This is a genomic window from Methanosarcina sp. DH1 (assembly GCF_020804205.1).
GTDB classification, from domain to species: domain Archaea; phylum Halobacteriota; class Methanosarcinia; order Methanosarcinales; family Methanosarcinaceae; genus Methanosarcina; species Methanosarcina vacuolata.
Window position 1 is genome coordinate 1 of record NZ_WJBJ01000027.1, and the last position, 57,671, is coordinate 57,671.

A 57,671-nucleotide genomic window follows, 5' to 3' on the forward strand; every position below is an offset into this window, starting at 1 on the left:
ATCCCACTTATAGGTTGAGTCTGGCGGCCATAGCGGCAGTGTAACTCCTGTACCCATCCCGAACACAGTAGATAAGCCTGCCCGCGTTCCTTACTGTACTGAAGTGTGCGAGCCTTCGGGAACTCTGGATCGCTGCCATACTCACCTTATAATACTTTACTTTTCATAAACTGTTTTTAAAATTAGTTTTTGATTAATTTTATATCGCTTTTTCAATCCATTTTTGAATCGCTTTTTCTCATATTCTACTTTATAGACCTTCTTATGACTACAAAAACAGATATTCGTCTTTTTCCATAAGAAATAAAGGCGATAAGAAATAAAGGCGTTTTCTGATTCTTTTAATGCTCATGTTTTTGCATCGTTATCGTCTAACTGCTGCCAATTTGGTAGGATATTTTGTATTCTTACGTGATCGGTGGAGTTAACGATTTAAGAAAGCAATAAAAAAGGCTAAAAATATATTCACAAATTCTATTTTCAATATCTCATCTTATAACTCTCCTTAAAAAAATATTCCTGGGATACTGGAAATGTTTTACCCTTTAGTCAGGGCATCTCATGAATGGCCCCAGGAATCTCTTAAAAGCAATCTTTTCAAAGTATAGGTCCAGAGGAACTTCCTTATCCATAGATCTGCTGTGCCAGATAGGTCTGGATACCTATCTGTCCAATCTGGTCGAGCTGGGCTTCTAACCAGTCGACGTGTTCTTCTTCTTCCTTCAGGATAGATTCGAGAAGGTTTTTAGTGTTGTTATCTCCCAACTCCGTCACCAGGCGAATGCTTTCGTTATAACCTTTGACGGCCCCTACTTCAGCCTCAAGATCATGCTCATGCATCTTCGGCACATGGGAACCAATGGTTATTTCGTTCAGTTTGCTAACTATGGGCTTTCCTTCCAGGAAGAGGATGCGTTCGATTAGTTTTTCAGCGTGTTTCATCTCGGCAATGGCCCGCTGCTCGATTGCCTCACCCAGTAGTTTGTAGTTCCAGTTTTCGCACATCTCAGCATGAACAAAGTACTGGTTGATAGCAGTCAGTTCCTCGGCCAAACGAGCGTTTAGACTCTCGATAATCTTTTCGTCTCCTTTCACAAATAAACCCCCTATGCAAAAGAAATTATAATTTTCACAATTTATAATTATAGTTTATGAATATTTTTATGTACCCACCAGTTCCTGAAAGTGTTGAAGTTTTTCATTGGGGAAACAATGTTGTTGAACCTGGTTTTTGGGTTTTTCGACCACAGAAACCGTCTCAAATTCTGAGTAATAGCAACCAACTACCAGTGAAATCAATGTTAAATTTTAGCGAATTCTGAATATTATAAAAATCGTCTAAAATTGTTAAATATCATGAAGTCTTTAATTATTGTGGGGAATATATTATGAGTGATGAAAATAAAACGAGTCAAGATAACGAGAGTAGGTTCAGGTATAGACTTGGTAAGTGGCTTCTGAATAGAAATGAATGCGTCTTCATGAGTGTAATAGATCAGAACAGGGACGATAAATCTATACACAAGCACTTAATTGGATCAATTAATAATTGGGTAAACAAAAAGGAAGAATTTGCAACACAGGAAATGGTTTCTGAGATATGCGAGTTCATTAAAAGCGAAAATGAAGACCTTTACTACCGTTTAATGGAAAAATGCGCTCTAAAAGGAATAAATGTAGGTGAAGGTATATTTGAAGCACTGAGCATGTGCAAGTGTGAAGAAGCAGTAACTAATCCTCAATGTGGCATAACTGACGACGCATCTGGTGTGTGAGATCTCCAGTCTGCTTTCTGATTTTCGTGAACATTCAATGCAATGCTATTTGTGCTGTATTAGTTATCCAGGTTCGTGTTCGGTGGGGGTCTCTACATTATGTGCCTCTACCGTTACGGGCTTATAATGAAATTTCTCTTAATTTTACTGAGATCAAAGGATCTTATCAGAACATTTTAATAAATTCATCTAAATAATAATTAAATCTATACTTATTGGGGGTAACTCATGGGTTATATCGAAACCTGGAAAGAGGTAATGCAAAGTCCGTCTGACTTTTACAGAGAAATGCCTAAGACCGGAGGGTATACTGATCCGCTTACCTTTGCAGCAATCAGTTTCATCATATACGCGTTTTTAGCCGCAATTTTAACCGTACTCTTTGGCCCTGGAATGTATATGGGCTGGATGCACGGTGGAACGTATGGTGGGATGTACGAGGGCATGTTCGGTAGTTCGAGAGGGCTTGGCTTTTTCACGATACTTATGACTGTGATCATAACACCTATTACAGGTATTATTTCTATCTTTATCGAAGCTGCAATACTCTATGTTATTTATAAAATACTTGGAGGAACGGGAAGTTACGAAGGCACTGTAAGATTCATTTCTTATGCAACTGCTATACTGGTACTCTCCTGGATTCCTATTGTCGGCTGGATTGCCGGAATTTACGGGATATATCTCTATATTGTGGGTGGAATATATGTCCATGATATAAGCATGGCAAGGTCCGTAATAGCTATACTGCTACCAACTTTACTTATAATCCTGTTTATGGCCATATTTATGGCATGGATATTTGCTTTCTCAGGATTATCTCTCTTCGGGTTCTTTTCTACGGGGGTTATCCTTTTATAAGAACAACTCCCTCTACTTTTTAGTCACGTTCTCTGTAAAAATTTAAAAACCGATTGCCTCGAGCTAAATATTTATATATTAGAAATTACTTTAATTGAAGCTACACGAGCAATACGTGATCAAGAATGCCAAGATGGCGGAGCGGCTACGCAATCGCCTGCAGAGCGATTCCATTCCGGTTCGAATCCGGATCTTGGCTTCTTACTTAAACAATTTATTGCTCTAAATTTTTAAAGTATTCCAAACGAATTTGCATAATGCCAAGATGGCGGAGCGGCTACGCAATCGCCTGCAGAGCGATTCCATTCCGGTTCGAATCCGGATCTTGGCTTTCCTTTAAAAACCAATCTTTTTTCCAGAACTTTTAATTTCCTGAGAACTTTTAATTTCCTGATTCTTACGACTTTTCCTTAAATTCTTTTTCGTTTGGTCTGCTTAAGCAAAGCGACCACGTAAATGAATCATCATATAAGTGGATCACATAAGTAAATCGTATGCCTGCTTCTGATATGTAATTTAGAGCTTACTTTGATCCAGGTTCAATTCCGAACCTTAATTTTATATTAGAGAAGACTGATTTTTGAGCATGGACATTGATGAACTCATGAAGAGGCTCTTTGAACTTTATCCTGAAGCTTCTAACGATGCCTTTACAGATCCTTTTTTTGCGCTAATTTCCACTGTGATGTCCCACAGAACCCGGGATGATGTAACCTATCCAGCGGCTAGCAAGCTTTTTGAGAGATTTTCTACGCCTGAAGAAATGGTGAGAGCTGATGTTAGCGAGATTGAAATTCTTATAAAAGATGTGGGCTTTTATAGAGTTAAAGCCGGAAGAATAAAGGAAATCTCCAGACTTCTTCTAGAGAAATATGATGGCAGGGTTCCTGACGATATGGAAGCTCTTCTTGAACTGCCTGGAGTTGGCAGGAAGACTGCTAACTGCGTGCTTGCGCATGCCTTCCTTAAGGATGCCCTTGCCGTGGATACTCATGTTCACAGGATTTCTAACAGGCTTGGTCTGGTAGAGACAAAAGCTCCTGAAGAAACTGAAATCGAATTAAAAAAGGTCTTTCCGCAAAAATATTGGAGACATATAAATCTCCTGCTTGTAAAATTAGGGCAGAATACCTGCCGGCCCATTTCTCCCAGGTGCAAAACATGCGCTCTTGATGATATCTGTCCTAAAATTCTCCTTTAATAGGGAGTTTTTGTGTTTCCGGAAATTTCGAAGTCAAACTTCAATATGGCTCCGAAAACTTCAAAGTCAAACTCCAAAATCGAACTCCGTACCTCTCTATGGCTCTATCAGGTTGCGGAAAAAACCTGCGAGGCGATACGAGATTATTTATATAAGGCTGGCATTTAGCAGGCAAAAGGGTTATTCGTATCCTTAGTTAATAGTAAAATATTTCCATGTACACGGCTATCCATACCGTTATCAATACTCAGTATCATATAATTTATCACATTTTACGAGGTCAAATATGTTTCAAATAGGAGAAGCTTTAATGGGGCAGGGTGCAGAACTTGCCCATGTTGATTTGATGATTGGAGACAAGGGAGGACCCGTAGGTCAAGCTTTTGCAAACGGCCTGACCCAGCTTTCAGTCGGCCATACTCCACTCCTGTCCGTTATCAGGCCCAATCTGCCTCCAAAGCCTTCAACTCTAATTATTCCGAAGGTTACGGTAAAAAATATGGATCAGGCAGGAAAAATTTTCGGACCTGCTCAGTCAGCCGTTGCAAAGGCAGTAGCAGACTCAGTTGAAGAAGGCGTAATCTCAAAGGATCAGGTTGAAGAAATTGTCATTGTAGCCAGTGTTTTTATTCATCCTGATGCCCAGGATTACAACAAGATATACAGGTATAATTACGGAGCCACAAAACTTGCAATCAAGCGTGCTCTCAAAGGCTTCCCGGACATAGACACTGTTCTGGAGGAAAGCAACAAGTCTACCCATGCTATCATGGGATTCAAGGTTATAAGGCTCTGGGACCCACCCTATCTGCAGGTTGCTTTTGACAATCCTGACATCCAATTTGTGCAGTCTGCCATCTCCCAGATTCCTAAAAGTGATCACGTTATTATCGAAGCAGGCACACCTCTTATCAAACGCTATGGTATGGATGTCATTTCAAAGATCAGACAGGTAAGGCCTGATGCCTTCATAGTAGCTGATCTGAAGACTCTGGACACCGGAAACCTTGAAGCAAGAATGGTTGCTGATGCTGCAGGAGACGCTATTGTAGTCTCTGCCCTTGCTCCTATCAACACTATTGACAAGCTTATCGAGGAAGCTCATAAGACAGGCATCTATGCAGTCATGGACACGCTTAATCAGCAAGATCCAGTTTCTGTCTTAAAACAGCTTAAGGTCATGCCTGATGTCATTGAACTCCACCGTGGAATTGACATTGAGGCCACTGAACATGCATGGGGCAATATCGCCGAGATCAAAAAGATTGCTCCAAAAACTCTGGTTGCTGTTGCAGGCGGAGTCCGTCTGGACAAGGTGCCTGTGGCTCTCAGTCAGGGTGCTGACATTCTTGTGGTGGGCCGTGCTATTACTAACGCAAAAGACGTCAGAGAAGTTGCCGAGCAGTTCATCAACAGCCTTAACAAACCGGAAATTGACCAGTTCAGGATCATGACTGACTTCTAAGCAGGTTTAGGAATTTTCCATAAAAAGGTTTAGGAATTTTCCATAAACAGGTTTAAGAATTTCCCGAAAAAGGTTGCCGAAAACCTACTGCTAAAAACTTACCGCTAAAGGGGAAAAACATGCAGTGATTTCGGCAGAAACCTTTAGAGAAAGCGTTGAAATTCGCGCTTTCCATTCTTTTTACTTTTCAAGAGGGGATTTTTTTGGGTTTACCATTCATTGTATTGAACTATAAGACTTATTTACAGGGTACTGGTCAGGGAGCAGTGGAAATTGCAAAGGCCTGTAAAGCCGTATCCGAAGAGTCAGGTATCGAGATAGCAGTAGCTCCGCAGCTTCCGGATATTTACAGGGTAGCTTCGGAAGTTGAGCTTCCGGTCTTTTCACAGCATCTGGATGGAATAGGAGCAGGAAGCTTCACAGGCCATGTTTTTGGAAAATCCATAAAAGAGGCAGGTGCTGTAGGAACTCTGATCAACCACTCTGAAAAGCGTCTGACCCTTGCAGAGATCGAGGCATCGTTAAAGGCTGCAAAGGAATTCGGACTCAGGTCAATTATCTGCACTAATAATGTCCCGACAACTGCAGCAGCAGCAGCTCTGGGTCCGGATTATGTTGCAATCGAGCCCCCCGAACTTATAGGGAGTGGAATCCCTGTTTCAAAAGCTGACCCCGAAGTTGTTAGCGGTTCGGTTGAGGCAGTTGCAAAAATTGATCCCAGGGTAAAGGTACTCTGCGGAGCCGGGATTTCCAAAGGTGAAGATCTCAGGGCAGCCCTTGACCTTGGTTCTCAAGGCGTGCTTCTGGCATCTGGAATTGTGAAAGCTGCAGACCCAAAAGCCGCACTCGAAGACCTTATCCGTCTGGTTTAAGTTTTGTTTTCTTGAATTTCAGGTTGAGCTTTGTTATTTGCATTTAAGTACTTGGTGAGAGGTTTTACCGCTCTTTTATCTCCAATGTCAATTAGCAGGAACACGGAGTTCTCCCTGATATTCTTGTTTTCACTACTCAGGCCTCTTATTAGAGGTTTCACTGCTTCTTCTTTTCTATCAATAAGGATCTTTGAAGCGCAGTTTCTTACTTCTTTGTTATTATCTCCCAAAGCTCTGACAAGAGTTTCAGTTGCTTTTTCATCTTTTATCTCTCCTAAAGCAGTAACGGCAGAGAGCCGAATTCTGGAGTTATTATCCTCAAGAGCCTTCTCAAGAGTTCCAACTGCTTTTGGATCGTTTATTTTTCCCAGAGCTTCTAAAGCAGTGCATCTGAGTGTTTCATTTCCATCTACTGCAGCACTATTGAGCACACCCACAGCTGTGGCATTACCTATATTTCCAAGAGCCCATGCTGAAGCGGTTCTCACATTTTCGTCTCCATCTTGCAGTGTCACAGTTAAAGATTTCACTGCTTTTTGGTCCCCTATTGCCCCCAGAGCCAGAGCTGCATTTTGCCTTACTTCGGGATCTTCATCGGATAGTAGCTGGATTAAGGATTTAACTGCCTTCGGGTTTCCAATTTCTCCCAGAGCAAGGGCTGCACAACTTTTTACGGAATCGTTTTCGTTTAAAGCCATGATAAGAGGGTCTACTGCCCTTTGATCCCCAATTTTTCCGAGGGAAATGGCACTGCACTCTTTCACATTGTCGTATTTATCCGTTTTCAGGGCAATTGATAAGGGTTCCACTGCCTTTTTGTTTCCAATTTCTCCAAGAGAAAAGGCTGCACAGGCTTTTGTCTCATTGCAGTCTTTGACCAGTATTTGAATAAGAGGCTCGATAGAACTTTCTTTTCTCATTCCTCCCAGTGCAAGTATAGAGCTGACTCTCACATAACTCTCTTCATGTTTTAATGCATCTAAGAGTTTCTCCGGCGCTTTTTTATCTTTAGGATTAACTCCGGAAGCCTCTTCGTATTTTTTTATGTTTTGAGGGTCTGCTTTCAGTGCATTGATGAGGGGTTTTGTTTCTGAGTTCCCGACATCTTCAAAGGCGTTTGCTACTTCCTTCCGAAAGTTCAGGTCTTTTTCTTCTACAGCTTTCTGGAGAGTCTGGTCTACTTTTTCGTCACCTTTTTTTTCAGTAAGTTCAGCAGAAGTTTCTGTTTTTTCCTTGAAAAGTTCCTCAAGTTCTGGAACGGCTCTCTTGTCTCCCATTTCAATGAGTGAAAAAACAATATATTTTCTAACAGTCTTATTCTGGTTCTCAAGAGATTTTATCATATAAGGGACTGCGGGTTCTCCGATTTCTACAAGAGCTCTGGCACAGCTCAATCTTGTTTCTTCATTTTCAGCCGAGAGATTTTGAATGAGAGGTTTTATTGCTCTTTTATCTCCTATATTTCCAAGAGCCCAGGCGGCTGTACTGCTTGTATATGCGTCATCATCTGAAAGGGCTTCTATAAGGGGCTTAACTGCTGGTTTCCCGATTCCAACAAGAATATCACCAGCATATTGCTTGACATTCTTATTTTTATCCTTTAATGCCTGAATAATCGGTTTAGTGTTTCTGTCTCCCGTTTCTTCAAGTGTTTTTACAGTTATATTTCTGACTTTTTGGTCAGGGTCTTTTAACTGCTGGACGAGAGCTCCTATTGATTCTTCTTCTCCTAATTTTCCAAGAGATTCCACGACAAGACTCCTTACTTCAGGATCTTCATCTGAAAGAGCACTTATCAGGGCTTTTTCGGCTCTCTGATCCCCAATCTCTCCCAATTCAACAGCGGCAGTACAGCGGATTTCCTTATCTTCACTTGAAAGGGCCTTAATCAGGGCTTCTGTTGCTCTCTCTTCACGGAGTTCTCCGAGAGCGACAATGGCTTTCTTTCTTGTTTCTCTATCTTCGTCATTCAATGCTTTTATCAGGGGTTCAGTTGCTTTTTTGTCCCCTATTTTTCCAAGGGCTTCCACAGCATTCCTTCGAACTTTTTCGTCCTTCTCTGAAAGTGCCTGAATCAGAGACTCTTCAGCTTTTTCTCCTCCAAGTTTCCCCAGAGCTTCTGCTGCATTGGACCTTACCTCACTGTTATTATCTTCGAGACTCAGGCAGAGTGCCTCAACAATTTCCTCATTTTCTACTTTTCCTGAGAATAGGGTTCCTCCCCAGTCATCTTCCTCTGAAGAAGAACCTGTCTTTTCAATTTCCCCAAGAGCCCAGGCTGAATTGGAGCGCACCTTTTCATCTTCGTCTGAAAGTGCCTGAATTAATTGTTTTTCTGCTCTCTGGCTTCTTGCATTACCAAGAGCTAGAGCTGCACTGCTTCTAACCTTCGAGTCTTCGTCATTCAAAAGCTCTATTATGGCTTTTTCTGCTTTTTGCCCACCAATATTTCCAAGAGCCAGAGCTGCTTCACATCTTATTTCCGGGTTTTCAGAGTCAATAACTTCTATAAGAGGATCTACAGCTTTTTCTCCCATTTCTTCCAGAGCGAATCTGGCTTCCTTTCTGGAGTCTATATTGTCATTTCCTAATGCCTTTATCAGAGGCTCTATAGCCTGTTGAGTTTCTGACTCATTCGTATCTAACATGGTTGTTTCATTGGAGTTTTCATTGGTGCTTTCGCTGATCCCGGAAGCAGCTCCAACCAGTGTTAGTGTGGGAGGTTCTATAGCCTGTTGAGTTTCTGACTCATTTATATCTAAGATGGTTGTTTCATTGGGGTTTTCTTTGTTGCTTTCGCTGATTCCGGCAGCAACTCCAACCAGTGTCAGTGTGAGTAGTAACAGTAAGATTTTAGGCACTGAATGATTCATATTTTATACCGTTTCCGTAAATTCAATGTCAGTTTGATTTTGAAGTTTAGAGCCTTAAGTTTTGTAGATATTTTCTGAAATAATGAATCTAGCTTAACGTTAAATGAATATCTTGATACATTTTTGGTATATATTTAGTTTCTTGCAATTGATTTATGTAAATTTTTGCAAAACAAATTTTCAGGAATTTACATTCTTACCAGGGGACGGTGCCTGATGAGGGATATGCTTGGGTGATGAAAATTGATGCATCGAAGGAATTATAGAGAAATTTTAAAAATCTCCATAGGGTATTCATTAATCTAATTTTTACTTTACTATTTATTACTAAAAAAATCATTAATTAAAAATCATTAATTATACCGTATGTTATGAAAAAATACTTTTCAAGAATCCACACCGGAAAATCTATCCTCAAAAATTCGATAGTAATACGCTGCGGGCAATTAGTTTCAGCTTCCAGAAAGCGTCTTCCGGGGCGCGCTTTGAGAGCTTCTCAATTCCATGACTGCTATAAATGTTTTTTAGCATTCTCCAGGTTTTTACCTTTTTTCAAAGATTGAAAAATGTCAGGCAATTAACGTCTAGCACGAGACTTCAACAGGAGAGCATTGTTATTTTAAACTAACAGTTCTGTTGCTTTATACTGAAAATTCATTTTTCAATATATTTGGAATTGTCAGAGATGCGTCTTCCGACTAGCTAATGATAAAATAGTTAAAATATTCTAGTATTTGGGTAAGAAATATTACTCTTTCAGCTAAAAGTTCCCTCCTGTGAATGAAAAATTAAAAATGCTTTTCAATCTAATCTTTATATACTAATTCTAAGATTCTATGCTAAGAAGGCTTCTCCAAAGTTTAAATTTCAGGGATAATCATTCTTTTTCCTTTATGTTCCAGTATCTCGACGTTTATTCCATATGCTTCTTTTATTTTTTCAGGAGTCATCACCTTTTCCGGGACTCCAGAAAAAATTATATTTTCCTCAGGGAATGCCAGAACCCCCTCATTTTCAGGAGAAGCATCCTGGCTATATTCATATCGGTTATCAAAATTTCCGTTTTCGAATTTATGCAGTTTTCTCAGGAGAATAATTTCATCAGAAAACATAAGGGCATGGTTTGGTTCGTGAAGAGTCATCAGCACGGTTATATTTCGGCTTCTGGCAAGGTTGATTATAGTTTTCAGCACATGTATCTGGTTTTTCAGGTCAAGGAAGGAAGTTGGCTCATCGAGTAACAGAAAATCAGGCTCTTGGGCAAGAGCTTTTGCAATCATTACCAGTTGCCTTTCTCCTCCACTTATATGGGTATAGGGCTTCTGCGCAAAGTGTGCGATTCCCATAAATTCCAGAACCTCGCAGGCTTTTTCTACATCTTCTTTCCCGGGGGTTGAAAACATGGAAATATAGGGCATCCGGCCTGTAAGCACAACATCCAGTACGGAAAAAGGAAAGGAGGATTTGTGCATCTGGGATACATACCCCAGAATCCTTGCAAGTTCTCGGTTTGCTATTTCTTCTATATTCCTGCTGTCGATATACACAGTTCCTTCATTCTGTCTAAGAAAACCGTTTATAATCTTAAGAAGAGTAGTTTTTCCGCATCCGTTTGGGCCTACAAGGGTTACTACAGACCCTTTTTTTATTGAAAAGTTGATATTGTTTAAAACCAGGTTTTTATCATAGCTCAATGTCAGATTCTCTACGGAAATACCTCTGTTTTTTTGAGTCTTTTTTTCGTTCATTCCCATCCCCCTGCTTTTGTAGTCCTTAAAAGGTAGAGAAAAAAGGGAGCTCCAAGAAGCGTGGTAATAATTCCAACAGGGATTTCAAACCCGAAAGCGGATCTTGCAATATCATCTACGAGGGCCAGGAAAGCAGCTCCAAAGGTTATGGAAAGAGGTATGATCTTCCTGTGGTCTGGCCCAAAGACCATTCTAAGTATGTGGGGTACTATCAGGCCCAGAAGCCCTATAATTCCTGCTACGGCTACAGCTGCTGAGGCTGCAAGGGATGCAGCTATTATAAATATTGCTTTATATAGTTCGACGTTCATGCCTACTGCCTTTGCTTCTTCTTCTCCCAGAGCAAGAACATTAAGTTTCCAGCGCAGGAGATATATGATAAGGCAACCGACGGCCACCAGTGGAAATGAGTCCGAAAACTTTGACCAGCAGGCGGTATGGAGACAGCCCAGGGTCCAGTAAACTATGCTCTGGACGGCCTTTTCGTCAGTCGTATACTGAATTATCGAAAGTAAAGCTCCGAAAACAGACGACGTAATAACTCCTGAAAGTATGAGGGCAACGGTTGAAGTCTGTTTTCCTACTCTGGCCATTGTATAGGAAAATCCAAGTGCTACCAGGCTGAAGATAAAAGCTCCTATCTGGGCTGGAAGCTTGGGAATAACTGCAATAGACAGTGCAGCCCCAAAAGCTGCTCCTGAAGAAAGGCCAAGAATGTAAGGGCTTACGAGTGGGTTCCTGAATATTCCCTGAAATGTAGCTCCTGATATTGAAAGAGCTGCCCCTACTGTCATGGCAAGCAGAACTCTCGGGAACCGGATATTGAAGATAACTGTGTCATAAACAGAAGGGTAGCTGTATTCATATGATGTAATATGCGATAGAAGAACCCTAATAAGTTCTGGAGGAGATAGTGAGTAGGTTCCGAGGAAAATTGAGAAGAAAAACACAGGCACTGGCAAAAATAAAAAGATTATGAATGCCAGATTTTTCCAGTCTAAAAAAAAAGAAGTTTCCGGCCTGCAGGCCGAGTATCCATAATTTTCTTCTTTTTCGGGGAACTTCATTTAGACCGTGTCCCTTATGCTTTTTCAAATCCCGGATAGTGCACTCCGTAGATTTCTACGTAATAACTGTCTACTTCCTGTGTAAGGTTGATATTTGCAAATTTGTCCGGGTGCAGGTCTTTTGCAACATGCATCATTGCAAGAGGGAGTCTCGGGGAATGGAAGTCATAGACGAATGGGTCTGAGATCTCGTACACTCTCTTGTTTTTCACTGCCGAGATATCTTTCCACGTACTAAAGTCAATTCCATCCACAGTGTCCCCTGAGGTTATGTTTACTGGGTCAAGGTTCTCGTTATTCCACATGTATATGACTTCAGGGTTCAGCTCAAGCAGAGTCTCAAGGTTCAGAGTTGGGTGTTCTATACTCTTTGTTTCGTTTGTCCAGTTATTGAGGACATTTACTCCGCCTGCTCTTTCTATCAGGTCATTTGCTGTACTGTTGAGACCTGCTGTACCGTATACATCACCCCACATCCAGTAAACTGTCGGTTTTTCTTCGGCAGACAAATTTCCGGTTACATCCGTAACCTTCTTCATATATTTATCCATAATGTCGATTACTTCTTGTCCGCGTTCTTCATTTCCAATGAGTTTACTGAAAGTTTTCATCTGTCTTTGCAGGTCATCAAGACTGTCAATGAAAACCCCGTACACAGGGACCTTGAGGTTTTCTTCAATTGCTTTTATATCCGCACTATCCCAGTCTGATGCCCAGAGGAACACAACCTGAGGATCTACGCTTGCTATTTTTTCATTGCTCGGCTGTTCACTTCCGTTAGAAAGCCTCTTTTTATCATAATTTGGGTCTATGGCCCTGAAGAAAGGCGCCTTTGTATCTTCATACCACACAGCACCTATTCCGCTAATCTTATCAGCCCCTCCTACGGCATACATGGAGTTCATGGCGTTTTCAACCAGGAACACGGATCTTTCACATGGATATGGGATTGTTATTTCTCTGCCTATATCATCAGTAACCGTTATTTCATCGTTTTCATCTGAACTGGAACTGCCTCCAGAACTGGAACTGCCTGCTTTGTTTCCTGAACTAGCAATTGTGACCTTCTCCGTGGCAGCAGTGTCATTTGTAGGAGTTGTTTCATTTACCGGCGCAGTGTCATTCGTTTCTACTTCTTCAGGAGTTATCCTTTGGGCAGTATCGTTTTCTAAACTATTCTCCTTTTCCTGGGCCTGGACGACATTTTCAGTAACCTGATCTGTACTTGTTTTTTCTTTGTCTTCCGAACTATTAGTACAACCGCTTAAAAAAACTGAGACAAGTAATATAATGGCAACGAAGAAAACTTTAGTTTTTGTATTCATTTTTTGAACCTCTTTGAACCTCTTTTTATGTCCTCAGCAGCTTCACTTTCTACAACCATTCACTATTATTTCTCGCAAACTCTTCACTCTTTATTCTTAATACGTTATGTCAATATTATTCTATTAACTCATAAAAATAAGGAAAAAAAGTAATTTAATGTTACTTTAATATCTTAATGTAATACTATTTGTTTATTTAAGTTTGTTGAGGTAAGCTAAAACAGATACATTTATATGTCGCATATTTACCTGATTCTTTATTTTTTCCTGGCAATTTCCGTCCTTAAGTGAAGAACTGCCGTCAAAATGTCAGGAAAGTGAGAAGTAGCTTCCAGATACAGCCCCATTTCCAGAATCAGACTTTTTAAGTTTCAGGTCTTTCAGTTTTGTGAATATTCTCATCCAAAAACTGTATGAAAATTTTAGTAAACCAGTTGGTAAAAGCAATTTTATACAGACACCTGAAAAAACACCTGAAAAGTAATTGATCCTTATAGCAGAGAATTATACGAGTCTAAATAGATGTATACCTAACCCAAATTTCGGCTCTTCGTTGTTTTGTGTGGATATTCTCCTAATGTTCTCATAAAACCAATGCGGTCTTGAGTTGAAAATCATCTTATCCATACAGAATAGTGAAGAGCCCTAATATAGTGCATAAGAATAGTGTCTAAGAATAGTGTTGCAGTTTCTAAAAATTCAGTCAAAAGCAAGAATCTTTACGTTGAAATTTTCGAGATCCACGATAGGGACCCTGGCAGGGACAGGTACTAGATTTACACGCTTCTGGAACTCTGTTTGGCCCTGCCATGTCCCGGAATTGACCAGAAGGACGTTCTTATAGCGCTGGACCCCAAGGGTGTGGACGTGACCTGTATGAATAATATCAGGCACAGGATCAATTATGAAATAATCCTTTTTCTCAGGGGATATGGAAACTCTACTCCCATAGGTCGGAGCAAGATGCCTGCGTTTCAGCATCTCAAGGACTGCCCCGGCAGGTTCCTGGTACGAGACTCCGGGGACGCTCGCCACAAGATCGTCAATCGACCTACCGTGGTAGATAAGAAGGCGGACACCGTCAAGCTCCAGAAAAGCAGGGTTGCCAACGAAAACAATATTCTCAGGGAAATATGCCTGAATATTTTCCGGCAGGGCAGGCTGAGGTTCTGCCTGGCGAACAGCATCGTGGTTACCTGGACTTATGATTACACGAATATGCTCGGGGATTTCCCTGAAATATTCGGCAGCCTTCTTGTATTGGTCGTAGACATCCAGAATGTCAAGTTCCAATTCCTGGTCAGGGTAGATCCCTATCCCGTCAACAATATCTCCTGCAACAACAAGATAACGGACACTGGCTGCAAGTTCCCGCATATCCTCTGAATCCGATTCCCCTTTCAAAAAATCCAGGAAATCAAGCCAGGCATCTTCCATAAACTGGGAGCTACCCACGTGCACATCCGAAATCAATACAGCTTTCCCATGGCTTCCGGTTCTGCGCTGGACATTATTCGGGACATCAGGTTGTATTAGCTTTGTTGCCAGCATGAGGCTTCCGTCATTGGTTATCGAACCAGCTACCCCTATGACCTCATCAAGGAGAATTTTTGATGCAAGCTCAAAAAGCTCTTTATCGGAATTTCGAATCAGGACTGAAAAAGAACCTGTTGGGTCTTCCAGAGAAAGGATTTTGTGGCCGTTCGTTGTGCTGTTGATATCCGAAACCATGCCTATAATTGAGATTTCCTCAGAACCTCCATCTCCTCCTCTGCGAAAGCTTCTTCTTTTTAAGCTTTCGATAGGACGTGCGTTGATCCTGCTCCGGATAATCTCCGAAAGCCTGCTGTATCTGTCCCTAAAATATTGCACAAATTGCATATATTCCCCGACACAGGTGGAATGCCCTGTTATATCCGAAACGACGGTCACAGGATTTTTGCCCGGATAATGTTTGTATTCATCGATGGAACTCGAAAGTATCCCTCTCTCAGAAGTGGAAGAAGATGATTCTGTCCTGAAACTCCGATTTGAAGGAATTGAGGAAAGAGAGTTCTCCTGCCCGAAAAAAGAAGAGACTGGCCTGTTTTCATCTAGGGAGGAATGAAAAGAGAAAGTTGGAGTTGCTGTTTTCACCGAAGAAAAGGAGTCTGAGGCAAGATCGGAGGCCAAAGCTTCGTCAGATAAAACAGTGATTGATTGTGTATCCAGGGCATTTGGAGTATTTGGAGTATTCGGAATATTTGGAGTATCCGGAGTGTTTGAAGCATCTGGAATATCCGGATCTGGTTCGTAAGCCTTATCCAGAACAATGCCCTGAACTGAAGAATCAGGAACATCGTCTTGAGATAATTTTATACTTGGATCAGAAGCTGTAGTAATAACATCTGGCTCTGAGGAAAGAACAGGTTCTGAAAGAAGGTCGGGCACTACAAAGGAATCAGGTTCTGAAGATGGATTCTCTGATCTGGAAGAAAGTATGGAAGTCCCGGAAAGAATTTTCCTTTTCTCTGTAGAGGAGGCATGTATTTTATCTGAATGCGACTCTCCCGCCGAAAAAGCGTCAAACCCTTCAAGATCTATATCTTCAATACTTATGACAATAACAGAGTCATTTACAGTTGAAAGGACATATTTAAGAAGGTCTTCGGGAGAATTACTGGAATAAATAAGTTCTACAGCTTCAGGACTTATCTGGTACTCTTTTTCCATAACAGTCCTTATAATATCCTTTTTTTCCATAATTCCAACCTGACCTTTCGAACTGACCTGAGTTCTTCCAACTTTTCGTGCGATCTGGCACCATGATCAATTTCACTCAAGACTCGCAGAGACTAAAGCAAAAGCCTGCTTACAATATAAAAACTAATAAGGTACAAAACTAATGTACTAAATTTAGTTTGTTACCATAAAGAAGAATGTATGAAACTTTTGTACGCTCGATAGAGTACTTATAGTTATTAATTCCTATCTATTGTAGAATGAGTATTAGTTCCTATATGATATAGAACGAATCTGTTCATTGTTTATTAAGAAACGATAAATGTTTTAAATAAGCAATAAAAAACATTAAAAAAATAGATTAATCAATTGAAAAGAATTGGTTAAAAAAGTTAATTGAAAACTAATATAAAGTAAAAACAAGTCTTCAGTAATCTACTGAGAAAACTCAATAAACCAATTTTTGACTAACTTATATAAGTCAGAAATGTAGAATGTAGGGCTGAAATAGTTTTGCGGCTGCATTATACTCTGAAAATCATACTAAGTCCCTGGGTAATTAAGTTTAGCCAGATGATAAGATTTCGAGTAGGATAAAATCTAATGGAATATAACGCAGCATCCTGGTGTTGAGTCAACAACAAAATGTCGTATTAAATCGATTGCAATTATTCGAAATTATTGAATCCTTGATGATTGACTCGACACTAGCATCTATAAGGATAAATCAAAAGAATAAAGGCTTAGCATGAGCGAGATTAATAAGGAAAAAAGTGCTCAGGAACAAGAAAACGCCTGGGTTTCCCTTGGGAAGGACTTGATGTCCGTTGTAGCTGTCGTGATCATTTTCATGGTCCTTTCCAAGCTGGCATTTGGACTCTGGACTCCTATGGTTGCGGTGGAGTCGGGGAGTATGGAACCGCATATGCAGATAGGAGATATTATTTTCATTAAAAGCATCGATAGATCAAATATTACAACGTACGAAGAAGGAAAAAACACAGGCTATAAGTCATTTGAAAATTATGGAGATGTGATTCTTTATCGCCAGTATGGCGAGGAAGGAGTGACTCCGATCATTCATAGGGCTATGTACAGAGTGGAAGCTGGAGAGCCAATGTGGGAAGGCGGTCCACCTGCTCCTTATTCCGGTTATATTACCAAAGGAGACAATGCTGTAACCAACAGTCACTATGACCAGGAAGGGCAGATAAGTTATAATATGCCTGTAAAAGATGAATGGATTATAGGGACTGCGAAGTACAGGATTCCTTATCTGGGATATGTCAGACTGCTCTTCTCATGAATCAGATTTATATGACTCTCAACTTATCTTTTTAAATCCCTGAATCAGTTTTCTTGATTAACTGGTTCAGGCATCCTGTTCTTTATTTCTTGAATCTTTTCAGGTTCTTGGTTTGTGTTTCTCTTATTATTATATATTATAATGATTATGTTTTTAAGTAATCGTTCTATTTTTGCCAGAAATTGTGTGAGTTTCTAGTTGCGTGAATTCCTGATTACATGAATTCCTGTTGCGTAAGTTCCTGATTGCGTAAGTTCCTGATTGCGTAAACTTCTGGTTGCGCAAACTTCTGGTTGAGTGAATTTTTAGGTTTTGGCGTATTAGAGAAAACTCACATAGATTCAAAGAATTTCAGGAAATCAAAAGAGGCTCAATAAATCACAAAAAGGTTTCAATTACAGGAAGCTAGAGGCAGCAATCTTTGAGGAGGCAACTCCAAAACAAATAAATAAGGGAAAGGAATGAGAAAACCACCAGGAAAATAATTAGAAAAACAGTCAAAAAACAACCAAAGGAAACCAAAAATAACCAAAAACAGATCAAACTAGAATCAAAAACAGATCAAACTAGAATCAAAACAGAATCAAACTGGAATCAAAACAGAATCAAACTAGAATCAAAATATTCAAAAACTGTTGGAAAAATGAAACTTAATAAACTAAAAATCGGCAAGACCGAAACACCTGGAAACCTTCTTCTTGCGCCTATGGCAGATGTTACAAATCTGGCTTTCAGGCTGCTCTGCAGGCAGAATGGAGCTGACCTTACATATACTGAGATGATCAGCGCAGATGCCCTGGTCAATGAAAACCGAAAATCACTCCTCAAGAGGCTGTCTTCCCCTGAAGACCGACCTTTTGGAGTTCAGCTTGTAGGAAGTTCTACTGAGAAACTGAGGGAAGCTGCTCTCTTTATTGAAGACGAGTATAGACCTGAACTCATCGACGTGAATATGGGTTGCCCTGCACAGCGCATTACTGGAACAGGGTGCGGCTCAGCTCTTCTCAACTCCCCTAAACTTGTATATGAAATTATCTCTGAGCTGACCGATGTGCTGAAGACTCCTGTGACTGCAAAGATCCGCATTCTGAAGAGGGATGAAAAAACCCTTGAGATTGCACGCCTGATTGAAGAGGCTGGGTCTTCTGCCCTGACTGTACATGGCAGAAGGGCAGAGCAAATGTACTCCGGAAGTTCAGACCTTAGAGCGATAAGGGCCGTTAAACAGGAACTTTCCATTCCAGTAATTGCAAACGGCGATGTAAGGGATGAGGAGTCTGCCGAAGTTGCCCTTGATTTTACTGGATGTGACGGGCTTATGATCGGACGCGCAGCAATGGGGAATCCCTTTATTTTCAAAAGGATAAGGCATTACCTGGAAACCGGGGAAAGGCTGGAATTTGACAGGCAAGTTCGGCAATTGGAGGACTTTGAGAATTATATCGCCTTACTTGAAGAATATGACCTCAGCACGTCTACAAATCTAAGAATGCATGCACACTGGTTTACAAAAGGGTTGCGCGGCTCGCGGCAGATTAGGGAAAAGATTAATAATCTGAAAGATGGAAAAGCGATGATTGAGTTAATAAAGGATTTCTATAAAGAGAAATATTAACATATCTCATATTTTTAAAAAGATATTTGTTTACGGCTATGGTGCACTAAAAACGTAACCAAGCAACAGGTTAACCTGAATGTGCCAAATATAATACATTTAAAAAAATAATTATAGATTAGAAATATATATAAAGAATATATTTCAATTCACCGAAAACCTAATAATATTCTACACTATTATCCATGAACTATCAGGCATAAAACAGTGTGAATTCAGAATTGAAAATAAACCTTTCAATATTAGTTATAATTCATGATATGAAAGAGATCCAGGTTAACAATTTACCATCCAGGTTTTTGGGTCCCTGACATGGATGTACATGTCACACTTATTATATTACAGTAGTGCCTGAAGAAAGAGTCAGATGCTGTGGTTGTGTCTGATAGAATAAAATGCTGATTATGTCTGACAAAATAAAATGTTGATTGTGTCTGACAAAGCAAATAAATTGAATAATATTGGGTTAATTCGCTTAGTATTTTGACTAATAGAGTGTGCCAGACAGCTAATTAAAACTTGTCAAACAGACTGCCGAGAACAGCAAAATTACAGAAAAATTTGAAAAACAATCGAAAAACAATAAATAAAATCTCATTAAAAAGGAGAATCTAGATGAAGGAAATCAGAATACACGGTCGAGGAGGCCAGGGTTCTGTTACCGCGGCTGAAATGCTTTCCGTTGCAGCTTTTGAAGATGGAAAATTTAGCCAGGCCTTCCCCGCTTTTGGGGTAGAGCGTAGAGGTGCCCCAGTCCAGGCATTCACGAGGATTAACAATAATCCTATCAGGCTCCGAAGTCAGATTTACAAACCGGATTATGTTATTGTCCAGGACGCAACTCTGCTTGAGACTGTTGACGTTGCAAGCGGGGTAAAGGATGACGGAATAATTATTGTTAACACAACCGAAAAACCGGAAAGCCTGAAACTCAATACAAAAGCTAGGGTCATGACCGTGGACGCTACCAAGGTGGCAATGGACATCATAGGTATCCCCATTGTAAATACTGTCCTCCTTGGAGCTTTTGCGGGTGCAACCGGAGAAATCAATGTTGAATCAATTCAACATGCAATTAGGGCTCGTTTTTCAGGAAAGGTAGGAGAAAAGAATGCAAATGCAATTCAGAAGGCCTACAAGCTTATCAGGGGGGAAGAAGCGTGACAAATAACGAGGAAGAATGTTTAAACATTTCACGCTGCAGAGTCTGTAAACCTGGTTCTACTCTCATAAACAAAACCGGAGGCTGGAGAAACTTCCGTCCTGTTTATATTTACGAAAAATGTACCAAGTGCGGAATTTGCCATATTGTCTGTCCTGATATGTCTATCAAACCTAGAGAAGATGGCTTTTTTGAATATGATTATGATTACTGCAAAGGTTGCGGCATCTGTGCAAATGAGTGTCCTGCAGATGCAATTGAAATGATTCTGGAGGAGAAATAATGATTGATCCGGCTTACAGAAAGAAAATGGTAGTCGTGGAAGGTTCCTATGCTGTGGCCCATTCCGCAAAAATCTGCCGTCCAAATGTAATTTCCGCCTATCCGATTACTCCTCAGACACATATTGTCGAACACCTATCTCAGTTTATGGCAGACGGGGAAATCCCTAACTGCGAGTATATTAATGTAGAAGCTGAGTTCTCGGCAATTTCTGCCCTTATAGGAGCATCAGCCGTAGGTGCAAGGACTTATTCAGCCACAACCTCCCAGGGGCTTCTGCTCATGCATGAGGCACTTTTTAACGCTGCAGGCATGAGACTTCCAATTTTAATGACAGTGGCAAATAGAGCAATTAGCGCTCCAATCAACATCTGGAACGATCATCAAGATGCTATTGCGCAGAGAGACACAGGCTGGATGCAGCTCTATGTAGAGGATGTTCAGGAAGCATGTGATACCCTGCCTCAGCTCTACAAGATCGCAGAAGACAATGAGATCATGGTTCCTGGTATGGTCTGCATGGACGGCTTTATCCTGTCTCATGTTTATGAACCTGTTGTCCTGCTTGAACAGGACCTAACTGATGAGTTCCTTCCGTCCTTCCAGCCCGAAGATATTCTTGATCCTGAAGACCCCAAGACTTTCGGAGCCTTTGCATCCCCTGATACATATGAAGAGTTCAGATATCTTCACGAGCAGGCAATGCAGAAAGCCCTTCCAAAGATCGAAGCCGTTGCAAAGGAATTTGGGGAAGTATATGGTAGATATCACGGAGGACTTATTGATGGTTATATGCTTGATGATGCCGAAATAATTATTATGGCTATGGGCTCTATTCTCGGCACTGTCAAGGATGTTGTTGATAAGTATAGAGCAAAAGGAGAAAAGATCGGCGTCTTAAAGGTCAGGTCCTTCAGGCCTTTCCCGAAGGAACAGATCTGCAAGGCTGTTAAGAATGCCCACGCAGTTGTCGTACTCGATAAGAATATTTCTATCGGGACTAACGAAGGAGCGCTCTTTACAGAAACAAAATCCTGCCTCTACAACAGTAAAGTCCGTGTACCTGTGGTTGGCTATACTGTAGGGCACGGAGGCCGTGACATTCCAGTGGAAAGTATTGCAAAGGTTATAGAAGAAACCAAGAAAGTTGCAAAATCTGGAATCACGATTGAAAGCCAATTCCTGGATCTTAAGGAGGAGTTGCTATGAGTAAAACTGCACCTCAAACATATATTACGTCCGGGCACAGCGGCTGTGCAGGTTGCTGTGATGCCTTTGCTGCAAAATTCACACTTATGGGCGCAGGCCCAAATACAATTGTAGTTAACCCGACGGGTTGCCTTGAAGTCATGTCTACACCTTTCCCATATTCTTCCTGGCAGGTTCCGTGGATCCACTCCCTCTTTGAAAATGCAGGTGCAGTGGCTTCAGGTGTGGAAGCTGCTTTGAAAGCCCTTGGAAAAAAGGATGACATCAAGGTTGTATCAATCGGGGGAGACGGTTCTACTATGGATATAGGTCTCGGTGCCCTTTCTGGTGCATTCGAGAGAGGCCACGACTTCACCTATGTGTGCATGGACAACGAAGCGTACATGAACACTGGAGTCCAGCGCAGTAGCGGAACACCTTTCGATGCAAGTACCACAACCACTCCAGCCGGAAAAGTTTCCTTTGGAAACCCACGCCCTAAGAAGAACATGCCTGCTATCATGGCAGCTCATGGCTCTCCTTATGTGGCCACGACCTCTATAGGTTTCCCAAGAGACATGATACGAAAGGTCAAGAAGGCAACTGAAATCGTAGGACCTACCTATATCCATGCTCAGGCTCCCTGTCCAACAGGCTGGGGTTTTGATACATCCAAGACCCTGGAAATTGCCAAACTCGCAGTCGAAACCTGCCTCTGGCCCATGTATGAAATGGAAAACGGGGAAATTACCCAGGTCAGGAAAGTTAAGGACCCCAGGCCAGTTGAAGAGTACCTGAGAGCCCAGAAAAGGTTCAAACACCTCTTCACCATGGAAGGCGGCGAGGAAGAAATAAAGAAAATCCAGGCTCTTGCAGACTGGAACATAAAGCACTTTGGGCTTCAGTAAAAACTGAAGTTCTATTTTTTAATTTTAGTTTTTAATATTACTTTTTTTTAATTTTACTATTATTTCACAATTTTCTATTTTCTTTACAACGCTACTGGAATTATAGAACTCGATAGCTTAATTTTTCGGGATTGTCAACACAAAATTTTCTGGAAAAGAAGAAGGCTCTTCGTTGTTTTGTGTGAGTATCCTCATAATAGTCTCATAAAAACCAATACGTTCTTGAATTGAAAATTATCTTATCCATAGGGAATGACGAAGAGCCGTTTTATTTTTGTTTTTTGTACTCAGCCTACCCAGATAAGTTAGTTGATGATAATTTTTATATTCTCCTCAAACAGGAGCTTTTTTGAAATGAGCCTGTCCCAAAAGCCGTTTAGTTCTTAATCATCAAGAATTTTCAGGATTGTTTTCATGATCAGAAACTTGATTGATTATTCGAAGGACAGGATTCAGAGAAACAATTTTAAGTTTTGGGATCAGCTCATGTAAAAATATAAGATTAAATAACATTAAGTTTTTAAAAATTTTATCGAAAATAGTTGGATTTATTTCTATTAATAATAGTTATTAAATATTTAAAGCCATTTATGGTAAAAAATAGTTACAAGAAATATATAAGTTAAAAGGCATTAAAAAACCCGGAAAATCAGAAAAAGGAGTTTAAAAGCAAATTTTTGGAAATTAACCTTTTTCAAATATTATTAATAATAAGCTATATATCTCAAAATGTTATAATTATCATCGTCTGTTTTTCAATTAAATGGATTATCAGACGATCAAAATTTTAGTTAGTGGGGGATGGATTAAAATTTAAATTTCATTTAACTCAGGATTTACTGTAAAAAAGATGAATTTTCAAATTCATTGCGACAGAGATTTGTTTTGAAATTTAATCCTTAGTGGGGAAGGATTAGAAATTGGTATTTATCCAGCTTAGGGGATCCTTTGGACAAATTCTGATTTTTGGAATTCACCTTTCACTATAGATTTATACAGAGTTAAAAACGTGAGAAAAGAACTGGGGAGTGAATAAATGAAAAAGTTAAAGAATGAAATTCAGGGAATGAATATAACAAAGCTGATTCTGCTTTTCATGGCTCTTATAATAACAATGGTAGCTCTGATATCCAGTGCATCTGCTGCTGTACCTAACGATGGTACACCGAATTATGGTACAGCGACTGTGGATGGAGATATCAGTGAATGGAATCTGGATGTTACTGGACCTGACTACTTTGCTCCTATGTATGAGGGATGGGACGAAAATGGGAAGGATAGGGTTCTTTCAAAGCTCTACCTGCGCTATCACTGCAACGGCGACGGCACTGTCACGATTTATGCGCTTGTTCTGAAGGAGCCGAATGTTACGGTTAATGATACAGCTGGAAATGCATGGATTGCAATCGACGGTATACAGTATAAGAAAGTTTCTGATGATGGTACTGGAACTTTTGCATGGGTCTACGCCTCTGATGAAACAACCAAGATTGGTTATGAAGGGTCCTTCATACTTGCAAGTGGAAGCAGCTATGGTCTCATTGCGCACATTCAAGTGACTGACTCTGAGGGTGAAGATCAGACCTCCGGTACGTATCTCAAGGAGATCCCCCTCATAATCCCCATCTGCCAGCCGGTTGAGAAACTCACGGTCAGCAAGACTGCCGTCACCTCTTACAACCGCACCCATAACTGGGACATCACCAAGAACGTTACCACCGAAAAAGAATACACGCACGAAGGATTCCCCAAAATCTGGCTCTATACAGACGGATCTGGAGATGAAAATGCTATCTGGACTGTAAACGTTACATATAATGGTTATGAAGACAGTGACTTCAACGTCTCAGGTGTGATCACGATTAAAAACGACGGAGATCTACCCGCCAATATCACCAGCATTAATGATGTTATCGTTGAAACAACCAGTGAAACCCCGGTTACCGTTTCCTGGGGAGTGTCATTCCCATACAATCTGCCTGTCGGTAGTACCCTGACAGGTACCTATAATGAGCCCGTCGATGGCAAGATAGAGGGCTCCAATAATGTGACGGTAACGACCGAGAGGGGCAGTTATGAAGCGGGCACCGATATAGTCTGGGGTGATCCCACTATAGAGAAATACAAGACCATCACAGTCAAAGACATCAGCGACCTCTTTGGCACGCAAGATCTTGGCACAGTAACTGCCCCGGACAACAAGCAGTTTACCTACCCCGAGGACCCCAAGGAATTTAAATGGGCGGACTACGGCGAGAATGGGTGTGGTGATTACACCTACGTTAATACCGCAACTATCGTTGAGACGGATCAATCTGCCACTGCCACACTCAAGGTCAACGTCCAGTGCTACATGTACGAAACGGCTTACGCCAAAAAAGACAATGGGGCAATCTGTTTCCTCTCCAACCCTTACTTCAACTTCGCAAATTGGGGCTGGACCAACCCGATTATGCCCGGCACCTACACGATGAACCTTTGGGCCGGAGCTGCGCAGTGCGATACCACTAAAGGTACCCTGGTAGGCACGGTGGAGGTTGTGTATGACAGTGCAACCCCTCACACCTTGACTGTAAACTACAACAACATGTACGACTCCTACATCCTGAAAGAAACCCATGTGTACGCCGGTTACAACCCGTTCCCGACGGACAAAAAGGGTAAACTGACGGTTGCACCAGGACAGTACACCAACGCCGGTCAGTTTGACGGTAATCAAATCTATGTCATCTCACACGCGGTGGTAGGAATTCCTGACCCGAATTTTGGTCCTAACTAAATGAAGAAGAAAAACCCGGGACGCATCCCGGGAATAATTTTTTTGATAAGGCATCCAATAATAAACCTGGACCTCTGGCTATTGATGAAGGCATAAAAGGTTTTGAAAGTTTTATACGTTTTTTAGAGATTTGGATGAGAGCATCGTAAAGTCAACAACGGAATAAATTCTAATCTATAATCCCAGATTTATATAATTTTCTTCTTATATCTCTAATATGATATTATTAGCTTAGATCACAAAGCAAAAAAGACAAAAAACATTGGGACAAATGGACAAATAATACTTAGAAAGGACCTAAACATTGAATAGAACAGGCATCTGTTTTTTAAATGCCGTTTTTAAATACCTTTTTTTAATATACCGTTTTTAAATACCGTTTTTTAAGATACCGTTTTTTAAGATGCCGTTTTTTAAGATACCGTTTTTTAAATACCGTTTTTTAAGATACCGTTTTTTAAGATACCGTTTTTTAAAGACACCGTTTTTTAAGATACCGTTTTTTAAGATGCCGTTTTTTAAGATGCCGTTTTTTAAGATACCGTTTTTTAAATACCGTTTTTTAAACACCGTTTTTTAAGATACCGTTTTTTAAATACCGTTTTTTAAAGACACCGTTTTTTTACAGATGCCTAGCAATTCAGATATCTTATAGTCATATAAAACTACGGATGTACTGAAAACGAAATATATAATTATGGAAGTACCGTAAAATATAAAGAAAGTTTAAAGATAATAGAGAAGAAACTTCCTTTCTGCATTCAATCAAAACAGAGTACTGAAAGCACATTCAATTCATAAAATTATTAAAATAATTAGAGTTAAGAGACTTATTATAATCTTAAAATATAAAAGAGTGGAAGCCTGGTTTTGAACCCTTATGAAAAAAAGAATTTGAGCGAAAAAGTAAGTTACCGGATGATTACAGATCAATTAGTGGTAACTGTCTTCTCAGGTCAGGCAAATAGCCTTCTCTGTGCAGGGCTATTTTATAGTCGCTTATTGCTCTGCATAATTTGTGGGTATATTTTATGCAGTCGTTACCAACATTTCCCTTAAACAGCAATTTTTCTGTTTTTTCTATAAATTCGGGATACGTAAAAACCAGCTCTTCTTTGGTGTGCAGGAACAGAGCTGCAAAGTCCCTGTGAATGCCCATGCTTCTTTTAAGCAATTCAACGTTAAGATGTTCCTCAGACAGATAGGGGTTGAACTTCACAAAGGTGTGAAAATCTGCAATGTTCTGGTTTAAGGAGTTTAGAATTGAGTATAGAACGTTGTCGGTTTCCGGAAGGGGGATATCCGGAAGATCGAGGCAGTCTCCATCAAAAGTCTCGTTTTCTTTTATATTTTGATCTCGGGTTGTATCACGATCCATTTTATCACCCTGATTGTAAAAACTTATTTTAATGAATGCTCTGGTGGCTTCCGTTTCGTATAACGGGTTCAATCACTTGCTTTAATATAGTTTTTAGATACACTTATCGGATTGTCTTCGGGTGGCTCCAAATAAATCCATTGTGTTAATCACCGGCGTTTCCGTCGCTTCCCCACTCGAAGCGGTTGTACGCACATGGGTTAGATGCTTCAGATTCCGTTTTTATCTCCACGAACCCAGCCTTAGAGGTCTAGCACTGAGTCCTGTAAAGTATGATCAATTAAACGTTTAGGCTCTAGCATCTCACCATATATAAAATTATGTCTTAATAAAACAGACTAAATATAATTATATTAAAAATTTTTATTTGATACTGTAAAGATCCTGAATAACTATCTAAATTGTCCTGAAGCAATCTTGAATAAATCGTAAACACCAATTTAAAGCCTTTAAAATAGATTTCAGGGAATTTTAAACCCCTGAACTTCTTCTATTCTCCAGCATTTCCATCCCGAAAGCTGCAACTCCATAAACAAGGCTCAGTACGAGAATGATCGTCGCACCGGATGGGACATCCAGAGCATATGAAAGACCTATTCCTGTAACGCTGATTACAGTTCCAAAGGCTATGGAAATCAGCATCATACGCTTCAGGTTATGAGTGAATTTACGGCTCAGAGAAGCAGGAATGGTAAGAAGAGCGATTACAAGGATAATACCCACGACCTTAATAAGCACTACAATTGTTAGCGCAATTATGCAGAGCAGGAAAAGGTAAAGCTTCTCGGTAGGAAGTCCCTGCACGGTTGTGAATTCTTCGTCAAAACAGAGAGCAAGGAATTCCTTATAAAGTAAGTAAACTGCACCTACTATTACTATATCAAGAGCTAGCATAAAGTAAAGGTCGGAGCGGGGCACCGTTAAAATATTTCCGAATAGATATGTCATAAGATCAGGAGCATATCCAGGGGTTAAATAGACAAAAATTATTCCAAGTGCCATTCCAAGAGACCAGAGTATGCCTATAGCACTGTCTTCAGGGATTTTAGACTTCTTGCTCACTGTTCCCATGACAAGAGCCGAAAGCAAGCTGAAGGGAAGAACTCCGAACATAGGGTTGATTCCCAGGTAATAACCCAGCCCAACACCTCCAAAGGAAGCATGAGCTATCCCCCCACTTATGAATACTATTTTTTTGACGACAACATAGACTCCTATAATCCCGCAGGCTATACTTGCAAGAATTGCGGCTGCAAGAGCGTTCTGGATAAAGGTGTATTGCAGAAAATTAAACATTCTTATTTCTCCGTCTGTTTTTCGAGTCAGTCTTTTTCGGACAAGTCCTGATTATCAGGAGTTCTCCTTATGGTTTTCCAGAACCCTGTGAGGTATTCCATGAGCAATCAGTTCAACAGGGCACTGGTAGGTAGCTTCAAGATCTTCAACCGGAATTTCTCTGGAGTTGTGGTAATGGAGAGTGCGGTTTAAGCAGGCTATTCTATCGACATAAATAGAAACCGCGCTGAGGTCATGAGTAACCATGATGACTGCCATTTCCTTCTTTAGCCCGTCCAGCAGGCGGTAGAGTTCCTCCTGCATATGCGGATCAAGCCCGGAATTAGGTTCGTCCAGAAGCAGAAGTTTGGGGTTTGTGGCAAGAGCTCTCGCAATAAAGACTCTCTGACGCTGCCCTCCCGAAAGCTGGCCAATCTGCCGGTCCTTGTACTGGAACATTTCTACCATCTTCAGGGCTTCTTCTGCAGCCTTTTTGTCTTCTTCTCTGTATTTTTTCCGAAAACCCGTATGGCTCATCCTGCCTGTGAGCACCACTTCCCAGACACTTATAGGAAAGTCAAAATCGAAACCTTTGTATTGAGGAACATAGCCTATGAGCTCTCTGCTCTTTTCGGGTGTTTTCCCAAAGAGCTTTACACTGCCTTTATAGGGTTTCAAAAGCCCAAGGAGCACTTTGAGAAATGTGGTCTTTCCTCCCCCATTAGGTCCGATAATCCCAAGCAGTCCATTGGGCTCTTTTAATTCAAAATTAATTGCCTCAAGGATAGTCTGGTTTCCGTAACGAACCCAGACATCTTTCAGTTCTATAACCTTCTCCATTGCCTTCCCTTCAGAATATCGTTTTTATTATCGTTTTTATTATCGTTTTTGTTTATCGGATTACAATCTTTTGATATTTAGATACGAAACTTTAGTGGTTGACTTTACCAGAACTCAAATGCTAATTTTACTAACTTCGTACCTTACTGACTTTTTACCTTACTGCCTTCGTACCTTACTGCCTTCTTACATACTGCCTTCTTACATACTGCCTTCGTACATACTGCCTTCATACGAGGTTTCTGGCAAAAATATCAGATACATTATCCATATTTGCAATGTAATCCTTTGCAAGCGGGTCTACAGCTACAACCTCACCGCCGATCTCTTCAGCTACGGCTTGCGCACTCTGCTTACTTGTTTGGGGCTGGATAAAGATTACTTTGACGTGCTTTTCCTTTGCAAGATCTACAAGCTTCGCCAGATCCTCAGCGCTTGGCTCTTTTCCTTCACTCTCAACTGAAATCATGGTAAGGTTATAATCCGCTGCAAAATATCCCCAGGAAGGATGATAAACCATGAAGTTTCTTTCCGTTTTTCCGGAAAGCTTTTCGCGAATCCTTGCGTCCAGGGTGTCCAGTTCCTTAAGATAGGCGTCTCTGTTCTGAGCATAGTAAGTCTTGTTCTCAGGATCTATTTTGGCAAGTCCCTCATAAATGTTCTCGACCATTATTTTTGCATTTGCAGGAGATGTCCATATATGGGGGTCCAGTTCAGTTTCTTCTTCATCAGCTTCAAGTTCCCCTGCTCCTTCCTCTTCGTGATGATCGTGAGCAGCAAGTTCTCTGAGTTTAATTCCATTAGAAGAGTTTACAATAAGAGTTCCACTGTTAATAGATTCAAACCTGTCGATCCAGACTTCCTCAAAGGGCATATCGATTCCGACTGTAACATACATACTGGCTTTGCTTATATTTTCTATTTCTTTAGGGGATGGTTCATAAGTATGAGGGTCCGCTCCCGGAGGAATTATGACAACAGTTTTTACTTTGTCTCCCCCCACTTTTTCTACAAACTCAGCCTGAGGAAGCACACTTACAGCTACAGTTACAGGTTCGTTTGACCCTGCTACTCCAACTTCCTGTCCTGTACTCTCATTAGTTTGGGAGTCATCTGGGCCTGTACAGCCGCTGGCAAAAAGGCTCAGACCAACAGTCAAGAGCACTAATAAAGGTAGAATTTTCAGATTCATATTAAGATCCCACTTTCTTCACTTTCACTTTTCTTTGGCTCATGAATGGCTCATGAATGGCTCATGAATATATTTCTGGATGAGATAAGGCCGACATTATTCAAAGTCTCTCTATACCCAAAGTCCATCATTATTCTAAATTTGGTATATGCCCAAATTTTTGAGCTATTCCGACAATTTTTTGGTGTATGACCAAATTTATCTCGAAGCTCATACTCAGCACTTAATTAGCACTTTAGCTCTTCATTTAACATTTCGTTTAATGCTCCACTTATTCAGGCATTCAATCATGTTTTTCTTCATACAAGCATCTTTCATGGCTTATTTCCCCGCATACTCCGAACATTGGGTGTCCCATTGAGCTGCAGATTTTATTTACAGCGTCCCTTGAGACGAAAGCCTCAAAACGCGAAACTTCACTACAAGCTTCCTCCGACGAAAGACCATAATGGGTTAAAAGGAGACTGAGAATCCTGTGCCTTCGGATAAGAAACTGCGTATACGCCTCACCCATTTCCGTCAGATCCACCCCCCTGTAAGGGACATGGTTCAGGTAGCCTGCACTTGCAAGCTCGTTTAAGGTCTTGGTCGTGGTTGAGGGGTCTACTTGCAGGCCTGCAGAAATCTCTGTAGTTTTTACAGTGCCTCCTTTTTCAAGAATGAACTTAAGATAATCTACCTTTCTCGGCGAGAGTTCAAGGCCTGTAAATTCATGATAACTTTGCTCATTCATATAGAGAAATATAAAAAACTGGTATTTATTGTTTGCCACGTCCCAAATTATGAAGTTATAATTTTACTGTGGCAAAATTAGAAAAGCGGGAAGAATGTGAGGAGTAGAGTTCAAAACTATCAGTAAAAAACATAGTAAAAGAGAAAACCTGGTAAAAGAAAAGATTCAGTAAAAGGAAGAATTCAGTAACAGAAGATATACACAGTAGATATCAGCAAGAAACTCACGATACCCATCAAGGCGTTCCCAAGGGTATTTGACCTGAAGACCTTAGATGGCTCCAGTTCTGCAAGCTCTCCGAAAATCCAGAAGAAGGGATCATTGACATGGGAAATTAGAAAAGTGCCTGAAGCCATTGAAAGGATAACAATTTCCGGAGGAATCCCAAGCTCAGGAACCAGTGGCAGTAAAAGGGAAGGTGCAATAAGCATGGTCACAACCCTTGATCCCTGAACGGTTTGAAGGGCTGCGGCAACGAGAAAAGGCACAAGGATATGGGGAAGGCTCAACTGCAAGAAAAACCTGCCAAGAGCTTCTCCTGCCCCGGTCATGGCAAGAGTTGCCCCGAGAGCGCCTCCTCCGCAAAGGTCAAGAAGAACAACTCCACTTCTTCTCACAGCTTTTTCGATCAGTTCCCTCAGTACGAGAGATCCTAGTTTTCTGGCAGAAAAGATGGAGAGAAGGACCCCTATAAGAAGGGCAATATTTGGGTTTCCCAGAAAGGTGAGCACAGGATGGTGTTCAAAGCCTGTGTGAAGGAGAATAAGGAGTAAAGGAAAAAATATTGGGGCATAGGCCTCAAGCCGTTTGGGTCTTTTGACAGAGTTACTATATATTCCTGAGGTTTTTTCCTGAATTTCAGTTGTCTTTTCCTTTACCCTGTTCGAAAGATATGCAGTCTCAGACTTTTCCAGATTTTTGGAATAAAGGTAACCTGCAATGGAAGTCGGAAGTGCAATAAGAAGTCCCAGAATAAAAAGCCTGTCCACATTAGCTGATAGCTCTTCTGCTGCCGAGATTACTACCGGTGAAGGATAGACAAGGTTAAACGAGGCAACGGCTCCGAGTGCAAGGACTGTTGCAGTGGAAATGGGGGGGTTATCGAGCCTGGCAGCCAACTCTTTAGCTATTGGAATAAAGATAACATAGGCAAGAATGTAACACATCAGGGGAACAGAAAAAAGAAAGCCAAGGACATTAAGGGCAAGTAGAGGATTTCTGGAAAAACGTATAATATCAGAGGCTATTAAGGACATACCTCCGGTTCCCTGAAGCAGAAGTCCAATAACACTTCCACATGTAATAATAATAGCAAAACGAGAAAATACACTGCCCAATCCTCCGGTTATTGCTTCGACCGTAGCCAGGGGCTCTCCTGCAAGGATTCCTGTAAAAACGGATACAAGGACAAGACTGATAAAAGGGTGCAACCTGAGTCTGGCTGTGAAAAATAAGATGCAGAGAAGGGCAAAAAGGAATATGATTACAGGATGCATGTTTAAAACCTGATCGTGGATGGTCTATCTTTATTCGATTGATGTTTTAAAACACCTGAATGTCAGCAGTTCCTTTAAAGTCCATATTGAGTCCACAATTCCTGCCGCTCTTGCAGGTGTATTATGTAAGTTCCATTCCCGGAAATATTGCCTCGGTTAGTAAGACCATAGAGCTTACAGTTTTTATTTGGACAGACAACGTCAAAGAATTGTGGGTTTTGACTTCTTTTCCCCTAATGTACACATATGATATTCAAATATCTAATACAAATCAAATATAAATTAACCCTCATATTCTTTTTCTTAAATCAAAAATAAGGATTAGCTTTCAATAATACTTTTATAACTTTTGACTAAAACTAGAACTTTAAGGATTCTCAGAGACTAAAAAATTTATCTGATGAATAGTTGCGTTTAATGTTGTATCCTAACACTTTGTGTGGAGAGTAGGTATACTCTCCGACACATATGTTATATTTTTTGCTGGCTAATTTATTCACATTCTTTTGTTGAAGTATCTGCAGCATTGTCACATGTTTTTTCTGTTGTTGAAGTCTCTGTTGAGGTATCTACAGCATTGTCACATGTTTTTTCTGTTGTTGAAGTCTCTGTTGAGGTATCTGCAGCATTATCACATGTTTTTTCTGTTGTTGAAGTCTCTGTTGAGGTATCTGCAGCATTATCACATGTTTTTTCTGTTGTTGAAGTATCTGCAGCATTGTCACATGTCTTTTCTKTTGTTGAAGTATCTGCAGCATTGTCACATGTTTTTTCTGTTGTTGAAGTATCTGCAGCATTGTCACATGTCTTTTCTTCTGTTGAAGTCTCTGTTGAGGTATCTACAGCATTGTCACATGTTTTTTCTGTTGTTGAAGTCTCTGTTGAGGTATCTGCAGCATTATCACATGTTTTTTCTGTTGTTGAAGTATCTGCAGCATTGTCACATGTYTTTTCTKYTGTTGAAGTATCTGCAGCATTGTCACATGTTTTTTCTGTTGTTGAAGTATCTGCAGCATTGTCACATGTCTTTTCTTCTGTTGAAGTCTCTGTTGAGGTATCTACAGCATTGTCACATGTCTTTTCTTCTGTTGAAGTATCTGCAGCATTATTACATGTTTTTTCTGTTGTTGAGGTATCTGCAGCATTGTCACATGTTTTTTCTGTTGCTGAGGTATCTACAGCATTGTCACATGTTTTTTCTGTTGTTGAAGTATCTGCAGCATTGTCACATGTCTTTTCTTCTGTTGAAGTCTCTGTTGAGGTATCTACAGCATTGTCACATGTCTTTTCTTCTGTTGTAGTATCTGCAGCATTGTCACATGTCTTTTCTGTTGTAGTATCTGCAGCGTTGTCACATGTTTTTTCTGTTGTTGAAGTATCTGCAGCATTGCTGCATGTCTTTTCTGTTGTAGTATCTGCAGCATTGTCACATGTCTTTTCTGTTGTAGTATCTGCAGCGTTGTCACATGTCTTTTCTGTTGTAGTATCTGCAGCATTGTCACATGTCTTTTCTGTTGTAGTATCTGCAGCGTTGTCACATGTTTTTTCTGTTGCTGAGGTATCTACAGCATTGTCACATGTTTTTTCTGTTGCTGAGGTATCTACAGCATTGCTGCATGTCTTTTCTGTTGTAGTATCTGCAGCATTGTCACATGTCTTTTCTGTTGTAGTATCTGCAGCATTGTCACATGTTTTTTCTGTTGTTGAAGTATCTGCAGCATTGTCACATGTCTTTTCTTCTGTCGAAGTATCTGCAGCATTACCACATGTTTTTTCTGTTGTTGAAGTATCTACAGAAACGCAGCTGTGTAATTCAGAGCTACAATTTGTTGAGCTACAATTTACTACGTTGCAATTTACTAGGTTGCAATTTACTAAGCTACAATTTGCTAAGCTACAATTTGCTTGCTCGCAGTCTGTAATAGACTCGCAATTACAAGAGGTACATTCCTTATTACAATATTTGTTCTGTTTTCCGTCTACAATAGAAACGCAGCCGTATAATTCAGAGCTACAATTTGCTGAGCTACAATTTGTTACGCTACAATTTACTAAGCTGCAATTTACTAAGCTGCAATTTGCTAAGCTACAATTTACTAAGCTACAATTTGCTTGATCACAGTCTGTTGCAGACTTTACAGAATTATCACAGGAAGATGCTCCTGCGGTAATTGAAGTTGAGATCATTAGTAATATAAATAAAATAGATCCCATTATTTTTGCAATTGATTTTTCATTAGAATTCATCTTATTCCTCTAGTTCCTCTGATTCCTCTAATCTTGTAACTTGAGAGAATCCGGAACTAAAGTTCATCCTTTCAATTATATATATAACAATACTTACATTAAATACGTTATATAATATTCACAAGAATGTTTCTAATACTTCATAACCTCTAATAAGTCGATAAAAACAAATTTAAAGCTTTATAATGCTTTATTTACTTTTAACACTTGTTTACAAAGTTGCGAACTTAAATATTAATTAATTTTATTAAATTTTGCTGTTGTTCTTTCTGTTTAACCGCACTTATTACTAACATTATCACATTTTTATTATATATTGAAATTTTCAAAATTTTTTCATTCTTTTTTTGGACGCGATCATAAAGTGCTGAAAACAGCCGGATTGATAGCTTTAATATATTTTAACGGCAACAATATCCAGCAGATGACAAAAGGAATACTTATTGCAGGAACCCATAGTGGGGTCGGAAAAACGACAGTCTCCATGGGTATCATGGCTGCCCTTAAACACAGGCAGCTAAAGGTTCAGCCTTACAAGGTAGGGCCTGACTATATCGATCCTTCTCATCACACTGCAATTTGCGGGCGTCCTTCAAGGAATCTGGACACATACATAATGGGCACTGACGGAGTCGGGCAGACGGTGGCCCGAACTTCTGCAGATGCGGATATTGCGGTAGTAGAAGGAGTTATGGGGCTCTTTGATGGAATTGATTCTACAGAAATTGCAAGTTCCGCACATATCGCAAAAACCCTTAAGCTCCCGGTAATTCTGGTAATCAATGTGCATGGGATGTCCAGGAGTACCGCTGCCCTCCTTAAAGGGTATTCTGAGTTCGATCATGAAGTAAGAGTTGTAGGCGTTATCCTGAATCAGGTAGGCAGCCAAAGGCATGCGGAACTCGTAAGAAATTCACTTCCGGGTAACATTCCTATTGTAGGTATGATTCCAAGAAGGAAAGATATCGAGGTTCCCTCCAGACATCTCGGGCTGTACATGGCTCATGAAAAGGACTACAATACTGAGGAAATGGCGGCTTTTATTGAGGAAAATGTTGACCTTGATGCAGTGATTGAACTTTCTGAGCCTATTTCGGTCCCGGAGATCAGAAATATCCCTGGACCTGAAGCGGATCTCAGGATAGGAATTGCTATGGACCCGGCTTTCTGCTTCTATTACCAGGATATGTTCGACGCTTTCAGGGATTGCGGAGCTGAAGTCGAATTTTTCAGTCCTATGGAAGGAGAACTTCCGGATGTGGACGGAATTTACCTTGGAGGCGGCTACCCTGAACTTTACGCAGAAACCCTTGAAAAGTCAGAAACGACCCGAAAACTTAAAGGCCTTGCAGCTGACGGTTTGCCTATCTATGCAGAATGCGGTGGCCTTCTTTACCTCTGCGGGACATATGAAATCGATAACAGGACATATAAACTCGCAGATGTCGTGCCTGCAAACACACGCATGACAAACCGGCTTAAAGCCCTGGGATATACTGAAGCCCGCCCTCTGGACAAAACCTTCTCTTCTCACAATATCAGAGGTCACGAATTCCACTACTCTGTCACTGAATGTGATCGCGATGCAAAGTTTGCATATGAAATGCTGCGCGGAAAAGGTATACAGGACGGTTTTGATGGTCTAGTCGAGCATAACACCCTGGCAGGCTATATGCATTCTCACCCTGCTACCTTTCCGGTAGAAAAATTCGTGCAAAAATGCAGGGAATACAGAAAACGGTAAATGTTTTTTTAGAATAAAGCACAGATTCAGGATCAGTGCAGTTGCTTGCAAAGCAAGCAACTTTTTAATTTCTACCTTTTGGGTTTTTCTGAGAGCTTTTTGTGAGTGTTTTAAAAGTCTTTTTAAAAGTCTTTACAAATTTTAAGTTTCAACAATATAGTTCGAATTTTTTGGCACTTTTACCTGAAATTTCATATAAACACTTTCAGTCTGTTAGGCTATAATTTATAATGTCTAAAGTAATTTACAATTACTAACGTAATTTTTGGAACGGAGGAGAATAAACTGGAAGGGGACTTACCAGAAGAGAATGCACTTTAAGAGACTCAGTACAAGATAATACAATAGAAGAGGTATCATATTACTTACAAAAGGAGAAAATAAAATGAAATTTATATGCCCGCTTATTGTTGTAAATGATATAGGGGCTTCCAGAAGCTTTTACGAAAACGTCCTTAATCAAAAGGTACAGTGCGATTTCGGTGAGAATGTATCATTTGAAGGCGGCTTTGCTATACACTTGAAATCACATTTTTCAGATTTAATAAGCATAAGCAAGAACGACATAGTTCAAAAGTCAAACAATTGTGAATTGTATTTTGAAGAAGACGATCTGGATAGTTTTCTTCAAAAGCTGAAAGATGTGGGTTCCATTGAATATGTACACGGTTTGAAAGAACAGCCCTGGGGACAGCGAGTTATCAGATTCTACGATCCTGATATGCACATTGTTGAGGTTGGCGAACCTATGGAAAGCGTAGTAAAAAGGTTCTTGAGTCAAGGTTTATCAATTGAAGAAACCATAAAACGTACTCTAATGCCAGAGGAATTTGTCAAACAGTGTTTGTAGATAAATGAACTATTTTTTAGATCTAAATTACGGGTTGGCAGTGCAACAATATCGATTTTAGCAAAATATACCGTGAGAATATTTCTGCATGGGTAATTTGTATGTAAAGTGGAATTTTGTGGAAGAAATAAATGAGAAATCGCCAGATTATGGAATAGTGTCCTAAAAATATTATAAAATCAAATTGCGTGCTGCAATCTCACCTAAAGGATGCTTCGTGCCTTTCGCCTGGTTTCTGAGGAATTGTGTAATGCCCATGTATGAGATTTCCACAAGATAAAGTTGCATTCTCAACTATGTAACCGGAAGTACCAGGAAAGCTCATTTTACAAAGAAACGATGGTAAAGAGGTTTTAACGAGAACAAAAAGAGGCGAGGATTCACTTCGTCCTGCACTTGAATGCAGGGTATTCGTAACCTTCCGCGCTCCCGATATAATAATATTATTAATTTACAGTACTTAGCAAAAGTTATTATAGGTTTTGATGAATACCATCTTTAAACCTTTGACAATCCACTCCTGTTGGTCTTTTTGTAAAGTTAGAGAAGTACTACTTTTCCCGATTAATCTGAGTTCAAATACTGGCTTTCTAAATATTAAAAACATAAATTTATCCTGACTGACTTCAATTAGGTCTGAATAATCTTCAAATAAGTCGGTATTGTTTTTAGGTTAAGTTCGCACAATGACTTGTACTTTGTACTAATTCGAGTTTATGCACAGGTTTTTAGGAAGGAATTAAAAATGGCTCTGAAACCCAGAATTACAGAATCCCCTCAGGTTCGTTTGATTGACCTTAAGTCAAAACCTTTCTTTATTGTAGCTTCCGTAGAGGTTGGAAACACCACAACCAAATGTATCCTTACAGCTACCAATATGGAGACTGGAAGGACTCATATTATTAATAAGGTAGTGCGGATGACCAGAGATGTCCGCCGCCCTAGTCCCGGAGAAGTTGTATTTGGGAGGACACTTACCGGTGTGGAACTCACTCGTGAATCCGTTGCAGAACTGGTACGTGGAACCCTGACCGAATCAATGGAAAAAGCAAGTCTGGATATAAAAACCGATCTGGACTTTGTGGTTCGTTCCACTGGAGTTGTTGCAGGTTTTGATTCTCCGGAAGAAGTGGGCGAATTTATCAAGGCTCTGGCAGATGGCTGCCTGATGGCAGGAGTTCCCCCGAAAAACATGACTCCACCAATGTCTATTTCAAATATCCCCAAAAAATTCCAGAAATACAGTAAACTGGAAAAAGTAATTTTTGATGGGGCTGTAGCCGGCGTACTACCTCCGATAGGTTCAACTGGCGTTGAAATCGTTGCAAATGAGATGGAAGGGGAGCTTGCAACCGCGGGGATTAAGGAAGCATCCAAACTTACCGATGTTGATTTCAGGAACCCCTGCATTTCAATCGATTTTGGGACAACCCTTGATGGTAGGGTCACAAATTCGGATCAACCGTATGCAAAAACAGTGGGTAACTTCTGTGGCTATGCCGGGGCAATTCCTGACGCAATTATTCGGGGTTCGAAGATTGTGGACTCAAAAGTAGGGACTGCTCTCGAAGTTTTTGAAAAAGAGAAACCGCCTTCTTTCCTTACTTTGAAAATGAAGGCTAAAGTGATTGAAGCGTATACAAAGCGTATTCATGAACTTATTGTTATAGAACAGGTTCCACGGGACAGAACGAGGTACGGAAGCGTGCCTGTAAGGCCTGATGCAGCTGAACAGATAGGTGTAACACTTATAGGTTGCGATGTAGGAGTAAACGGCTCCGATATGGGCAAGCTTAGTGCTATAGGCATGGAAATCTGCAAGACTCACGGACTTCAGGTTGTTTCTGCTGTTATTGATGAGGTCATGGCAGGCGTGGTTTGCAGGTTGATTAAGGTTGCAAAAGAAGCAAAGCTTGTTTTTGAGGATACAACTATAGGGATCACTGGCAGGGCAGGGATTACAGGGAACAAACCTAAATTGATCCTGAAATGCCTGGAAGATATGAATATTTCTTCGAAAATCGATGAGAGAGTAGTCTTCGTAGACGATGGACTTGCCAGGGGCGCAGCCGTAATGGCTCGGTGTATGAATTCTCTTGGCTCGCCGCAAAACCCTCTAGGCGGCAGGCACGGTGGAAAATGTATTCTTGCACAGAGGGTAAAACTACAGAATAAATGACCTTAAAATTGCAGGACAAATGGCCTTAAAACTACAGGAAAAATAACCTCAAATTCAGGATAAATCACCTTAAAATTACAGGCCAAATGACCTTAAAATGCTAAAAATATAAAAAATATTTAAAATGTGGAAAAACTCGAAATATTAAAAGAGAAGGTTTTTAAATGCAGCAAGAGGAATTAACCTCCTGCTCCTCCCCCACCGGCTTTTCCAAGGTCGAAGGCTTGCATTGTTTCTCTCTCTTTTCTGAATCTTTCTTCCAGTTCTTCGGCTGTGAATTCTCTTTCTTCTTTCTTTTCTTTAGCTTTAAGCTCAGTTAGTTCCAGGGTTTCTTCCCTGTACCATAGCTCTGTACTATCGAGCAGAACCCATACCTTTCCTTGCTCGTCCTTTTTGATTTGAGTTACGCGGCTGACCGTATCACTGTTTACGTATTTGACGGTATCTCCCGCTTTAATGGGTTTTTTATTTCGCCCTACTGCTGTGATTACTTCAGCATCAGCCATGATCTTACCTCGAAGGCTTCCAGGACGCTGGTATTTCAGGCCCAAAAGTCCTTTGTTTTAATTTTCTGCTTATAGGTTGTCCAGGCCCTCTAATAAAGTTTATGTGGGTTAAACTCTGGGGTAACTCTGTAAATCCTTCTAAGAAAAAAATCTTATCAAAAACTTTTTCAAAAAAAATCTGTAACTATTCAGCCTAGGAAAAACAACATCATTAGCCTGATTTAACAGAATTCAATTGGCAAATTCCAGAAAACGTATTTTATTTGATTGTTGGCTATTGATTGCGTTTTTTTAATTATCATTAGTTAGAATTCAGACATGCCGATTTCATCAAAATCGATATCGATCGATAGATTCCGGCAAGCTGAATCGTTACAAAAATCTTATCAAAAACTTTTTCGAAAAAAGTTTTCTCAAAAACTTTGTGGAAATTGTTTTGGATTGAACTTTTGGGGGCTTCTGGGTATCAGAGCTTTTTCCAGAGACTTCCAGAGTTCAAGGTATAGGACGGGTCTATTTCGTACCCTCTTATTTTTAACTATGATTAATTTCCGACCTTAGATCTCCCATCAGGGCAACTCTTTCGGCATAAGCATTGTGTCTGTGAATGCTTTCCTCATTGGTTTGCTTGATAGTAATTACTGCGTTATCAGGAAGGTTCGGAAACTCTTTTACTACATTGTCTGCCATGGTTCTTACACAGTCTTCCACAAATTTCGGGTTCATATGTGCAGTTTCCACAACGACTTTTTCGTCTGAGCGTTTCAATACTTCATACACGCTGGAACTCATAGAGTGATCAATAATGCTGATGATGCTTTCGAGGGAGACGTCAAAATCATGTGCTACCTTGATTGATATAATTCCCCTTCCACGCTGGTTATGGGTAGCCATGGGAACTTTTTCCAGGAATTTTATAATCGTATCTTTATCGACTCCAAGTTCAGAAAGCTCATTTGCAGCTTTATCTCGCATAATCTCCTGAGCACAGGGGCAGGCTGTCATTCCTACAACTTCGGCGCCTATTAGCTTCTTTACATCAAAATAGTCATCATTGCCCTGGCCCCTTATAGCTGATGCTTCAGCAAAGATATTTACAACTTCCTGGCACTTGATTCCGGTGGCAGGGGACGCACGTCTGATCATATATTCGCTTGTCATCCTAACTTCGGCCTGGTTGGCGTATTCATGTCTGCCAAGCAAGTTGTGTGCGATATCACTGCAAAGCTGCTCAATTTCGTATACGGGCATACTGAGTATTTTTTCCAGTACCTCATCTACAGCTTCGAAGTTCCTTGAGAGATTTGCTCCTTTTCGGTCCGAGGGCAGGTCAACAAAAACGTCAAAAGTTGAAATAAGTACGATAGGACGTTTGTCTTTTCGCTTGATTTCAACGAGTTTTTTAACATTTGTTACCCCTACTCGGGTAAGGTTTATAGCTATGCTTGGTTTGCTGGCCTGGACGTCCGGGAGGTTGAAAGTGCAATGTTCCATAATTAACCAGATCCATAAAAAGATGAATGTTTAATTTTGTAAAATGAATCTTGATAAACATGCAATTTTATTCCATTTGGAAAAATATAATGATCATAAGGAGTAATAGCATGTAAAGTTTGTGCTTTCAGGGGTTTTCGAATATATACAATAAACTCAAGTTTCTTAATTGCCCAAAACTGATTTCCTAAAATATATTTTGGACTGCATTTCTAACAAGATATAATTATTTAAATATTTCCCATTTTGCCAACAATATTGAAAAATTTAGTTTATATATTCCTCGCAAATTGAGGTGAATTTTGGATAAACCAATAACTACAGGCAACATCCTGAAGAAAGATTTTATATACTTTAAAACGTAATCAGTGTCTAGCAATACATTTGCGAGGTGACCTTTATGTCCAACACAAGAAATTTTGTTTTACGAGACGAAGAAGGCAATGAACACGGCGTTTTCACAGGAAAACAGCCTCGACAGGCTGCCTTGAAAGCTGCAAATCGGGGCGCTGGGACTAAATCCAATCCGGATGTCATCCGACTCAGAGAACGCGGGACAAAGAAGGTGCACGTTTTCAAGGCATGGAAAGAAATGGTTGAAGCGCCTAAAAATAGGCCTGACTGGATGCCTGAGAAAATCAGCAAGCCCTTTGTCAAGAAAGAAAAAATAGAAAAAATCGAATAAATCGGATAAATCGAATAAATCGAACAAATCTGATAAAAATAATTTCTCTCATATACCCTGAAAATAGGGTTCTTTCTTTTTCTTTAATATAGATAAGGAATTAGCCTGGACTGGTCTTTAATTTTTTATACTATCCGGGCTGGCTTATTTCCACTGTTTTCATTTCCACTGCTTTCATTTCCACTGTTTTCATTTCCACTGTTTTCATTTCCACTGCTTTCTCAAAATTAATTTTCTTGCCCTTATTTTTTTGCATGTTGCTTCTAACTATCACCAGAGTCTTTAACGATAAGTTTAAAAATAGATTTTCTGATTCCTACATCATGGAACTAAAGAGAGAGAACGTGCTTATTGAAGCCCTGCCTTATATGCAGGAGTTCTATGACTCAATCATGGTTATAAAAGTGGGCGGAAATGCAATGGTTAGCGCCCAGATCATGGAGGATATCATAAAAGATGTTGTGCTCCTGCGCTATGTGGGAATCAAACCCGTTATTGTACACGGGGGCGGGCCTGAGATTACTGAAAAAATGGAGCGGATGGGCAAGAAAGCTGAGTTTTTCCAGGGATTACGTATTACAGATGACGAGACAATGGAAATTGCCAGGATGGTGCTTGTCGGAAATATCAATACCAAAATTGTATCTCTGATCGGGGTTTGCGGAGGAAATGGTATTGGGCTTACTGGATACGATGGAAGAATGATCCTTGGCCATAAGCAGGCTGTAAAGAAGGTAGTGATTAACGGTATTGAGACTGAAGTTGATATTGGCTGGGTTGGGGAGTGTGAGGTAATTAATCCTGATATTCTCCATATAGTACTTCAAAACGGTTATATTCCTGTCATTTCTCCTATTGCTGTGGATGCGAAAGGCAATGCCCTGAATATTAATGCCGATATAGTGGCAGGCGATATTGCAGCAGCTTTGCATGCTAAAAAGCTTATTCTGATGACTGATGTCTCAGGGCTACTTAGAGATGTAAATGATCCCGGTAGCCATATCTCCCGTGTAACTCTGGATGATATTGATCACCTTATCGCTGAAGGCATTATACAGGGTGGTATGATCCCAAAACTCAAAGGCGCAGCAGTCGCAGTAAAAAACGGGGTTGAAAGGGCTCATATAATAAACGGAAGTGTTTCTCACTCCATGCTTCTTGAACTCTTTACTGATCGCGGAGTCGGAACCATGGTCTACAAGTTCAAAAAGCCAAAAGATTAATTATAAACGACCCGGCAGCTTATAAATACCTCTAGTTTTTGATTAATCTTGATAAAAGAGTTTAGAGGTATTTATGAATCTAATCATCAGGCCTGTCAGGTTAAGTGATTCTCAGGACATCAATGAGATGCGAAGGCAAAAAGAGGTCAGGGCACATACCCTTGCCCTTCCTACCGAAACTATTGAGTTTACGGAAGGATTCCTGAGGAGTATGGGAGGTGACGACCATGTACTGGTATCCGAATCCGAAGGAAAAGTTATTGGAATGGTAGGGATACATCTTCTGAAGGGTGTCAGGCAGAGACATTCCGCCTTCCTTGGAATTATGGTAAGGACTGAATATCAGGGGCAGGGTATCGGGAAAAAGTTGATGGAAAACATTCTTGACCTTGCAGATAACTGGCTTATGCTGGTAAGAATCGAGCTTGATGTTACTGCAGACAATGAAAAAGCTATCAGTCTTTACCGGTCTTTTGGTTTTGAGATCGAAGGGACAAAAAAATACGCAATAATAAAGGATGGGAAGTATGCCGACCTTCTCATGATGGCCAGGTACAATATTCCCATTCAGTTCAAATAAAAAAATTCAGTAAAAATGAATTTTTTACGGTTTTTAATCTAAAATAGGTGCTCCGTAGGTAAAGTCTTCAAGTTCCAGGACTTTTCTCCAGAGTTCTTTGCATTCGCAGTCTGTTTTGCTGAGGTCTTCTGGATTCTGGGTAAGTGAAAAAGTCCTTAGAGAGTCTGCAACATCCGAGCTGCAGATTTTACAATTGTGAGGACCGCGTTTTGAGCCTGCACCTACCGGATCGGACATAAGAGGAAGGTCTGGATGAGCGGCTTTTGCCCTTTTCAGGATTTCTACAATACTCCAGAGCCAGGGAGGGCGATATTGTCCTTTTTCCCAGAGCGCTTCAACAAGGGTGCCTTTCTGGACATTGCAGAGGTTGATCGAAATTGTGTCAGCGTAAGGAGCCGCATCATCTATGGAACCGATAATGTCCTCAAGGGCCTGGCGTTCGGAAAGAAAAAGAGGTTTTAGCATCAGGTAGGCTTTAACAGTTGCCCCATTTTTCCTTGATATTTCTGAGGCACGGACAAAATCCCTGAAGGTAAAACCTTTATTAATAGAGTCCCTGCGGATTCTGTCCGAGCTAGTCTCCAGCCCGAAAGCCAGTTCAAATGGCTTATTTTTCAGAATATTGAGACATTCCTGAACATTCTCTTCAGTTACGAAGTTAGGGCGGGTTTCCGCAAGTACCTTGACTACTCTGGGATCGTCTGCAAGAGTTTTGAGGATTACATCTCTTGCCTCAGGAGGAACCTCCTGCTCGTCAAGAAAACTGCCTGAGGTGAAAATTTTTACCATAAACTCAGGGAATTTTTCAGCTTTCTTCATTGCTCTGGCAAGCTGGGCCTTGTAATCCTCCAGAGTTGGGGGTTCACTTGCGCAGTCATAGACATAACCGCACATAGTACACCCTCCGGCTTTTCCCCAGCGGCACCCGGCGCTCTTGAAGATTACAGTTAAAGTCTTTACCTGAGTTTCATTTACCAGGTCGACTCCTGTCCAGCTTGCTGCAGGTTCATTGGTAGGAGAAGGTCTAACTTTAATCCGCTGTCGGATTTCCATTACTGCTTTATTCAGTGTCATGGGCGTAAAAACTCGCTTTGTGGCTTGCTTCATATTATAAAAAAGATTTGAAGCTGAGAGCCAGCTTCATTATTCATTCCTTATATTCTGTACTTTTACTTTTATACTCTGTAACTCTAATTCCATTTAAGTGGCCTGTGCTTCACTCAAACTCAATAGTCGCAGGCGGTTTTGGTGTGATATCATAAACCACTCTGGCTACTTTCGGGATTTCAGAGGTGATTCTGGATTCCAGTTTTTTGAGTACATCCCAGGGAAGTTCAAGCGCTTCTGCAGTCATTCCGTCTCTGGAGCCTACAGCCCTTACAGCTATTATCCAGCCGTAAGCCCGAATGTCTCCCTTTACGCCTGTTCCCTTGCCAAGTACAGCAGCAAAAGTCTGCCAGGGACAGAACCTGTCAAGAAGTTCTTCTTCAACTATATTGTTTGCTTCCCGTACAACCTCAAGTTTCTCCTCTGTAACTTCTCCAAGAATCCGCACAGCCAGGCCAGGTCCGGGGAAAGGCATCCTTTCACAGATTTCGTCAGGCAGCTTGAGCGCCCAGGCAACTTCTCGAACCTCATCTTTGTAAAGGTCCTCAATCGGTTCTATTATCTTCTTGAAGTCCATTACGCTGGGCAGCCCTCCAACATTGTGGTGGGATTTGATTCCGCCTTCTGACTCGATCCTGTCAGGGTAAATCGTTCCCTGGATAAGATAGTCGGCTTCAAGTTTCCTTGCCTCTTCTTCAAAGACCCGGATGAATGTCTCGCCTATAGCCTTCCTTTTCTCTTCAGGGTCAGTTATGCCTTTCAGGGCTGCAAGGAACCTGTCCTTTGCATATACAATATCCAGGTTCATGTGGGAGAAAATATGCTTTATCCTCTCGGTTTCTCCTTTTCTCATGAGCCCTGTGTCAATATATATAGGCTGCAGCCTGCCTCCTATTGCCCTGTGAGCCAATTCCGCACAAACAGAACTGTCCACGCCGCCTGAGAGTGCAATAATTGCTCTCCCATCCTTTATTTCCTTGCTAATTTTCTCAACTGCTTTTGGAATGAATTTTTCGGGTTTTACCATTGAAATGCTCCTTAAATGATGCTGAATTGAGAATCCTTTGAAAAAATGATCGTGATCAGTAAAGACTATTAGAATTATCTGAATTTGACTATTTTAGTGTGATATATGAGTTTGTGCATGGGGTTTTTGATATTTAAAGGTATAGTCGAAAATAAGTTGTCAGTATTATTATTGGCTCCGTATGTCTCTAAAATGTATTGGGTGCTTCTTTCCAGTCTTTTTGTTTCCCACTTCAGTAAAGTTACAGAGCAGATTTGTTTCAATGTATGAAAACTAAATCTTACAGTATCCTCTTCAAATTCAATGGAGAATTTTCCAACTCGAAAAATATTCGATAATTTTGTGATACAATCGTAAAGTTGAATTCATCTCTTAAGGTTGTTTCTCAGACCTGGTTAAATTCTTAAATTTAGCATGAAAGTACTGCCATCTGCAAGCACTTTCATTGATTGTGCATGTTATTCGAAGAATATCATGTGCTTTTTTCAGTAAATAAATGAAATTTATTTTTACCCATACGATTTGAAGAGGAATACGAAATAAGGAAAAGTGTACCAGGAATGGAAAACTGTGGAAAACTGAAAACATAGCTGGTTGGTATAAGGGATTATCTTAAGAGGAAGATAAGAAGTACCTGGGTGTAGCCGCACTCCTTATCTTCCTATCTTTACCTAAGATCAAACATTAATAATGCTGACGCTAGAAACCAGTAAACCACTTGCTTATTACCACTTTTCAATCCTTTTCCGACTTTTCCTAATTTGGTGATGTGATTTTCTGTTCAAAATTTTTTCCAAATTTGGTAATTTAATTTTCCTTTCTATATTCTTTTTTGAATTTTACTATCTTGAGATACCTCTGATGTATGTCCATAGCTTACAGCTAATACACCCGAGTACTTTCACCCCGCACACCTGCAACTTAAATATGATGAGCGTAAAACACCACAACATCAGGATTCCATACCTGACACATTTTATACTGATATTACTGATGTCTAATTCCTCACTACACGGGAATAATTTACTATAGAGGAATAGTTTTCATAAACATAGAATATGTCTATTATAAAAATTGAAATATTGAGGATATGTCCGTGCATGAGAGCATATCCACACTTTGACTTCCCTGGGTCTTCTGGGGTTTATATTCTGGCGTGACATTGATTCTACAGTCAGGGGGATTCGAAAACGAGCATTGAGTATGATTTCTTGAAGGCAAGTAAACGTGAGCTTGAGCCAATGCCTTCCCTGTCCGCCAGAATGCATTCAACCCTTCACCAGTATTTCGGATACACTTCCTTTCGCCCGTTGCAGGAGGAAATTATCAGGGATGTTCTGGAGAAGAAAGACGTTTTTGTGCTCATGCCTACCGGCGGGGGCAAGTCTATGTGCTACCAGTTGCCTGCCCTTCTCATGGAAGGAGTTACGGTTGTTGTTTCTCCTCTGATATCTCTGATGAAAGACCAGGTTGATGGACTTGAAGCAAACGGGATTGCCGCAGCCTGCATGAACAGTACCCAGAGCGCCAGAGAAAACCGTGATGTAAAGACGGCTTTTCTCGAAAATCGGTTAAAAGTTCTTTACGTTGCTCCTGAAAGGCTTATGATGCCAGGGACCCTTGCTTTTTTAAAGAAAGGAAAGGTCAGCCTTTTTGCGATTGACGAAGCTCACTGTATTTCCGAGTGGGGCCATGATTTTCGGCCTGAGTACAGGAAATTGAAACTTTTGAGAGATCCTAAAACAGGTTTTCCTGATATCCCAATCATTGCGCTTACGGCAACAGCCACAGAAAGGGTTCGCGAGGATATCATATCGCAACTCAATCTTCATCTTCCTCCGGAAAAAGGTCCTTACGTGGCCAGTTTCAACCGGAAAAACCTGTACTATGAGGTCAGGCCAAAAAAAGAAACTTTTTCCGAGATTACTGACTACCTGCGCAGGCATAGAGGTGAAGCGGGTATCATCTATTGCCAGAGCCGAAATAGCGTCGAAGCACTTACAAAAAAACTGAACATTGCAGGTTTCAGGGCCCTTCCCTACCATGCAGGGCTTTCAGACTCCGAGAGGAACCGAAACCAGGAGATGTTCATTAAAGATGACGTGGACATCATAGTAGCTACAATCGCTTTTGGGATGGGGATTGATAAGTCCAATGTACGTTTTGTAATACACTATGACCTTCCCCGAAATCTTGAGAGCTACTATCAGGAGACCGGCAGAGGAGGAAGGGACGGAAGCCCATGCGAATGTATCCTTTTTTTCAGCAGAGGAGACCGTTTCAAGATTGAGTACTTTATCTCACAGAAGACAAATGAAAAGGAGAAGGACATTTCTCTGGTGCAGTTAAGGCAAATGGTAGCTTATTGCGAGGTAAATAAGTGCAGGCGCCAGACTTTGATGGAGTACTTTGGTGAAGAGCTCCCAGAACCCTGCGGGAATTGTGACTGCTGCCTTACTCCTAAAGATACCTTTGACGGGACTGAAGCTGCAAAAAAATTGATAACCTGCGTCCAGGAACTGAACCAGCGCTTTGGCACTAACTATGTTATTGATGTCCTCACAGGTTCAAAGAATAAAAAAATCAGGCAAAACCGTCATGAAAGGTTGAAAAGTCATGGCAGTGGCCTGGAGTTCACAAAAGAACAATGGAAATCATTAGCTTCCGAAATGATAAATACCGGTCTTCTGGACGTAAGTGGGACAAAGTATCCTTTATTGAAGCTTAATGCCATGAGCAGAAAAATACTGAAAGGGCTGGAACAAGTAGAGCTTGTCTGCCCCGAAGGTTTTGTTCCTGAGGCTGAAGAAAGTTTCATGCCTTCTACGGTAACTGGTACAAAAGGCAAAAAAGCCGACGATCTAAGTTTCTCTGAGGAAGAAGCTTTTTCAGATAAATTTTCAGTTGCTTCTGACATCCTCAAAGCTTCAGAGGCGAAAAAAGCTATAATCTCCGGGAAAGAGCCTGACCCGATTCTTTTTGAACGGTTAAGAGCTCTGAGAAAGGAAATTGCTTTACAGAAAAATCTTCCTCCCTACATTATTTTTTCTGACACTTCCCTTAAGGAAATGGCTACAAGGTTTCCGCAAACTTCTGAGGAGTTTCATTCTATTACAGGGGTTGGAGAACATAAATTAAGAAAATACGGGGATGTTTTTCTCAAGGAAATCGAAAACTACTGCACAGATTACAGTTTAGTACCCGCTGAAAAACCTTCTGAAAAATCTATTGAAAAACCTGTTGAAGAATCTGCTGAAACACCTATTGATAAATCTATTAAAACACCTGTTGAAAAATCTATTGAAACACCTGTTGAAAAATCGATTGAAAAATCTGTTGAAAAATTAGAGGCTACCTGTAAAGACCCTGAACAAGAGGGAATAACCTCAAAAGAAACTGCTCAGAATGCTCAGAATGATGAAAATTCCAAAGTTGAGATCGAGATATTCGGGACTAAAATACCCAATCCCGAGTCTGAAAACATCAACAGCCTAGAAGTCTGCAACTTATCCACAAAAAAAACAAGGTATCTGGATACGAGTATTCAGGACTGGTCAGAGCGGAATTCTTCGGCAGGCGGCTTCAGGGAAATAGATACGGCAGAGATATTGCCTGAATTAGAGATTGTAAACGCCACCAGAGCAGATCCTTCTATCTCCGGTTCTTTTGAAACGGATTCTCTGCAAAGAACGTTGTCTCTTTTTACGCAGGGGTTTGGAATCGATGAGATTGCTGACATCCAGGGTATGAGTATCAGAGCCGTTTTCAGGCAACTTGAACAGCTCACTCTTTCTGGAAACGTAAGAAATATTGGAGGACTCTTACCTCCCAAAAGACAACAACAGATCAAAGCTTCCCTGGAAAGCTTAGAAGTTGAGCTAAACTCTCTGCTTCGGGCAAAGTTGGGTGAGAACTGCCAGGAAGAAGAAATGAAATTTGTCAGAGCTCTCCTTCTGTCCAGAATCTGCTTTTCCCAGCCTGAAGATGGTAAGTAAAACCCTTTTCTGCAAATTTCGCTGTTCTTCTTTGATTTTTATGATTTTCTGACCTTTTTAATTCTCACTACTTTTTAATTCTCACTACTTTTTAATTCTCGCTGTTTTTTAATTATCACTTTTTTTAATTCTCATTTCTGTTTTCTTGTTTTTAGTCTGAGTTTCTGAAAATGGGGGCATTCAACGTTTTTCCCATTTCTTTAAATTCATGATCTCAGACAGCGTCCCGCCTCTCTTGATTTCATCGAAGAGTCTTTTTTCGGTTTTGTAAACCTCTTTTGCTCTTCTTGCCAGCTCGTATGCCCTTTCTGCTGGAATTACCACAACACCGCTTTCGTCGCCCACTATATAATCTCCTGGCTTCACGGTCTGGCCACCGCAGGTAATTTCAGCGTTGATTTCTCCAAAACCTTTAGGATCTCCGGCGTTAGGTACGGTATTGCTTGTATAAATCGGAAGTCCCAGGTTTTCGACTTCGTCAATATCCCTGACAGCACCCTCTATCACCAAGCCTGCAATTCCCTTGTTCAAGGCGCTCCAGGTTGCAAGCCCTCCCCAGCAGGCAACATCTTTATTTTCGTTGTAAATAACGATTACGTCTCCTTCTTTTGCAATATCAATTGCTTCCACGGGCTTTGCCCAGTCTCCGGGAAAAGTCTGCACGGTAACTGCGGTTCCTACCATTTTTCCTCTTACCAGAGGATGAATGCCTTTCATTGCGCCTTTCCGGTGCATGGCATCAGAAATGTTTGAAGTGGATACTTCTTTAAGAATTTCTCTGATTTCCTGGTCTACAGTGCTGACACTGCAGATTTCTACAGCTTCTGGGGAGTCCACACTCTGCCTGATTTTTCTTGCAGCTTCGGTTACGTTGTCAGAATGAGTGATATTCCCTCCGACAATTACAACTTTTGCCCCGGCCTTAACAGCCTGCACTGCACTATTTGCATCGAGCCCACCAGCGACTGCAAGCTGTACGTTGACTCTCTGTGAAATTTCCCTGAGAAGCGATATGGGGTCTTTTCCCATCATCTGCTGGTCTATACCTATGTGTACATTAACATAGTCTACGCCCAGAGACTCAAGTTCAATTACTCTTTTTACAGGGTCAGGAGCCGAAATGAGGTCTGCCATTAACCTGACTCCATATTTATGGGATGAACGGAGTGCATCAAGTAACGTAGAATCATCTGCACTCCCTAGCACAATAACGACATCAGCCCCAGCTTTTGCTGCCATCTCAACTTCTATAGCGCCTGTATCTACAGTTTTCATGTCTGCCAGAATCGTCCGGTCTGGAAAAGCTTTCCTCATAGTGCGGATTGCGTCCATTCCCTCACTTTTGATCAGAGGGGTTCCAATTTCGATCCAGTCCGCACCTCCTGCTATTGCCTCTTTTGCAATCTCTACCGCACGATCCAATTCCAGAAGATCAAGTGCAACCTGAATTATGGGAACTATAGTATCACCTCAAGCGGGAAATAGGAAAAGCTGAAATTTTTAAATATTTCTATATCAGCTGTCCTGTATGTTTTTATCCTGTTTTACTCCGGATCTATTCTTTCGGACTTCCGGGTTTTATATCGATTCTTTTAATTTAATTCTCTTAAATTTATCCTTTTATTCTGACTCAAATTATCTAATTTTTATATGTGAGTTTTTCATTACCTATATTTCTTTTTATTTGCGACTGTTTTTGTGTTCACGGTGTTGTTTATATCTGACATTCACAGGTAAAGAATAAATATTAGCCAGTTATAAAAAATGAATATTATCCAGTTGTCGTAGGAATTTGATTAATGCTATAATATTTACTGGGGGAAGACAATGGAAAAGAACCTTGGAATATCCGAAAAGAATGATTCTGAAAATTATATCACAGATGAGGAACGCAAGCAGTTACTTTCGGCTCTGCATTCTCGCCTTTTCTGGGTAGGTCAGCGTATCCCGGATTATGTTGAGCTTGAGGGAGAAACTTATCCTCTTCACAACTATATATGGGAACTGGTTCAAAAAGAGGAACTCAGTGAATCTGAGAAATCCAAGATAGATAAATGCATTGAAATTCTTTCAGCAAAGGAAATGGAAGATGAAAAAGAGCTTGAAGAGAATTCCCTTACTTCGGAAGAATCAAGAAATCTCTATCATGAGACTGCAGGCTTATTGCGTGCAATCACAAATTTACAGGAGATCGAGAGCGGAATCTTCAAGCAAAATACGAAACGCTTTCAGGAGCAGTTCGCTAATCAGAGGGTTAGAGACGCAAAGCTCTGGCTTGAATTCATAAAAAAAGTGTCTAAATGATGTAAGTGTCTAAATGATGTGTTAGCACTGAAAGTGATATGTTAATATTGAAAGTAACATCCCAGCATTAAAAGTAATACATTAGCACTTAAAGTAATATGTCAGCATTAAAAGTAACGCGTTAGCACTAAAATACAATACAGGATTTAATTTCCTTCAATACTCTTAGAAATTTCTGGAGCAAAGGTTATATCTTTGGGAACCACTTTATGAAAACAGGATGTCATTTAAGAACAGAAACGTCATTTCTATGAAGGACTTTTCGCGGAAAGAAATCGATTACGTTCTGGATACGGCAGAAAAACTTGAACCTGTAGCCAGAGGTGAAGAGAGGTCCCGGTTGCTGGATGGAAAAATAATAGCTCTTCTTTTTTTTGAACCAAGCACAAGGACAAGGCTGTCTTTTGAGGCCGCTGCGCAGAGGCTTGGGGGGCAGGTTCTTAACCTGGGTTCTGTGGAGGCAAGTTCAGTAATGAAAGGCGAAAATCTTGCCGATACTATCCGCGTAATCAGTAAGTATGCAGATCTTATAGTGTTGCGTCATCCTCTTGATGGGTCAGCACGAATGGCTGCGGAATTTGCAAGTGTTCCTATAATCAATGGTGGAGACGGCTCTTTACACCACCCTACGCAAACTTTCCTTGACCTCTATACTATTCGCAGGGAAAGCCATCTCGAAGGTCTGAAGATCGCTATGGCAGGAGACCTGAAATATGGAAGAACAGTTCATTCCCTATGTCATGCTCTATCTCTTTACGGAGCCGAAATAACTTTAGTTTCGCCTCCTGAACTCAGGATGCCCCAGGAGATAATCAGGGATCTTCAAAAGAATAAGATCAGAATCAGAGAGACAACTTCTCTTGAAGACATAATTGGAGATGTTGAAGTTCTTTATATGACAAGGGTTCAAAGGGAACGTTTCCCTGATCCTGAAGAATATGAAAAGGTCAAAAACAGGTTGAAGGTTACAGGTGACCTGCTGAAAAACGCAGATCCTAACCTTAAGATTCTTCATCCTCTCCCACGGGTCAACGAAATCTCTCCTGAAGTGGATTCAACACCGTATGCATGTTATTTCGAGCAGGCTTTTTATGGGGTCCCTACGCGGATGGCACTTCTCGCTCTTGCCACGGGAGTGATTGAATGAAGGAAAAAAGAGACCTGAAGATTCAGGCAATTGAAAATGGAACAGTGATTGACCATATAAAGGCTGGGCAGGCTTTGAATGTTCTGCGTATACTCGGGATTTCCAATGCTTTTCGAGCTACTATCAGTTTCGTTATGAATGCACCCGGTGCAGCAGGCATAAAAGACGTTGTGAAGATTGAAGGTAAGGAACTCAGCGTCGAAGAGCTTAACAGGATTGCTCTTATATCTCCGAAAGCCACTATCAATATTATAAGGGATTTTGAAGTGGTTCAGAAAAATAAAGTTGTGCTTCCTTCTTATGTTGAAGGTGTTGTACGCTGTACCAATCCAAACTGTATTTCTAATAGCAGTGAACCCATAAAATCAAAATTTTCCGTGCTCCAGTCCGAAGAAGATGGGGTAACTCTACGCTGTCTTTACTGCGAGCACGTAATTTCAGAAAATATAGCCGAAAATTTGCTGTAATGAAAATCTGCTGCAAATGAAAATCTGCTGTAAATGAAAACCTGCTGCAAATGAAAATCTGCTGCAATATATGACTTTCTGAGCTAAAAATCAATTTTTGTTTTTATCTTGAGGTTCTCTTACAGGACTGAAGTGATCGGTAATTAATTCACAGGATATTAGTTCAGTGTAGTTCGAATATTATCCATTTGAATATAATTTTGCAGTTTTAACTGCTATTATCTTCAGGGGAAATTGCTCATGATAAAAAGAGATAATGATACGGAAGAGGCAGATGAAGAATATATTGGGTACGAAGAGCGCAATAAGCTTCTCTGGAGTCTCAGGAGTGATTTTGCCTGGGCAGGAAAAAAAATCCCTGAAAGCGTAGAGATTGATGGGCTCGAGTACAGGCTCAGAGACATGATCCGAGAGCTGAGCGAAAAAGAATCACTGGATACAGATAAAGCTGCCGAAATCAGAGCTCTTATCCCAAAATTGAATGAAAAATCAAAAGTAGACGAAGAACTAATAGAGACCGAAGAGCTTACAAAAGCAGAGGCTGAAGCCCTCTACGAAGAAGCAACTGGGCTTATGCGGGCTTCAATGGAATTAAAAGACAAACTTGAGGGGAAAGGTGGGGAAAAAAGTGTTGATGAGTTTAAGCGTATGCTCAATACCCAGAAGATAGTGGACGAAAAGTACTTTCAGAATCTTATTAAAAGTTTAAAGTAATAAGTTTGTTTGTGATTTCTTCAGTGGTTTCGGCTTCAGGGAATTTCAATTTCAGGATAGTCTTTCGATTTCTTTTTTGTTTTCAATTTTCTACTTACTCTTATTTTTTAAGGTCGCCATAATTTCTTCAGGTTCTTCAGTGTAGAATTCCAAACTTAAGTTTGATCGTGTAGTAATTTTAAGAATCTGTTGATAAGGCACTGTGAGTTCGAAGATATAAAAATAAATAACAAGGACATATGCAACTATCCAGAAATCTACCATGACTGAGCTTAGTTTTATGAAAGCCGGAGCTGCTTCCATCTGCAAATCTCTGGTTATATTTTCTACGATATGAGGCAGTTGAATTGCAAGGGTAGCAAGGGCTAACAAACGCAGTGGCCAACGCAGGGAACGGCCTTTGTTCTTCGATATAGTGGTCGTCACGATATTCTCTTTCCTCAACACGAGGGATCTGAACAGATGCCGGCGAATAATTATTTTTTCAGGAGTCAACAACACAGTAGTATGATTATAAAGAATAAAAGCCAAAATAGCCAGATAGGGGATTAAGGAAGAAAAGAGATCGAAAAAAGAGCCTGCAGGACTATATAATCCCAAAATTAAACTGATTACTAACGATGTACCGATAATTTTTCCAATTCCGTAGCCTCTATACAGGCCCCGTCCTTTCAGAACCTCATCTTCTTGCATATTTGCAGGAGAATGTACTGGTTGGCCCAGCTTTTCCAGTCCAAAACTATAACAGCCGCCTTCCTTCCTTTCTTTTTGGATAGAATCCTCCATAGGGCACCATCCCATCAATTTTCTAAAATATTTTACCAAAATCATTTCATAAGCCTTCAAAACGTTTTTATTTCATTTTGGTCCCTTTCGTTTTTGAGGAAACTTGTAAGCTCTTCAGGTTTATTAGTAAAAAACGTAAGTTCCAGTTTTGAGTGCGTAGTAACTTTAAGGGCCCACTGATAAGGCGTTAAGAGTTCGCCATTGTAAAATGCCACAAGTAGAATTGTTACTGTCGCAATATGTCCCAGAAATAGACTAAGATCAACATAGTTTGAAAGTAATCCTTCAATATATTCAACATATTCAATATATTGCTAGTTCCTTGGCATCCCTTCTATAAAGTAGATTGGTATTAAAACTACACAAAACAAACGGGATAGCCATCGTAATGAATGATTATAATTTTTCGTTGTCGAGATTTGAATGATATCCTCTTTTTCAATCACAATAGGCTTACGCAGAGGCTTTTTGATTCTGATTTCCCCAGGTGTTACTGTGACAGCATCGGGGCGATTAAGAAGAAATATTATAGGCAGAAAGAACTTAACAAGGCCTGAAAATATAATCAAATAAGAGTCTTCAGGAGTATATGCCCATAAAAGCGAGGAGGCTATTAATGTGGAAAAAACGGTTATTAAAACCCGCGATAACCACCACCAGTCAAAGAGACTGGCTTGCACTTTAAGAGTTCTGTTTTCCTGGAGATCCGCGGGAGAGGAGCTTAATTGAATATTTCCATTTCCCCATTTAAAATCCGGGAGGCAACCTTCATGCATTTGATTCCGGAGGGAGTTTTTTGTCGGGCACCATCCTATCAGCTTTTTTATGTATCTGGACTCCCGGCTCATAGTTCTTCATCCTTTTCTCCAAGGACATACAACTTTTGCTGTCCCTTTTCTCTTTTCATGTACATTTTCATATGGTTTTTCTTCTCCCAGTAAATTAGCTGGAAATAGAAGCCCCACATAAGAATCAGAACTCCTGTAGTGAAAGAATACAGAGCCTGATCGTTAAGAAGATAAACTGCATAAGACGAGATATAGGGCAATAAAGCCATGAACAAAGTGAAACACAAAAATAGGAATAAGATCACGCAGGCAAACGTTCTTCTAAAGGAAGGAGAAACGACAGGATTTCTTTTCACGGCATCGTATTGACGCATCTGTTTTTTCCAGCCGAGTAAATAGATCGGTAAAGAAAGTGAAAGGCCAAGAAGGAAAGCCTCTGTATTTATACCTTTTTGAAATAGGTTTATATAAATATAAATAAAGATAATTGGTAGCAAGAGGAGTTGGGTATCAAGCCTGGAATGCTGTTTAGGAATATTCAGACTTCTTGTCTTTTCTCCTCCTGATCGGTCATTTGCTGCAAAATTAGCAGAACTAATTCGGGTTTCAGCTTCAAGTGCTTTTGCATTCGGACACCAGCCCATCAACTTTTTTATGTTTTCAACTATAAGGCTCACATTTCTCCCTCATTTTCCCCAACAGCATACGTCTTCTCGAAGCTATTTTCATGTTTTATATAAATTTTCATGTGATTTTTCTTCTCCCAGTAAATTAGCTGGAAATAAAAACCCCACATGAAAAAACAAAGAATTGAAAGTTCAAATAAGGCTAAGTTCCAGTGTGTTAACATATAAGTGAGCAACGTAATCGGAGCAATAAAAACTATGATTATCAAAAAAATCCAAAGATATGATAATTTAGAGACATTGCGGGCAATAGGTTTTTTTGCAATGTCGTTGAACCGCTGAATCCGCTCATTCCAGTGAAATACAAAATAAAATAAGGGAGGTAATGGTGCAAAAAGGGATGGGAGAAGGCCCATGTGATTGTATATAAGGAAATGAACAAATGTTAAAAAAATAGCAAATAGAAGTATTTGATTACTTTCTCTCTGGAGCCATCCAGGATTCTTTAAACAGCTGTTATCTCCCCTTGCTCTGTCCGGAACATTGGAATCAAAGTTTTCAAGGCCAATATTCCTTCTAGCTTCATATGCTTTTGCATTTGGGCACCAACCCATTAGCTTTTTTATGTATTCGACTTTAAGGCTCACATTTCTCCCTCCTTTTTCCCAAGAGCATATGTTTTTTGGAAGCCATTTTCAAATATTATACAAATTTTCATGTGATTTTTCATCTCCCAGTAAATTAACTGGAAATAAAAGCCCCACATAAAGAACCAAAGAATTGAAAAATAAAATGCCGGTATCGATGGAATGCCAAAGTTGAACATATAAGAGAGAACTATAAGAAGAGATGTGAATAAAATAGTAAAAATTATGAATAGTAAACCTGGAAGATATTTTTCTTTAGAGCCATAACGAGTAATAGGTTTTCTCGCAATGTCGTTGTATCGCTGCATCTGTTTATTCCAGCGTAATACTAACTGAGATAAGGCCACTAAAAATCCAGCAAGTAAATAGAGCAGGTTCAGATCTATCAGATTAATCATCAGGAGATACACAAACGTTAAAAAAATATCAAATAGAAGAATTTGATTACTTTCTTTCCGGAGCCATCCAGGGTCCTTTAAATCTCCATTTTCTC

At 40.4% G+C, this 57,671-nt stretch carries 47 protein-coding genes, 2 tRNA genes, 1 rRNA gene and 1 pseudogene (1 of these 51 running past the window's edge); 26 read left to right on the top strand and 25 right to left on the bottom strand.

Annotation, left to right across the window (positions count from 1 at the left end; all coding sequences use genetic code 11):
- Positions 1–19: 19 nt before the first annotated feature.
- A 5S ribosomal RNA gene (rrf, locus tag FXW07_RS15340) occupies positions 20–141 on the top strand.
- A 483-nt stretch (positions 142–624) separates the two neighbouring features.
- Here rrf and bfr read toward each other — a convergent pair.
- Entirely contained in the window at positions 625–1,095 is a 471-nt protein-coding gene (gene bfr, locus FXW07_RS15345; RefSeq protein ID WP_229396157.1) for a bacterioferritin, read from the bottom strand.
- Between the two features lie 293 nt (positions 1,096–1,388).
- Here bfr and FXW07_RS15350 point away from each other — a divergent pair, with 293 nt between their 5' ends.
- The 7 genes from FXW07_RS15350 to tpiA all read left to right on the top strand — a co-directional run bounded on the left by FXW07_RS15350 (position 1,389) and on the right by tpiA (position 6,174).
- Positions 1,389–1,775: a hypothetical protein gene (locus FXW07_RS15350; RefSeq protein ID WP_048116648.1), complete on the top strand. Its 387-nt coding sequence runs from the start codon at positions 1,389–1,391 to the stop codon at positions 1,773–1,775.
- 228 nt (positions 1,776–2,003) lie between these two features.
- Positions 2,004–2,636 carry a YIP1 family protein gene (locus FXW07_RS15355; protein WP_229396158.1) on the top strand — a complete coding sequence of 211 codons (633 nt, stop codon included), beginning with the start codon at positions 2,004–2,006 and terminating at the stop codon, positions 2,634–2,636.
- Positions 2,637–2,763: 127 nt separating this feature from the next.
- Positions 2,764–2,835: transfer RNA gene (locus FXW07_RS15360), tRNA-Cys, on the top strand.
- A 60-nt stretch (positions 2,836–2,895) separates the two neighbouring features.
- Positions 2,896–2,967, top strand: a tRNA-Cys gene (locus FXW07_RS15365).
- 255 nt (positions 2,968–3,222) lie between these two features.
- On the top strand, positions 3,223–3,837 hold the full coding sequence (nth, locus tag FXW07_RS15370) for an endonuclease III (RefSeq protein WP_229396222.1): 615 nt from the start codon (positions 3,223–3,225) through the stop codon (positions 3,835–3,837).
- A gap of 286 nt (positions 3,838–4,123) precedes the next feature.
- Positions 4,124–5,302 carry a bifunctional 5,6,7,8-tetrahydromethanopterin hydro-lyase/3-hexulose-6-phosphate synthase gene (locus tag FXW07_RS15375; protein WP_229396159.1) on the top strand — a complete coding sequence of 393 codons (1,179 nt, stop codon included), beginning with the start codon at positions 4,124–4,126 and terminating at the stop codon, positions 5,300–5,302.
- Positions 5,303–5,505: 203 nt separating this feature from the next.
- On the top strand, positions 5,506–6,174 hold the full coding sequence (tpiA, locus tag FXW07_RS15380) for a triose-phosphate isomerase (protein WP_048116659.1): 669 nt from the start codon (positions 5,506–5,508) through the stop codon (positions 6,172–6,174).
- On the opposite strand, the gene FXW07_RS15385 is transcribed toward tpiA, so the two are convergent.
- The 5 genes from FXW07_RS15385 to FXW07_RS15405 form a co-directional block, all read right to left on the bottom strand.
- A complete protein-coding gene (locus FXW07_RS15385; RefSeq protein ID WP_229396160.1) occupies positions 6,171–9,047 on the bottom strand; it encodes a HEAT repeat domain-containing protein in 2,877 nt (958 codons plus the stop codon). The two genes, tpiA and FXW07_RS15385, sit on opposite strands and share 4 nt — an antisense overlap.
- Before the next feature lie 860 nt (positions 9,048–9,907).
- Positions 9,908–10,795 carry an ABC transporter ATP-binding protein gene (locus tag FXW07_RS15390; RefSeq protein ID WP_229396161.1) on the bottom strand — a complete coding sequence of 296 codons (888 nt, stop codon included), beginning with the start codon at positions 10,793–10,795 and terminating at the stop codon, positions 9,908–9,910.
- Positions 10,792–11,862, bottom strand: coding sequence for an iron ABC transporter permease (locus FXW07_RS15395; RefSeq protein ID WP_229396162.1), 1,071 nt, complete (start codon positions 11,860–11,862; stop codon positions 10,792–10,794). The genes FXW07_RS15390 and FXW07_RS15395 overlap by 4 nt, the downstream gene beginning before the upstream one ends.
- 14 nt (positions 11,863–11,876) lie before the next feature.
- Entirely contained in the window at positions 11,877–13,187 is a 1,311-nt protein-coding gene (locus FXW07_RS15400) for an iron ABC transporter substrate-binding protein (protein WP_229396163.1), read from the bottom strand.
- Between the two features lie 699 nt (positions 13,188–13,886).
- Positions 13,887–15,929: a DNA-directed DNA polymerase II small subunit gene (locus tag FXW07_RS15405; RefSeq protein WP_229396164.1), complete on the bottom strand. Its 2,043-nt coding sequence runs from the start codon at positions 15,927–15,929 to the stop codon at positions 13,887–13,889.
- A gap of 727 nt (positions 15,930–16,656) precedes the next feature.
- Between FXW07_RS15405 and FXW07_RS15410 the strand changes: the two genes are divergently transcribed.
- The 7 genes from FXW07_RS15410 to FXW07_RS15440 all read left to right on the top strand — a co-directional run bounded on the left by FXW07_RS15410 (position 16,657) and on the right by FXW07_RS15440 (position 25,148).
- A complete protein-coding gene (locus tag FXW07_RS15410) occupies positions 16,657–17,214 on the top strand; it encodes a signal peptidase I (RefSeq protein ID WP_048116670.1) in 558 nt (185 codons plus the stop codon).
- A gap of 643 nt (positions 17,215–17,857) precedes the next feature.
- The gene (gene dusB / locus FXW07_RS15415) at positions 17,858–18,829 is read left to right on the top strand and encodes a tRNA dihydrouridine synthase DusB (protein WP_229396165.1); all 972 of its coding nucleotides are present in this window, start codon (positions 17,858–17,860) and stop codon (positions 18,827–18,829) included.
- 615 nt (positions 18,830–19,444) lie between these two features.
- Complete coding sequence (locus FXW07_RS15420) at positions 19,445–19,993, top strand: pyruvate ferredoxin oxidoreductase subunit gamma (protein ID WP_048116675.1); 549 nt, start codon at positions 19,445–19,447, stop codon at positions 19,991–19,993.
- The gene (porD, locus tag FXW07_RS15425) at positions 19,990–20,274 is read left to right on the top strand and encodes a pyruvate synthase subunit PorD (RefSeq protein ID WP_229396166.1); all 285 of its coding nucleotides are present in this window, start codon (positions 19,990–19,992) and stop codon (positions 20,272–20,274) included. Before FXW07_RS15420 ends, porD begins: the two co-directional genes overlap by 4 nt.
- Entirely contained in the window at positions 20,274–21,482 is a 1,209-nt protein-coding gene (gene porA, locus FXW07_RS15430) for a pyruvate synthase subunit PorA (protein ID WP_048116681.1), read from the top strand. The genes porD and porA overlap by 1 nt, the downstream gene beginning before the upstream one ends.
- Positions 21,479–22,369 carry a pyruvate synthase subunit PorB gene (gene porB, locus FXW07_RS15435; RefSeq protein ID WP_229396167.1) on the top strand — a complete coding sequence of 297 codons (891 nt, stop codon included), beginning with the start codon at positions 21,479–21,481 and terminating at the stop codon, positions 22,367–22,369. Before porA ends, porB begins: the two co-directional genes overlap by 4 nt.
- A gap of 1,036 nt (positions 22,370–23,405) precedes the next feature.
- The gene (locus tag FXW07_RS15440) at positions 23,406–25,148 is read left to right on the top strand and encodes a hypothetical protein (protein WP_229396168.1); all 1,743 of its coding nucleotides are present in this window, start codon (positions 23,406–23,408) and stop codon (positions 25,146–25,148) included.
- Positions 25,149–26,070: 922 nt separating this feature from the next.
- Here the strand turns inward: FXW07_RS15440 and FXW07_RS15445 are convergent.
- From FXW07_RS15445 to FXW07_RS15480, 8 genes and pseudogenes are all read right to left on the bottom strand, one after another.
- Complete coding sequence (locus FXW07_RS15445; RefSeq protein WP_048116689.1) at positions 26,071–26,526, bottom strand: hypothetical protein; 456 nt, start codon at positions 26,524–26,526, stop codon at positions 26,071–26,073.
- A 471-nt stretch (positions 26,527–26,997) separates the two neighbouring features.
- A complete protein-coding gene (locus FXW07_RS15450) occupies positions 26,998–27,822 on the bottom strand; it encodes a metal ABC transporter permease (protein ID WP_229396169.1) in 825 nt (274 codons plus the stop codon).
- 54 nt (positions 27,823–27,876) lie between these two features.
- Positions 27,877–28,641, bottom strand: coding sequence for an ABC transporter ATP-binding protein (locus FXW07_RS15455; protein ID WP_229396170.1), 765 nt, complete (start codon positions 28,639–28,641; stop codon positions 27,877–27,879).
- 229 nt (positions 28,642–28,870) lie between these two features.
- Entirely contained in the window at positions 28,871–29,833 is a 963-nt protein-coding gene (locus FXW07_RS15460; RefSeq protein WP_229396171.1) for a zinc ABC transporter substrate-binding protein, read from the bottom strand.
- 283 nt (positions 29,834–30,116) lie between these two features.
- Entirely contained in the window at positions 30,117–30,566 is a 450-nt protein-coding gene (locus tag FXW07_RS15465) for a metal-dependent transcriptional regulator (protein WP_229396172.1), read from the bottom strand.
- A 182-nt stretch (positions 30,567–30,748) separates the two neighbouring features.
- Positions 30,749–32,062: a GntP family permease gene (locus FXW07_RS15470; RefSeq protein WP_229396173.1), complete on the bottom strand. Its 1,314-nt coding sequence runs from the start codon at positions 32,060–32,062 to the stop codon at positions 30,749–30,751.
- Positions 32,063–32,184: 122 nt separating this feature from the next.
- Positions 32,185–32,295: pseudogene (locus tag FXW07_RS15475) on the bottom strand (IS1 family transposase); the annotation flags it as partial.
- Between the two features lie 259 nt (positions 32,296–32,554).
- Entirely contained in the window at positions 32,555–34,309 is a 1,755-nt protein-coding gene (locus FXW07_RS15480; protein ID WP_229396174.1) for a hypothetical protein, read from the bottom strand.
- A 424-nt stretch (positions 34,310–34,733) separates the two neighbouring features.
- On the opposite strand from FXW07_RS15480, the gene FXW07_RS15485 reads away from it, so the two are divergent.
- The 3 genes from FXW07_RS15485 (at position 34,734) to FXW07_RS15495 (ending at position 39,082) form a co-directional block, all read left to right on the top strand.
- On the top strand, positions 34,734–36,053 hold the full coding sequence (locus tag FXW07_RS15485; protein ID WP_229396224.1) for a cobyrinate a,c-diamide synthase: 1,320 nt from the start codon (positions 34,734–34,736) through the stop codon (positions 36,051–36,053).
- A 385-nt stretch (positions 36,054–36,438) separates the two neighbouring features.
- Positions 36,439–36,903 carry a glyoxalase/bleomycin resistance/dioxygenase family protein gene (locus FXW07_RS15490; RefSeq protein WP_048153231.1) on the top strand — a complete coding sequence of 155 codons (465 nt, stop codon included), beginning with the start codon at positions 36,439–36,441 and terminating at the stop codon, positions 36,901–36,903.
- A 745-nt stretch (positions 36,904–37,648) separates the two neighbouring features.
- The gene (locus FXW07_RS15495; RefSeq protein WP_229396175.1) at positions 37,649–39,082 is read left to right on the top strand and encodes a methanogenesis marker 14 protein; all 1,434 of its coding nucleotides are present in this window, start codon (positions 37,649–37,651) and stop codon (positions 39,080–39,082) included.
- Positions 39,083–39,261: 179 nt separating this feature from the next.
- Here FXW07_RS15495 and FXW07_RS15500 read toward each other — a convergent pair whose 3' ends face one another.
- Positions 39,262–39,588, bottom strand: a complete 327-nt coding sequence (locus tag FXW07_RS15500) for a DUF2098 family protein (protein ID WP_229396176.1) — start codon at positions 39,586–39,588, stop codon at positions 39,262–39,264.
- A gap of 534 nt (positions 39,589–40,122) precedes the next feature.
- Positions 40,123–41,082: a GTP cyclohydrolase MptA gene (mptA, locus tag FXW07_RS15505; protein WP_048116709.1), complete on the bottom strand. Its 960-nt coding sequence runs from the start codon at positions 41,080–41,082 to the stop codon at positions 40,123–40,125.
- Positions 41,083–41,482: 400 nt separating this feature from the next.
- Between mptA and FXW07_RS15510 the strand changes: the two genes are divergently transcribed.
- Complete coding sequence (locus tag FXW07_RS15510; protein WP_048116710.1) at positions 41,483–41,767, top strand: non-histone chromosomal MC1 family protein; 285 nt, start codon at positions 41,483–41,485, stop codon at positions 41,765–41,767.
- A gap of 130 nt (positions 41,768–41,897) precedes the next feature.
- Here FXW07_RS15510 and FXW07_RS19395 read toward each other — a convergent pair whose 3' ends face one another.
- Positions 41,898–42,023 (bottom strand): hypothetical protein, encoded by a 126-nt coding sequence (locus FXW07_RS19395; protein ID WP_255679105.1) that lies wholly within the window; start codon positions 42,021–42,023, stop codon positions 41,898–41,900.
- 67 nt (positions 42,024–42,090) lie between these two features.
- Between FXW07_RS19395 and argB the strand changes: the two genes are divergently transcribed.
- Both argB and FXW07_RS15520 read left to right on the top strand, forming a co-directional pair.
- On the top strand, positions 42,091–42,990 hold the full coding sequence (gene argB / locus FXW07_RS15515) for an acetylglutamate kinase (protein WP_048153234.1): 900 nt from the start codon (positions 42,091–42,093) through the stop codon (positions 42,988–42,990).
- A 73-nt stretch (positions 42,991–43,063) separates the two neighbouring features.
- The gene (locus FXW07_RS15520; protein ID WP_048153235.1) at positions 43,064–43,570 is read left to right on the top strand and encodes a GNAT family N-acetyltransferase; all 507 of its coding nucleotides are present in this window, start codon (positions 43,064–43,066) and stop codon (positions 43,568–43,570) included.
- Positions 43,571–43,603: 33 nt separating this feature from the next.
- Here FXW07_RS15520 and FXW07_RS15525 read toward each other — a convergent pair whose 3' ends face one another.
- Together FXW07_RS15525 and guaA are read right to left on the bottom strand one after the other, a co-directional pair.
- Positions 43,604–44,644 carry an archaeosine biosynthesis radical SAM protein RaSEA gene (locus FXW07_RS15525; RefSeq protein ID WP_229396177.1) on the bottom strand — a complete coding sequence of 347 codons (1,041 nt, stop codon included), beginning with the start codon at positions 44,642–44,644 and terminating at the stop codon, positions 43,604–43,606.
- Positions 44,645–44,786: 142 nt separating this feature from the next.
- Entirely contained in the window at positions 44,787–45,704 is a 918-nt protein-coding gene (gene guaA, locus FXW07_RS15530; protein WP_229396178.1) for a glutamine-hydrolyzing GMP synthase, read from the bottom strand.
- 1,241 nt (positions 45,705–46,945) lie between these two features.
- Here guaA and recQ point away from each other — a divergent pair.
- A complete protein-coding gene (gene recQ / locus FXW07_RS15535) occupies positions 46,946–49,699 on the top strand; it encodes a DNA helicase RecQ (protein WP_229396226.1) in 2,754 nt (917 codons plus the stop codon).
- A 180-nt stretch (positions 49,700–49,879) separates the two neighbouring features.
- Here the strand turns inward: recQ and hxlA are convergent, their stop codons facing one another.
- Positions 49,880–51,160, bottom strand: a complete 1,281-nt coding sequence (hxlA, locus tag FXW07_RS15540) for a 3-hexulose-6-phosphate synthase (protein ID WP_156150919.1) — start codon at positions 51,158–51,160, stop codon at positions 49,880–49,882.
- Between the two features lie 366 nt (positions 51,161–51,526).
- Between hxlA and FXW07_RS15545 the strand changes: the two genes are divergently transcribed.
- From FXW07_RS15545 to FXW07_RS15560, 4 genes are all read left to right on the top strand, one after another.
- The gene (locus FXW07_RS15545; protein WP_229396179.1) at positions 51,527–52,003 is read left to right on the top strand and encodes a DUF5788 family protein; all 477 of its coding nucleotides are present in this window, start codon (positions 51,527–51,529) and stop codon (positions 52,001–52,003) included.
- A 220-nt stretch (positions 52,004–52,223) separates the two neighbouring features.
- Positions 52,224–53,150: an aspartate carbamoyltransferase gene (gene pyrB, locus FXW07_RS15550; RefSeq protein WP_229396180.1), complete on the top strand. Its 927-nt coding sequence runs from the start codon at positions 52,224–52,226 to the stop codon at positions 53,148–53,150.
- Positions 53,147–53,617, top strand: coding sequence for an aspartate carbamoyltransferase regulatory subunit (gene pyrI / locus FXW07_RS15555; RefSeq protein ID WP_229396181.1), 471 nt, complete (start codon positions 53,147–53,149; stop codon positions 53,615–53,617). The genes pyrB and pyrI overlap by 4 nt, the downstream gene beginning before the upstream one ends.
- 240 nt (positions 53,618–53,857) lie before the next feature.
- Positions 53,858–54,331, top strand: a complete 474-nt coding sequence (locus FXW07_RS15560) for a DUF5788 family protein (protein WP_229396182.1) — start codon at positions 53,858–53,860, stop codon at positions 54,329–54,331.
- Between the two features lie 90 nt (positions 54,332–54,421).
- Here the strand turns inward: FXW07_RS15560 and FXW07_RS15565 are convergent, their stop codons facing one another.
- The 5 genes from FXW07_RS15565 to FXW07_RS15585 all read right to left on the bottom strand — a co-directional run.
- The gene (locus FXW07_RS15565; RefSeq protein ID WP_229396183.1) at positions 54,422–55,162 is read right to left on the bottom strand and encodes a DUF1673 family protein; all 741 of its coding nucleotides are present in this window, start codon (positions 55,160–55,162) and stop codon (positions 54,422–54,424) included.
- A 269-nt stretch (positions 55,163–55,431) separates the two neighbouring features.
- A complete protein-coding gene (locus FXW07_RS15570; RefSeq protein ID WP_229396228.1) occupies positions 55,432–55,893 on the bottom strand; it encodes a DUF1673 family protein in 462 nt (153 codons plus the stop codon).
- 68 nt (positions 55,894–55,961) lie between these two features.
- A complete protein-coding gene (locus tag FXW07_RS15575; RefSeq protein ID WP_346655669.1) occupies positions 55,962–56,582 on the bottom strand; it encodes a DUF1673 domain-containing protein in 621 nt (206 codons plus the stop codon).
- On the bottom strand, positions 56,579–57,178 hold the full coding sequence (locus FXW07_RS15580) for a DUF1673 domain-containing protein (protein WP_229396184.1): 600 nt from the start codon (positions 57,176–57,178) through the stop codon (positions 56,579–56,581). The genes FXW07_RS15575 and FXW07_RS15580 overlap by 4 nt, the downstream gene beginning before the upstream one ends.
- Positions 57,175–57,671, bottom strand: the 3' portion of a protein-coding gene (locus FXW07_RS15585) for a DUF1673 domain-containing protein (protein WP_229396185.1). It continues 124 nt past the right edge of the window; the window shows 497 of its 621 coding nt (coding positions 125–621); the start codon falls outside the window, past its right edge; the stop codon is at positions 57,175–57,177. The genes FXW07_RS15580 and FXW07_RS15585 overlap by 4 nt, the downstream gene beginning before the upstream one ends.

What these genes read in the sequence shown, in the direction of transcription:
- FXW07_RS15470 (WP_229396173.1), bottom strand. Translation starts at nt 32,062, where the DNA reads ATGCATCCTGTAATCATATTCCTTTTTGCCCTTCTCTGCATCTTATTT.
- FXW07_RS15390 (WP_229396161.1), bottom strand. Translation starts at nt 10,795, where the DNA reads ATGAACGAAAAAAAGACTCAAAAAAACAGAGGTATTTCCGTAGAGAAT.
- FXW07_RS19395 (WP_255679105.1), bottom strand. Translation starts at nt 42,023, where the DNA reads ATGCAAAAAAATAAGGGCAAGAAAATTAATTTTGAGAAAGCAGTGGAA.
- recQ (WP_229396226.1), top strand. Translation starts at nt 46,946, where the DNA reads ATGCCTTCCCTGTCCGCCAGAATGCATTCAACCCTTCACCAGTATTTC.
- FXW07_RS15385 (WP_229396160.1), bottom strand. Translation starts at nt 9,047, where the DNA reads ATGAATCATTCAGTGCCTAAAATCTTACTGTTACTACTCACACTGACA.
- FXW07_RS15500 (WP_229396176.1), bottom strand. Translation starts at nt 39,588, where the DNA reads ATGGCTGATGCTGAAGTAATCACAGCAGTAGGGCGAAATAAAAAACCC.
- FXW07_RS15520 (WP_048153235.1), top strand. Translation starts at nt 43,064, where the DNA reads ATGAATCTAATCATCAGGCCTGTCAGGTTAAGTGATTCTCAGGACATC.
- FXW07_RS15350 (WP_048116648.1), top strand. Translation starts at nt 1,389, where the DNA reads ATGAGTGATGAAAATAAAACGAGTCAAGATAACGAGAGTAGGTTCAGG.
- FXW07_RS15395 (WP_229396162.1), bottom strand. Translation starts at nt 11,862, where the DNA reads ATGAAGTTCCCCGAAAAAGAAGAAAATTATGGATACTCGGCCTGCAGG.
- FXW07_RS15490 (WP_048153231.1), top strand. Translation starts at nt 36,439, where the DNA reads ATGAAATTTATATGCCCGCTTATTGTTGTAAATGATATAGGGGCTTCC.
- FXW07_RS15405 (WP_229396164.1), bottom strand. Translation starts at nt 15,929, where the DNA reads ATGGAAAAAAAGGATATTATAAGGACTGTTATGGAAAAAGAGTACCAG.
- FXW07_RS15485 (WP_229396224.1), top strand. Translation starts at nt 34,734, where the DNA reads ATGACAAAAGGAATACTTATTGCAGGAACCCATAGTGGGGTCGGAAAA.
- FXW07_RS15450 (WP_229396169.1), bottom strand. Translation starts at nt 27,822, where the DNA reads ATGTTTAATTTTCTGCAATACACCTTTATCCAGAACGCTCTTGCAGCC.
- pyrB (WP_229396180.1), top strand. Translation starts at nt 52,224, where the DNA reads ATGTCATTTAAGAACAGAAACGTCATTTCTATGAAGGACTTTTCGCGG.
- FXW07_RS15455 (WP_229396170.1), bottom strand. Translation starts at nt 28,641, where the DNA reads ATGGAGAAGGTTATAGAACTGAAAGATGTCTGGGTTCGTTACGGAAAC.
- FXW07_RS15420 (WP_048116675.1), top strand. Translation starts at nt 19,445, where the DNA reads ATGAAGGAAATCAGAATACACGGTCGAGGAGGCCAGGGTTCTGTTACC.
- FXW07_RS15545 (WP_229396179.1), top strand. Translation starts at nt 51,527, where the DNA reads ATGGAAAAGAACCTTGGAATATCCGAAAAGAATGATTCTGAAAATTAT.
- porB (WP_229396167.1), top strand. Translation starts at nt 21,479, where the DNA reads ATGAGTAAAACTGCACCTCAAACATATATTACGTCCGGGCACAGCGGC.
- mptA (WP_048116709.1), bottom strand. Translation starts at nt 41,082, where the DNA reads ATGGAACATTGCACTTTCAACCTCCCGGACGTCCAGGCCAGCAAACCA.
- porA (WP_048116681.1), top strand. Translation starts at nt 20,274, where the DNA reads ATGATTGATCCGGCTTACAGAAAGAAAATGGTAGTCGTGGAAGGTTCC.
- nth (WP_229396222.1), top strand. Translation starts at nt 3,223, where the DNA reads ATGGACATTGATGAACTCATGAAGAGGCTCTTTGAACTTTATCCTGAA.
- dusB (WP_229396165.1), top strand. Translation starts at nt 17,858, where the DNA reads ATGAAACTTAATAAACTAAAAATCGGCAAGACCGAAACACCTGGAAAC.
- FXW07_RS15410 (WP_048116670.1), top strand. Translation starts at nt 16,657, where the DNA reads ATGAGCGAGATTAATAAGGAAAAAAGTGCTCAGGAACAAGAAAACGCC.
- FXW07_RS15465 (WP_229396172.1), bottom strand. Translation starts at nt 30,566, where the DNA reads ATGAATGAGCAAAGTTATCATGAATTTACAGGCCTTGAACTCTCGCCG.
- FXW07_RS15565 (WP_229396183.1), bottom strand. Translation starts at nt 55,162, where the DNA reads ATGATTTTGGTAAAATATTTTAGAAAATTGATGGGATGGTGCCCTATG.
- FXW07_RS15570 (WP_229396228.1), bottom strand. Translation starts at nt 55,893, where the DNA reads ATGCATGAAGGTTGCCTCCCGGATTTTAAATGGGGAAATGGAAATATT.
- FXW07_RS15560 (WP_229396182.1), top strand. Translation starts at nt 53,858, where the DNA reads ATGATAAAAAGAGATAATGATACGGAAGAGGCAGATGAAGAATATATT.
- argB (WP_048153234.1), top strand. Translation starts at nt 42,091, where the DNA reads ATGGAACTAAAGAGAGAGAACGTGCTTATTGAAGCCCTGCCTTATATG.
- FXW07_RS15445 (WP_048116689.1), bottom strand. Translation starts at nt 26,526, where the DNA reads ATGGATCGTGATACAACCCGAGATCAAAATATAAAAGAAAACGAGACT.
- FXW07_RS15355 (WP_229396158.1), top strand. Translation starts at nt 2,004, where the DNA reads ATGGGTTATATCGAAACCTGGAAAGAGGTAATGCAAAGTCCGTCTGAC.
- FXW07_RS15375 (WP_229396159.1), top strand. Translation starts at nt 4,124, where the DNA reads ATGTTTCAAATAGGAGAAGCTTTAATGGGGCAGGGTGCAGAACTTGCC.
- FXW07_RS15495 (WP_229396175.1), top strand. Translation starts at nt 37,649, where the DNA reads ATGGCTCTGAAACCCAGAATTACAGAATCCCCTCAGGTTCGTTTGATT.
- FXW07_RS15510 (WP_048116710.1), top strand. Translation starts at nt 41,483, where the DNA reads ATGTCCAACACAAGAAATTTTGTTTTACGAGACGAAGAAGGCAATGAA.
- FXW07_RS15460 (WP_229396171.1), bottom strand. Translation starts at nt 29,833, where the DNA reads ATGAATCTGAAAATTCTACCTTTATTAGTGCTCTTGACTGTTGGTCTG.
- pyrI (WP_229396181.1), top strand. Translation starts at nt 53,147, where the DNA reads ATGAAGGAAAAAAGAGACCTGAAGATTCAGGCAATTGAAAATGGAACA.
- FXW07_RS15525 (WP_229396177.1), bottom strand. Translation starts at nt 44,644, where the DNA reads ATGACACTGAATAAAGCAGTAATGGAAATCCGACAGCGGATTAAAGTT.
- guaA (WP_229396178.1), bottom strand. Translation starts at nt 45,704, where the DNA reads ATGGTAAAACCCGAAAAATTCATTCCAAAAGCAGTTGAGAAAATTAGC.
- FXW07_RS15400 (WP_229396163.1), bottom strand. Translation starts at nt 13,187, where the DNA reads ATGAATACAAAAACTAAAGTTTTCTTCGTTGCCATTATATTACTTGTC.
- FXW07_RS15440 (WP_229396168.1), top strand. Translation starts at nt 23,406, where the DNA reads ATGAAAAAGTTAAAGAATGAAATTCAGGGAATGAATATAACAAAGCTG.